The organism is Algoriphagus chordae (assembly GCF_003254055.1).
In the GTDB taxonomy this organism is placed as follows: domain Bacteria; phylum Bacteroidota; class Bacteroidia; order Cytophagales; family Cyclobacteriaceae; genus Algoriphagus; species Algoriphagus chordae.
In genome coordinates, this window is sequence record NZ_QKZT01000018.1 from 1 (window position 1) to 57671 (window position 57671).

General features: G+C 40.7%; 58 protein-coding genes and 2 pseudogenes (1 of these 60 running past the window's edge). 25 read left to right on the forward strand and 35 right to left on the reverse strand.

Going from position 1 to position 57671, the window contains the following annotated elements; all coding sequences use genetic code 11:
- From LV85_RS17150 to acnA, 3 genes and pseudogenes are all read right to left on the reverse strand, one after another.
- Positions 1-248 (reverse strand): annotated as a pseudogene (locus LV85_RS17150) (hypothetical protein); the annotation flags it as partial.
- A gap of 61 nt (positions 249-309) precedes the next feature.
- Positions 310-951, reverse strand: coding sequence for a hypothetical protein (locus LV85_RS17155; protein ID WP_111321697.1), 642 nt, complete (start codon positions 949-951; stop codon positions 310-312).
- Between the two features lie 347 nt (positions 952-1298).
- Positions 1299-4076, reverse strand: coding sequence for an aconitate hydratase AcnA (gene acnA, locus LV85_RS17160; RefSeq protein WP_111321699.1), 2778 nt, complete (start codon positions 4074-4076; stop codon positions 1299-1301).
- 155 nt (positions 4077-4231) lie between these two features.
- On the opposite strand from acnA, the gene LV85_RS17165 reads away from it, so the two are divergent.
- Positions 4232-5290: an endonuclease/exonuclease/phosphatase family protein gene (locus tag LV85_RS17165; RefSeq protein ID WP_111321701.1), complete on the forward strand. Its 1059-nt coding sequence runs from the start codon at positions 4232-4234 to the stop codon at positions 5288-5290.
- 255 nt (positions 5291-5545) lie between these two features.
- Here the strand turns inward: LV85_RS17165 and LV85_RS17170 are convergent, their stop codons facing one another.
- From LV85_RS17170 to LV85_RS17185, 4 genes are all read right to left on the reverse strand, one after another.
- Entirely contained in the window at positions 5546-6523 is a 978-nt protein-coding gene (locus tag LV85_RS17170; RefSeq protein WP_111321703.1) for an MlaD family protein, read from the reverse strand.
- Entirely contained in the window at positions 6520-7272 is a 753-nt protein-coding gene (locus tag LV85_RS17175) for an ABC transporter ATP-binding protein (RefSeq protein WP_111321705.1), read from the reverse strand. The genes LV85_RS17170 and LV85_RS17175 overlap by 4 nt, the downstream gene beginning before the upstream one ends.
- Positions 7273-7274: 2 nt before the next feature.
- A complete protein-coding gene (locus LV85_RS17180) occupies positions 7275-8072 on the reverse strand; it encodes an MlaE family ABC transporter permease (RefSeq protein WP_111321707.1) in 798 nt (265 codons plus the stop codon).
- Positions 8073-8302: 230 nt separating this feature from the next.
- On the reverse strand, positions 8303-8560 hold the full coding sequence (locus LV85_RS17185) for a hypothetical protein (protein ID WP_111321709.1): 258 nt from the start codon (positions 8558-8560) through the stop codon (positions 8303-8305).
- 385 nt (positions 8561-8945) lie between these two features.
- Here LV85_RS17185 and LV85_RS17190 point away from each other — a divergent pair, with 385 nt between their 5' ends.
- Complete coding sequence (locus LV85_RS17190) at positions 8946-10322, forward strand: TIGR00341 family protein (protein ID WP_111321711.1); 1377 nt, start codon at positions 8946-8948, stop codon at positions 10320-10322.
- A gap of 80 nt (positions 10323-10402) precedes the next feature.
- Here the strand turns inward: LV85_RS17190 and LV85_RS17195 are convergent, their stop codons facing one another.
- Complete coding sequence (locus tag LV85_RS17195) at positions 10403-11110, reverse strand: outer membrane beta-barrel protein (protein ID WP_111321713.1); 708 nt, start codon at positions 11108-11110, stop codon at positions 10403-10405.
- Positions 11111-11284: 174 nt separating this feature from the next.
- Here LV85_RS17195 and LV85_RS17200 point away from each other — a divergent pair, with 174 nt between their 5' ends.
- A complete protein-coding gene (locus LV85_RS17200) occupies positions 11285-11740 on the forward strand; it encodes a YciI family protein (RefSeq protein WP_111321715.1) in 456 nt (151 codons plus the stop codon).
- Between the two features lie 4 nt (positions 11741-11744).
- Here the strand turns inward: LV85_RS17200 and LV85_RS17205 are convergent, their stop codons facing one another.
- Entirely contained in the window at positions 11745-12659 is a 915-nt protein-coding gene (locus LV85_RS17205) for a glutaminase (protein ID WP_111321717.1), read from the reverse strand.
- 496 nt (positions 12660-13155) lie between these two features.
- Between LV85_RS17205 and LV85_RS17210 the strand changes: the two genes are divergently transcribed.
- The 6 genes from LV85_RS17210 (at position 13156) to typA (ending at position 18197) form a co-directional block, all read left to right on the forward strand.
- Complete coding sequence (locus LV85_RS17210; protein ID WP_111321719.1) at positions 13156-13503, forward strand: PadR family transcriptional regulator; 348 nt, start codon at positions 13156-13158, stop codon at positions 13501-13503.
- A gap of 19 nt (positions 13504-13522) precedes the next feature.
- Positions 13523-14212, forward strand: a complete 690-nt coding sequence (locus LV85_RS17215; protein WP_111321721.1) for a hypothetical protein — start codon at positions 13523-13525, stop codon at positions 14210-14212.
- On the forward strand, positions 14209-14886 hold the full coding sequence (locus LV85_RS17220) for a hypothetical protein (protein ID WP_111321723.1): 678 nt from the start codon (positions 14209-14211) through the stop codon (positions 14884-14886). Before LV85_RS17215 ends, LV85_RS17220 begins: the two co-directional genes overlap by 4 nt.
- The gene (locus tag LV85_RS17225; RefSeq protein ID WP_111321725.1) at positions 14883-15506 is read left to right on the forward strand and encodes a VIT1/CCC1 transporter family protein; all 624 of its coding nucleotides are present in this window, start codon (positions 14883-14885) and stop codon (positions 15504-15506) included. Before LV85_RS17220 ends, LV85_RS17225 begins: the two co-directional genes overlap by 4 nt.
- Positions 15503-16204: a hypothetical protein gene (locus tag LV85_RS17230; protein WP_111321727.1), complete on the forward strand. Its 702-nt coding sequence runs from the start codon at positions 15503-15505 to the stop codon at positions 16202-16204. Before LV85_RS17225 ends, LV85_RS17230 begins: the two co-directional genes overlap by 4 nt.
- 187 nt (positions 16205-16391) lie before the next feature.
- Positions 16392-18197 carry a translational GTPase TypA gene (typA, locus tag LV85_RS17235; RefSeq protein ID WP_111321729.1) on the forward strand — a complete coding sequence of 602 codons (1806 nt, stop codon included), beginning with the start codon at positions 16392-16394 and terminating at the stop codon, positions 18195-18197.
- Between the two features lie 65 nt (positions 18198-18262).
- Here the strand turns inward: typA and LV85_RS17240 are convergent, their stop codons facing one another.
- Positions 18263-19249 (reverse strand): aldo/keto reductase, encoded by a 987-nt coding sequence (locus LV85_RS17240; protein ID WP_111321731.1) that lies wholly within the window; start codon positions 19247-19249, stop codon positions 18263-18265.
- A 164-nt stretch (positions 19250-19413) separates the two neighbouring features.
- On the opposite strand from LV85_RS17240, the gene LV85_RS17245 reads away from it, so the two are divergent.
- The 3 genes from LV85_RS17245 (at position 19414) to LV85_RS22260 (ending at position 21613) form a co-directional block, all read left to right on the forward strand.
- On the forward strand, positions 19414-19806 hold the full coding sequence (locus LV85_RS17245; RefSeq protein ID WP_111321890.1) for a Dabb family protein: 393 nt from the start codon (positions 19414-19416) through the stop codon (positions 19804-19806).
- Positions 19807-19862: 56 nt separating this feature from the next.
- Positions 19863-21182, forward strand: a complete 1320-nt coding sequence (locus LV85_RS17250) for a S41 family peptidase (RefSeq protein ID WP_111321733.1) — start codon at positions 19863-19865, stop codon at positions 21180-21182.
- 239 nt (positions 21183-21421) lie between these two features.
- Positions 21422-21613 (forward strand): hypothetical protein, encoded by a 192-nt coding sequence (locus LV85_RS22260; RefSeq protein WP_111321735.1) that lies wholly within the window; start codon positions 21422-21424, stop codon positions 21611-21613.
- Between the two features lie 462 nt (positions 21614-22075).
- Here the strand turns inward: LV85_RS22260 and LV85_RS17260 are convergent, their stop codons facing one another.
- The 12 genes from LV85_RS17260 to LV85_RS17315 all read right to left on the reverse strand — a co-directional run bounded on the left by LV85_RS17260 (position 22076) and on the right by LV85_RS17315 (position 33584).
- Positions 22076-23755, reverse strand: a complete 1680-nt coding sequence (locus LV85_RS17260) for a M1 family metallopeptidase (RefSeq protein ID WP_111321737.1) — start codon at positions 23753-23755, stop codon at positions 22076-22078.
- Positions 23752-25197, reverse strand: a complete 1446-nt coding sequence (locus LV85_RS17265) for a M24 family metallopeptidase (RefSeq protein WP_111321739.1) — start codon at positions 25195-25197, stop codon at positions 23752-23754. Before LV85_RS17265 ends, LV85_RS17260 begins: the two co-directional genes overlap by 4 nt.
- Positions 25198-25283: 86 nt before the next feature.
- The gene (locus LV85_RS17270; protein ID WP_111321741.1) at positions 25284-26150 is read right to left on the reverse strand and encodes a universal stress protein; all 867 of its coding nucleotides are present in this window, start codon (positions 26148-26150) and stop codon (positions 25284-25286) included.
- 112 nt (positions 26151-26262) lie between these two features.
- Entirely contained in the window at positions 26263-27864 is a 1602-nt protein-coding gene (locus tag LV85_RS17275) for a BCCT family transporter (protein WP_111321743.1), read from the reverse strand.
- Positions 27865-28063: 199 nt separating this feature from the next.
- Entirely contained in the window at positions 28064-28420 is a 357-nt protein-coding gene (locus LV85_RS17280; RefSeq protein ID WP_111321745.1) for a DUF5615 family PIN-like protein, read from the reverse strand.
- Positions 28417-28653 (reverse strand): DUF433 domain-containing protein, encoded by a 237-nt coding sequence (locus LV85_RS17285; RefSeq protein WP_111321747.1) that lies wholly within the window; start codon positions 28651-28653, stop codon positions 28417-28419. Before LV85_RS17285 ends, LV85_RS17280 begins: the two co-directional genes overlap by 4 nt.
- 95 nt (positions 28654-28748) lie before the next feature.
- Complete coding sequence (gene hisIE / locus LV85_RS17290) at positions 28749-29363, reverse strand: bifunctional phosphoribosyl-AMP cyclohydrolase/phosphoribosyl-ATP diphosphatase HisIE (RefSeq protein ID WP_111321749.1); 615 nt, start codon at positions 29361-29363, stop codon at positions 28749-28751.
- Positions 29364-29500: 137 nt separating this feature from the next.
- A complete protein-coding gene (gene hisF / locus LV85_RS17295) occupies positions 29501-30256 on the reverse strand; it encodes an imidazole glycerol phosphate synthase subunit HisF (protein WP_111321751.1) in 756 nt (251 codons plus the stop codon).
- 369 nt (positions 30257-30625) lie between these two features.
- Positions 30626-31342 (reverse strand): 1-(5-phosphoribosyl)-5-[(5-phosphoribosylamino)methylideneamino]imidazole-4-carboxamide isomerase, encoded by a 717-nt coding sequence (gene hisA, locus LV85_RS17300; RefSeq protein ID WP_111321753.1) that lies wholly within the window; start codon positions 31340-31342, stop codon positions 30626-30628.
- A gap of 178 nt (positions 31343-31520) precedes the next feature.
- The gene (gene hisH, locus LV85_RS17305; protein WP_111321755.1) at positions 31521-32117 is read right to left on the reverse strand and encodes an imidazole glycerol phosphate synthase subunit HisH; all 597 of its coding nucleotides are present in this window, start codon (positions 32115-32117) and stop codon (positions 31521-31523) included.
- Between the two features lie 126 nt (positions 32118-32243).
- Positions 32244-33029: a phenylalanine 4-monooxygenase gene (locus tag LV85_RS17310; RefSeq protein ID WP_111321757.1), complete on the reverse strand. Its 786-nt coding sequence runs from the start codon at positions 33027-33029 to the stop codon at positions 32244-32246.
- 372 nt (positions 33030-33401) lie between these two features.
- Positions 33402-33584: a helix-turn-helix domain-containing protein gene (locus tag LV85_RS17315; protein WP_111321759.1), complete on the reverse strand. Its 183-nt coding sequence runs from the start codon at positions 33582-33584 to the stop codon at positions 33402-33404.
- A gap of 306 nt (positions 33585-33890) precedes the next feature.
- Here LV85_RS17315 and LV85_RS17320 point away from each other — a divergent pair, with 306 nt between their 5' ends.
- The 6 genes from LV85_RS17320 (at position 33891) to LV85_RS17340 (ending at position 37960) form a co-directional block, all read left to right on the forward strand.
- A complete protein-coding gene (locus LV85_RS17320; protein WP_111321761.1) occupies positions 33891-34193 on the forward strand; it encodes a hypothetical protein in 303 nt (100 codons plus the stop codon).
- A gap of 112 nt (positions 34194-34305) precedes the next feature.
- Entirely contained in the window at positions 34306-34572 is a 267-nt protein-coding gene (locus LV85_RS17325) for a hypothetical protein (protein ID WP_111321763.1), read from the forward strand.
- A gap of 317 nt (positions 34573-34889) precedes the next feature.
- Positions 34890-35930 carry a TolB-like 6-bladed beta-propeller domain-containing protein gene (locus LV85_RS17330; protein WP_146260498.1) on the forward strand — a complete coding sequence of 347 codons (1041 nt, stop codon included), beginning with the start codon at positions 34890-34892 and terminating at the stop codon, positions 35928-35930.
- Positions 35896-36351, forward strand: coding sequence for a hypothetical protein (locus LV85_RS17335; RefSeq protein WP_111321767.1), 456 nt, complete (start codon positions 35896-35898; stop codon positions 36349-36351). Before LV85_RS17330 ends, LV85_RS17335 begins: the two co-directional genes overlap by 35 nt.
- A gap of 53 nt (positions 36352-36404) precedes the next feature.
- On the forward strand, positions 36405-36695 hold the full coding sequence (locus LV85_RS21985) for a hypothetical protein (protein WP_146260499.1): 291 nt from the start codon (positions 36405-36407) through the stop codon (positions 36693-36695).
- Positions 36696-36838: 143 nt separating this feature from the next.
- Entirely contained in the window at positions 36839-37960 is a 1122-nt protein-coding gene (locus LV85_RS17340; RefSeq protein WP_111321769.1) for a 6-bladed beta-propeller, read from the forward strand.
- 90 nt (positions 37961-38050) lie between these two features.
- Here LV85_RS17340 and LV85_RS17345 read toward each other — a convergent pair.
- A pseudogene (locus LV85_RS17345) lies at positions 38051-38400 on the reverse strand (transposase); the annotation flags it as partial.
- A gap of 151 nt (positions 38401-38551) precedes the next feature.
- Here LV85_RS17345 and LV85_RS17350 point away from each other — a divergent pair.
- The 3 genes from LV85_RS17350 (at position 38552) to LV85_RS17360 (ending at position 41571) form a co-directional block, all read left to right on the forward strand.
- On the forward strand, positions 38552-39283 hold the full coding sequence (locus tag LV85_RS17350) for a lysophospholipid acyltransferase family protein (protein WP_317046460.1): 732 nt from the start codon (positions 38552-38554) through the stop codon (positions 39281-39283).
- A gap of 144 nt (positions 39284-39427) precedes the next feature.
- On the forward strand, positions 39428-40573 hold the full coding sequence (locus LV85_RS17355) for a hypothetical protein (RefSeq protein WP_211318434.1): 1146 nt from the start codon (positions 39428-39430) through the stop codon (positions 40571-40573).
- Between the two features lie 5 nt (positions 40574-40578).
- On the forward strand, positions 40579-41571 hold the full coding sequence (locus LV85_RS17360) for an IPT/TIG domain-containing protein (protein WP_111321773.1): 993 nt from the start codon (positions 40579-40581) through the stop codon (positions 41569-41571).
- Positions 41572-41730: 159 nt separating this feature from the next.
- On the opposite strand, the gene LV85_RS17365 is transcribed toward LV85_RS17360, so the two are convergent.
- From LV85_RS17365 to LV85_RS17380, 4 genes are all read right to left on the reverse strand, one after another.
- Positions 41731-42384 (reverse strand): DUF2189 domain-containing protein, encoded by a 654-nt coding sequence (locus LV85_RS17365; protein ID WP_111321893.1) that lies wholly within the window; start codon positions 42382-42384, stop codon positions 41731-41733.
- A gap of 163 nt (positions 42385-42547) precedes the next feature.
- Positions 42548-43915 carry a pyridoxal-phosphate dependent enzyme gene (locus LV85_RS17370; protein WP_111321775.1) on the reverse strand — a complete coding sequence of 456 codons (1368 nt, stop codon included), beginning with the start codon at positions 43913-43915 and terminating at the stop codon, positions 42548-42550.
- Positions 43916-44080: 165 nt separating this feature from the next.
- Positions 44081-45721, reverse strand: coding sequence for a putative ABC exporter domain-containing protein (locus LV85_RS17375; RefSeq protein ID WP_111321777.1), 1641 nt, complete (start codon positions 45719-45721; stop codon positions 44081-44083).
- On the reverse strand, positions 45714-46430 hold the full coding sequence (locus tag LV85_RS17380; protein ID WP_111321779.1) for an ABC transporter ATP-binding protein: 717 nt from the start codon (positions 46428-46430) through the stop codon (positions 45714-45716). The genes LV85_RS17375 and LV85_RS17380 overlap by 8 nt, the downstream gene beginning before the upstream one ends.
- Before the next feature lie 109 nt (positions 46431-46539).
- Between LV85_RS17380 and LV85_RS17385 the strand changes: the two genes are divergently transcribed.
- Entirely contained in the window at positions 46540-47145 is a 606-nt protein-coding gene (locus LV85_RS17385; protein WP_111321781.1) for an outer membrane beta-barrel protein, read from the forward strand.
- 22 nt (positions 47146-47167) lie between these two features.
- Here LV85_RS17385 and LV85_RS17390 read toward each other — a convergent pair whose 3' ends face one another.
- The 4 genes from LV85_RS17390 to LV85_RS17405 are packed head-to-tail and all read right to left on the reverse strand — an operon-like array spanning position 47168 to position 50697.
- The gene (locus tag LV85_RS17390) at positions 47168-48094 is read right to left on the reverse strand and encodes an aspartate carbamoyltransferase catalytic subunit (RefSeq protein WP_111321783.1); all 927 of its coding nucleotides are present in this window, start codon (positions 48092-48094) and stop codon (positions 47168-47170) included.
- A gap of 2 nt (positions 48095-48096) precedes the next feature.
- The gene (pyrR, locus tag LV85_RS17395; RefSeq protein ID WP_111321785.1) at positions 48097-48645 is read right to left on the reverse strand and encodes a bifunctional pyr operon transcriptional regulator/uracil phosphoribosyltransferase PyrR; all 549 of its coding nucleotides are present in this window, start codon (positions 48643-48645) and stop codon (positions 48097-48099) included.
- 34 nt (positions 48646-48679) lie between these two features.
- Complete coding sequence (locus LV85_RS17400) at positions 48680-50302, reverse strand: transcriptional regulator (RefSeq protein ID WP_111321787.1); 1623 nt, start codon at positions 50300-50302, stop codon at positions 48680-48682.
- Positions 50299-50697, reverse strand: a complete 399-nt coding sequence (locus LV85_RS17405) for an EVE domain-containing protein (RefSeq protein ID WP_111321789.1) — start codon at positions 50695-50697, stop codon at positions 50299-50301. Before LV85_RS17405 ends, LV85_RS17400 begins: the two co-directional genes overlap by 4 nt.
- 226 nt (positions 50698-50923) lie before the next feature.
- Between LV85_RS17405 and LV85_RS17410 the strand changes: the two genes are divergently transcribed.
- Entirely contained in the window at positions 50924-52636 is a 1713-nt protein-coding gene (locus LV85_RS17410; protein WP_317046461.1) for a helix-hairpin-helix domain-containing protein, read from the forward strand.
- 69 nt (positions 52637-52705) lie between these two features.
- Entirely contained in the window at positions 52706-52993 is a 288-nt protein-coding gene (locus LV85_RS17415; RefSeq protein ID WP_111321791.1) for a hypothetical protein, read from the forward strand.
- 86 nt (positions 52994-53079) lie between these two features.
- Here the strand turns inward: LV85_RS17415 and LV85_RS17420 are convergent, their stop codons facing one another.
- The 4 genes from LV85_RS17420 to LV85_RS17435 form a co-directional block, all read right to left on the reverse strand.
- Positions 53080-55605, reverse strand: a complete 2526-nt coding sequence (locus LV85_RS17420) for an ATP-dependent Clp protease ATP-binding subunit (protein ID WP_111321793.1) — start codon at positions 55603-55605, stop codon at positions 53080-53082.
- Positions 55606-55686: 81 nt separating this feature from the next.
- Positions 55687-56313 carry a WbqC family protein gene (locus LV85_RS17425; protein ID WP_111321795.1) on the reverse strand — a complete coding sequence of 209 codons (627 nt, stop codon included), beginning with the start codon at positions 56311-56313 and terminating at the stop codon, positions 55687-55689.
- A 1-nt stretch (position 56314) separates the two neighbouring features.
- On the reverse strand, positions 56315-56944 hold the full coding sequence (locus tag LV85_RS17430; protein ID WP_111321797.1) for an L-threonylcarbamoyladenylate synthase: 630 nt from the start codon (positions 56942-56944) through the stop codon (positions 56315-56317).
- 13 nt (positions 56945-56957) lie between these two features.
- Positions 56958-57383 carry a (deoxy)nucleoside triphosphate pyrophosphohydrolase gene (locus LV85_RS17435; protein ID WP_211318435.1) on the reverse strand — a complete coding sequence of 142 codons (426 nt, stop codon included), beginning with the start codon at positions 57381-57383 and terminating at the stop codon, positions 56958-56960.
- A gap of 84 nt (positions 57384-57467) precedes the next feature.
- Here LV85_RS17435 and mltG point away from each other — a divergent pair, with 84 nt between their 5' ends.
- Positions 57468-57671 carry the start of an endolytic transglycosylase MltG gene (gene mltG / locus LV85_RS17440; RefSeq protein ID WP_111321800.1) on the forward strand. 843 nt of this gene lie beyond the right edge of the window, so 204 of the gene's 1047 nt are visible here — the first part of the coding sequence; it begins with the start codon at positions 57468-57470; its stop codon lies beyond the right edge, outside the window.

Consider the following 57671-nt stretch of genomic DNA (forward strand, 5'->3'; position numbering starts at 1 on the left):
GACTGTAATACCGTATCATAACGCAGCCAGTCACAATGAATATAACGGCTAGCCCCAGTCCAGATGCTTAGCCAAAATGAAGTCACAATATCTGCCGGATCATAGCCTCTGTTAGATCCCGGCTGAGGTAAATCAAGGGAGCTGAGATACTCCTCGATTCCAATCTGATCCACAAAACGCTTCATCAAACTCATTCCCCCAAAGGGTGTGACTGGCTTGTCGGAATACTCAATCGGCAGATTAACCATTTTGGTGAGATTTAATTCTATTAAAAATCGTGGTTTTCTATTCCCTTTCAAAGATTTTGGATCACTTTACTATTCCTATTGCATAATTGGGGCTAAAGCAAACTTCTTCCAAAATAGGTGTACAATTAAGCGCAGCATTTGCATTTGATCTGCTTTTCTTACCTGATTCATTCTTTGGAAAATAGGTATATACCTTCTCCCCATTTTGCACAAACCATCCTGTGCTCAATTCCTCATCCCAAGAGATCATCTGTATGTCTCCAGAAAAATCTTTACTCCATATCGTATAGTTATTGACCTGAAGCTTTTTCTGGTTGGATGAAGATCCCTCAGGAAAATACTTGAGTATAAATTTATCAAACCCTCCATCATCTCTTCTTTCAAGAATTAATCGAAAAAATGCATCCTTCTGCTTTCTTTTGATGTCGTTGATCGTTTTGGCCGAGCGGATGGGCACTGAGAAAACATTGTATGTGATTTCCACTTCAATCACTCTGCCTTCTTCATGGACTATAGCTTTGTTCCAATGGATTTTCTTGATCTGATTCCTTACTCGTGCATTCGCTCCTGCTGATACAGGAACCCCAAACTCTTCTTGGGGCCCAAACCAAGCCTTCGCATCTGCTACTGCTTGCTGAGCATCAGAGATTGGGGTCTCAACAGGTTCTTCCTCACTTACACAGGAGGCAATAACGAGCATCATAGCCAGAAGCAGAAATGACCAAAATCCAGATCTACTTAAAAATTTGTACTTGAGGGGGGGGGTAAGTGTTTTTCATAATAGATTTCATAAAATAATACTAGTTAAGTGTCTAAAAACTTCTTAAGTATAAACCTTCGTGGCTATAAAAGCAATAGTAGTTTAGAAATTTTCTAAAAACTTATCATTCTGTTAACAAGCGATAACCCACATCTTCCCTCATAAATTTTGACTAGTAAACCAACAAAACCCGCCATTTCTGACGGGTTTTGCTTAATTAAAATCTAGCATGAAATCCAACATTTGCGGCAGCCCGCATCGGTCATCCTACATCAAGCACCCAACATCCCTTATTCCTTTAAGAAATCCCTCAAAACATAATTCAAAATACCTCCATGCTTATAATAGGCGATTTCCACTTCTGAATCCAAGCGGGACAGCACCTGGATTTTCTTCTCCTGGGCTTCTGACTTCACGGTCACCTCGAATTGCTGGGAAGGGGTCAATCCTGACTCAATCCCCAAAATACTGAACTCTTCTTTACCCGTCAGTCCCAAACTCCCGGCATTTTCCCCTGGCAAAAACTGAAGTGGAAGTACACCCATTCCCACCAAATTACTTCGGTGAATACGCTCGTAGCTTTCTGCAATCACAGCTTTGATGCCTAGTAGATTTGTTCCTTTGGCTGCCCAGTCACGGGAAGATCCCGAACCATATTCCTTTCCTGCCAAAACAACAAGTGGGACACAAGCTTCCTGATATTTCTCGGAAGCTTCGAATACAGACATTTCTTCACCAGAAGGAACGTAAGTGGTAAACCCGCCTTCTTGGGTACTCAATTGATTTTTGATACGGACGTTGGCAAAAGTACCTCGTACCATTACTTCATCATTACCTCTACGCGAACCGTACGAATTGAAGTCTGGTCGCTCTACTCCTCGTCCGTTCAGATATTTCCCAGCAGGCGTATCAGGCCTGAATGATCCAGCCGGAGAAATATGATCTGTAGTGATCGAATCTCCCAGTTTCAATAAAACTCTTGCGTTCACGATGTCTTTTGCTTCCGGTACATCTACAGAAATGCCTTTGAAGAAAGGCGCTTCTTTGATGTAGGTACTGCTATCATCCCAAGGATAAATTTCCCCTTCACCAGATTGTAACTCTTTCCAAATATCATTTCCTTCGAAGATCTCCCCATAGCTTTTCGCATAATCATCAGGAGAAAGGACTTTTTTCGCCACCTCAGCTATTTCATCATTAGATGGCCAGATATCCTTCATATATACTGGCTCCAAATTCGGGTCATACCCTACTGGCTCATTGTACAAATCCACATCTACACGGCCTGCAAGTGCATATACGACCACGAGCATCGGGGACATGAGGTAATTCATTTTCACCTGAGGATGCACACGAGCTTCAAAGTTTCTATTTCCAGAAAGCACCGAAGCCACGACCAGATCATTATCCTCCACTGCCTGTGCAATGTGTCTAGGAAGTGGCCCTGAGTTACCGATACAGGAAGTACAGCCATAACCGACGGTGTGGAATTTCAAGGCTTCTAAGTCTTCTAGTAGCTCTGCTTTTTCTAAGTAGTCCGTTACCACTTTGGAACCTGGAGCCAGGGAAGTTTTCACCCAAGGTTTTACATCTAATCCCAATTCACGCGCTTTCCTAGCCACAAGGCCAGCTCCCAGCATTACGGAAGGGTTGGAAGTATTGGTACAGGAAGTAATCGCTGCGATGACGATAGAACCATCATACAATTCAAATTTCTCATTGTGCAGATCCACTGATACAGTTTTCAACCCATTTTTGATCTTGGTTTTGATCTCCGTCTCTGCAGGAGCTTGCACGCCTGATTGATCCTCGGTCTGCCCTCCTCCTTCTTCAAGAAAGCGGGAAACTTCTTCTCTTTTTTCGATAGGGATGTATTGACGACCGTGAATTGACTCCAACAATTCACCAAATTTCGGTTTGAAATCTTTCACCAAAATCTTGTCTTGAGGACGTTTTGGGCCAGAAACAGTGGCTTCGACCGTCCCCAAGTCCAATTCCACTACAGAACTATAATTGATGAGTTCTTCGTCTTTTCTCCAAAGCATATTAGCCTTACAATAATCCTCCACCAATTTGATCTGCTCTTTGGAACGATTGGTCTTGCCCATATAATCAAGCGTGCGATCATCAATTGGGAAATAGGTAACCGTACAGCCAAACTCTGGAGACATATTCGAAATCGTAGCTCTATCAGGAACTGAGAGATGATCTAGACCTGGTCCAAATACCTCCACAAACTTCCCTACTACGCTATTTCTTCTCAGCAACTCGGTAATGGTCAATACCATATCCGTAGCGGTAGTCCCTGCTGGTAGTTTACCAGTCAGCTTTAATCCAACTACCTCTGGCATGATAAAGTAAATCGGCTGGCCTAGGATGGCCGCTTCTGCTTCTATCCCTCCTACTCCCCAGGCTACAACGCCGATTCCATTCACCATCGGCGTATGAGAGTCTGTACCTACTAGCGTATCAGGAAAGACAGAACCATCCCGCTTGATTACTCCCTGAGCTAAATATTCCAAATTTACCTGATGGCAAATCCCCATTCCTGGAGGCACCACCGAAAAGTTATTAAAGGTCTTCTGTGCCCATTTGAGGAACTTATATCGCTCCGAATTACGCTCATATTCTTTCTCTACATTCTTCTGATAGCTGTAGTTGGTTCCAAAGTAATCCACCTGCACCGAATGATCGATCACAAGATCTACTGGGATCAAAGGATTGATCTTACTTGGGTCTTTACCTTTTCTTTTGGCTTCAGATCTCAAAGAAGCAATATCCACCACTGCGGGTACACCAGTGAAATCCTGCATCAGCACTCTGGCCGGTTTAAATGGAATATCTTTATCTGAGGGTTCAGGGGACCAATTGATCAGCGTCTCCAAATGCTCTTTGGTGATCGCAAAATCATCAAAATTCCTTAGGGCATTTTCTAACAAAATTCTTATAGAAAAAGGCAAATGCTTAACTGGGTGACCACTTGCTTCAAGTTTCTCCAAACTCCAATAGGTATGTTCTCCAGTTGAAGTTTTTAGTGTAGTTTTAATCTGGTATGGGTCTTGGCTCATGATAAAAAGAGGCTTTGGTTAAAAAAAAGGATACATAGATGTAACTCAAAATTCTTGCTTAGGATTCCATCTTTGGTAATTGAGTCCCAAAGTCTTGCCATAAAGCGGGGAGATTTTCTCAACTTTAATTTAACTTAAGAAAATCAAATTTTTACATGGGCTACATTCTTCTTCGAGTATTCAGTGCTTTTTTCCTATTCGCTACATTTTTCCCCTTGGTCAAACTAGACTATTGGTGGGTACGGATATTCGATTACCCCAGACTGCAAAAACTGGCAATCATGCTGGTTTTGATTGCTTGCTGGATATTCATAGTTAGCACCGAGTCCAGCCCAGAGCCATATATCTGGATATCAGCTTTAACACTAGCTTCTCTTTACCTCGCTACCAAAGTGTGGCCCTTCACGCCCTTAGGCAAGAAAATGATTGAGACTGTCCCCTATTCCGAGGAAGCAGGAATACATATTCTGGTAGGAAATGTCTATCAATACAATAAAAAATTCCACAAGGCGGTCTCTTTGGTAAAGACCGTGGATCCAGATTTGATATTCTTTGTAGAGACAGATAAAGCATGGGAAAAGGGACTTTCTGAAATAGAAGAGCATTATCCAACTCAGATAAAACTCCCTATGGATAATACCTATGGGCTACTGCTTTATACTCGAATGGAAATCGTTCGTCAGGAAATTAATTATCTGATCGATGATGAAATCCCTTCTCTGGAAATAGATTTAAAGTTGCGGAATGGGGAAATAATTACCATTTATGCGATTCATCCTACTCCTCCAGTTCCTGGAGAAAATGATGATAGCACAGAAAGAGATGCTGAAATTTTGCTGGTAGGAAAAAAATCTAAGGAGAACTCCAAGCCTTCCTTGGTCATAGGAGATTTAAATGATGTGGCATGGAGTTATACCACAGAGCTGTTTCTAAAAAACTCCGAAATGGCTGATCCACGTCGCGGGAGAGGGCTTTTCAATACTTTTCATGCGAAAGTACCACTATTCAGATGGCCGCTGGATCATATCTTTTTGAGTGAGCATTTTGGCCTAGCCAGTTTGAAAGTTCAGAGCGCTATAGGCTCAGATCATTTTCCTATTTCATTGAAAGCTGTACTAACACCATCTGATGATACAGAAACGATGGAAGCAGATGGAGATGAGAAAGAAGAAGCAAGAGAAAAGATCAATCGCGGTCGTGAAAAGGAGGATTAAAAACTAGACTTCTTTCTCCCGCCAAAAGTCGGGTCAAGTCTAAGTTCAACGAGTAAATTGGAGATTTTACTCGTTGCTCGTACAAGGTTAAAAGTAGCCTTCATCAGTGAACCAAGCAGATTCCAAAACAAAAAGAGGGGAGAAAATGCCTAAAACTGCATTTTCTCCCCTCTTCTATTTGTATACAAAATTCTAGATGGGCTATTTATCGAAGCCATTTAAATCAAATGCATTCAATTAACCCAACAGTTCTTCTTAGTTATTTTCCTTTGCTTCTGCTTTTTGCTTTCGCTTAAAACCTTTGTTGAAAGGCCAAGTATATTCCAATGCATCCATACCGCGATTCAAGTTGTATGCCGCAGAATCAGCATTCTCGAGGGTACTTTTAAGGCTTTGAGCAAATTCTGGATCGCTCAAGAGCATTCCCATTGAATTGCTAGGATCGTTAAACTTATCAGTAACTGCGCTTAGCTTCTGAGTCATTTCCTCTGAGTTGGCTGCAGCTTGCTTTAGGCTCTCCATAGAGTTTCTCAAGTCAGTAGCCATAGTCGTATCAGTCACCAGGTCATTGAAGAGATTGCCTTTCTGATTCAGTTTGGAGGTGAAGCTATTCAATTCATTAATCATTCGATTGCTATTAATCGAAGCTTGATTAAGGTTATTTACTATCGCTCTGAAGCTTTCTGCCATCAGGGAATCTGTGAGAGCAGCTCCTACCATTCCTTCGCCTTCGGCTAGTTTGCTGGTTAGGTTTTTTAGGTTACCAGTGATTTCCACTAGGTTTTCATTGTTGACTTGCAATGTCTCCATCATCTGATCAGTATCTAGCGGCATCACAGACTCCAGTCTATCTCCGTCTTCTACTGGTGGAGCCAAGGTGGTTCCTCCATAGATCATAATGATTTTGTTGCCTATAAGGCCATCAGAACTGATTGTCGCTTTGGAATCCTTTCTGATGAATTCCACGACTTCTTCTTCCACGTTCATTTCTATCTCTACCTGAGAATCTCCGTAGAAATTGATTTTGCGGACTGTTCCGATTTTCACTCCTGAAAACCAGATGTTGTTTCCCGTCTGAAGGCCTCCGATATCATCGAAAACAGCTTTCAACTGGATTGACTTTACAAATTTTTTCTGCTGACCACCTAGAGTCAACACCCCGGCAACAAGGATAGCTATGCCTAAAAAGACAAATATGCCTACTATAACTGATCTTTTATTTTCCCCTCTCATGAGTTGATGAAATTATAATCGTAAAATGATTTGATACGTTTGTCTTCTGCATTTGGAAATACTTCTTCGAAAGTCCCCACTGCGTCAAACTGACCATCCAGCAGCACTGCCACTCGATCTCCTGTTTCTTTGGCACAGGTCAAATCGTGCGTAATGACGATGGATGAGGTATTGTACTCTTCTCGAACTTGTGTGATAAGCGTATTGATTTCTCCGCAGGTAATAGGATCCAATCCCGCCGTAGGCTCATCATAAAGCATGATCTCTGGCTCTAATATCAAAGTGCGCGCCACACCGATTCTTTTCTTTTGTCCACCAGAAAGCTCCGAAGGCATCTGATTGATAGACTGTGGTAATCCCACACTGTCCAATAAACCTTCTATTTTCATAGTGATCTCCTTCTTAGTCAGATTCTTAATGTTTCTCACCAGAGGAAATTCCATATTCTCTCGAACTGTCATACTATCGTAAAGGGCTGAGTTCTGGAAAGAAAAGCCAATACGTAAGCGTAACTCATTTAAATCCTTGGTTTTAAGAGTAGAAACCTCCTTGCCAAGCACCTTCATCAACCCTTCATCCTGCTTCAGGAGACCAACCATGATTTTGATCAAAACAGACTTGCCAGAACCTGATTTCCCTAGGACAACCAAATTCTCTCCTTTATATAAATCTAGATCTACTCCCTTGAGTACATCCAAGTCTCCAAAAGACTTCTCCAAACCGCGAATTTCTACAACCTTATCTTCCATAATTAAAATGCTCGGATTGCGTTTACGATCTGAAGTACAAGCAGTTCTTCAATAAATATCAAGAACATGGCCATTACCACCGCAGCATTTGCGGCACGGCCGACACCCTCTGTTCCTTTAGAGGAATTATAGCCCTTGTAACAGCCCACAATTCCTATGGTAAAACCAAATAATAGGGATTTCAATACCGAAGAAGTTATATCAAGGAATGAAATCGATTCAAATACCTGCACAAAGAAAGTGGTCATACTCACCTTTTCATTGGCACTTACACTGAGAAAAGATCCCATCAATGCTACAAAATCTGTGTACATCACCAGTATGGGAATCATTAAGGTAGTGGCTATCACTCGCGTAACCACCAGAAACTTGAATGGGTTGGTCGCCGAAACCTCCATCGCATCAATTTGCTCCGTCACTTTCATTGAACCTATCTCAGCTCCTATACTGGAGCCCACCTTACCTGCTGCTATCAGCGCTGTAACTAATGGCCCCATAGCTCTTACCACTGCGATGGAGATCAAGGAAGGCAACCAAGAGGTTGCTCCAAACTCCGACAGTGAAGGCCTGGATTGGTTGGTAAATACTATACCCACAATAAAGCCTGTGAGAGATATCAAAGGCAAGGACTCCACTCCAATGCGATAGCACTGATGGATAACCTCCTTAAATTCATAAGGCGGCATAAATACCTCTTTGAAGAATCGCCTTACAAAATTCCAAGCGTCCGCCAGTCCAGTAAAAAACTTATCTATTTTCTTTGAAAGCAGGGGCTTTCTATCTGCTGCTTTTTCGGTCATATATTCTATAAGATGGCTCGAAATTAATTAAATTATTCAAAAGGATAGTTTTAAAATACTTCAAAGGCTTAGGATTAATTTTAAGAGGGATGATCTTCTACGCTTTTCAAAAATTTTACTGCTTCATTTTCCTCAATTTTTTTGCTGAATTTGCTCATCCTTGAAAGGGCGAGACAGCAAAATTACGCTTGGATTTTTACTCGCTTTTCAGTTCTCTTTTCGGGCAAAATTTAAGGCATATCCAAGCAATCAATTTTTAGAAAACTCAGGGAACCCTCCGGGATATCCAAGTACGCAAATTCCACACCAAGACTAAAACCAAAAAACCATTTCCCTTCGAAAATCCTTGGATCCTGTCCTGCTTTGGAAAATGTGTTTTTTTTGGATTCTATAGATTTCCCTCGAGTGATTTTATCGGTAGGAGCTAAGATTCCCTTGAGCGAAGTTTGGTAAAACCTGAAGTCAGAAACCACTCCACTGAAAGCCATTTCTCAAATATCCCTGTCTTCTGTGAAGAAAAATTCTTAGTGAGAAATCAGAATTCCTCTTTCACTGCAACATCTAGCTCTATCAGGGAATTTTAAAGCCTTCATCATTCCTCCTCGTATATTTAGATAAGTCTAATTTTTTTAGCCTAGACAAATTATGAGACACCTAAACCAGCTTTATCTCACAATAAATCAGATCTTTAGACCAACAACAAGAAAGTAAAGCTTACTAAGCTAGTACTCGGTATTAGAGCTATACCTGGAAACTAGCAAAACTCTCTATTTACCCCCACCGTAGATTGTTCTGCAAATTAATAAGCAGTATCGAAGTCTAAAACAGGACTGGATTTTAGTTATTTTGCCAAGATTTATTTTTCAGTCAACTATGGAAGAGCCTAAAGCCAGGAAGAAAAACAAAAGCCAATTCATTCGATTTTTGCTGTACATCGGCAATCGCTTTGACTTGCACGAAGGCAAAGAAGATGAGCTGGCGACGATAGAATACATCAGCAAAAACGTGGAATTCAAAGGCGCAAATCTCTGGATTTTGATCTTTGCGATTCTCGTAGCCTCGGTTGGATTGAATGTAAATTCCACTGCAGTCATCATCGGAGCCATGCTCATTTCGCCCCTGATGGGTCCCATTATGGGAATCGGAATGGCGGCAGGAATCAATGATTTTGACTTGCTAAAACGCTCTCTAAGAAATCTCGGAGTGGCCGTATTTATTGCGATTTTGACATCCTCGATTTACTTCAGTTTTACTCCTCTCGACGATGCCCAATCTGAGCTGCTCGCGCGGACAGAGCCGACGATTTGGGATGTGCTTATTGCACTCTTCGGAGGACTTGCCGGAATCATCGCCGGCTCCAGAAAAGAGAAAAGTAATGCCATTCCAGGTGTAGCAATTGCTACGGCTTTGATGCCTCCACTCTGCACGGCTGGCTATGGATTGGCCACTATGAATCCCTACTATTTTTTGGGAGCTTTCTACCTGTTTTTCATCAATTCGGTTTTCATCTCCCTATCGACTTACCTCATCGTTCGCTTCATGAAATATCCCAAAAAGGAATTCATGGACAACAAAAGAGAAAAAAGAGTGCAGACCTACATTACCCTTTTCACCATACTGACGATAGTACCGAGTGTGTACTTGGCTTACGGTATTGTGGTGAGATCTTTTTGGGAGGAGCAGGCCAAAACTTTTATCACAAATGAATTCGTATTTCCAAAAACCCAGGTGCTGAATTCAGAACTCAGCTATAGCACAGATCCTCGTCTGATCAAAATCAATCTTATCGGAGAGGTAATCGATGATCGGGACATTGCCTCTCTTCGAGAAAAAGTGAAAAGCAATGGCTTCGAAAATACCGAGCTGCAAATCAATCAAAGTGGAAGCCGAGGCACTGACATGAATGTGTTACGTTCGGATATCCTAAAAGACCTCTATGAGCGAAACGAGCGACTCATCCAAGATAAGGATGAAAAAATATCCCTGCTGGAAAACGAAGTTGCCAACTATGGACAGGTACGTCTGCTGGGGAATGAAATCGCCAATGAAGCTAAAATCAATCACCCAACACTGAAGAAATTCACCCTGAACCGTTCTATGGTGAGCGATCTAGACAATAAAACCACTGACACCCTGCTCCTCGCCTATGCTCAGTTTGCAAAAAAACCTAGTGCCATTGAAACTACTAAACTAACCGACTGGCTTAAACTTCGGACCAAATCTGACACAGTTGCTCTTATCTTATATTAATTTTTTGAACAATGTAAAAAGCCAAAATCAGCTCTCATTTGGCTTTTTACATCGTTTTCATCCTATTTTCTCGATTTTCATTACTTTTTGGATGATCGTTTCCAATTGCCAGTATTTAAGCCATATCCTACAAAAACACCAAAAAAGCTTCCCTTTGTCTCCTGAGTTACTTCGCCTAATACCACACCGTTTGAAATCAAAGGATTGGTATAGTTATTTAAACCGGTGATCCCTTGCTGGTATCTCAGCCCAAGCAAAAAGTAATTATCCTTCTTAGTCATAAACTTCTTGCCCACATCTAGTCTGATCGCCGTACCGATCTTATTGATCTGCTCTAATGTGGATTCACCTGAGCCATCAAACCCATTCATTGCCCCCATCGAAGTACTAGTTGACAGAGTCAACCCGGGTTGTACATAAAACCCAGGCTTTTTAATGCTAAAATTATATCTCCCACCAATAGAGAAAGAAGGGGTATATGCCGGCGGAACTATCGATCGAAAAAGATAAAATTCATTTGTTGGATTTTTGATCTCATTTCTCATCCCATTTCTGTAAAACCCAAATTCTGAATACAAATCCCATTTTTCAGAAATTGGAAATAAAAGACTTAACCCCGCATTTCCCCCAATACTATTTTCCATAGGCACTTTACTCCCATCAACAGAATTAGTGGCAGAAGAAAAAGAACTGATAGCTCCAGCAGTTATTTCAACGGAAACATTCCTTTGGGCAAAAGCAGAAACTGATAAGAACAGGAATAAGGTAACTAGTAAAGAATTTTTCATGACTTGTGGTATTAGATGTTTGTAAAAGAGTTATACAATCAAAAATAACTTTAGGTAAGCATCCTTCCAGAAACAAAGTCTAAATTTTTCTTAATCAGTTAGTTAAAAAATCTTATCAAACATATTTACTAAATTTAAAACCTTGAACAAGTCCGACTCAACCCCCTTTCACTTATGAAAAAGCTATTCTTATTAATTATCATCGGGTTTTCAGTTAGCTCCTATTCTTTTGCCCAAAATGAGACCTACGACCCTGAACTAGCTGCAGAAGTCGATGCAGACGAATATGGAATGAGAAAATACGTCATCGCCTTTCTTTATCGCGGAGACAAAGTCGATGAATACTCCGAACAAGAACGTACGGAAATCCAAGCTGGTCATATGGCGAATATCAACCGACTAGCAGAAGAAGGTAAAATGGTGATGGCTGGACCTTTCTTTGGAAATGAGGAATTGCGTGGGCTATTCTTTTTTGCAGTGGAAAGCCTAGAAGAAGCTCAGGAACTAACAGCAACCGATCCTGCCGTCAAAGCAGGCGTACTGCGAATGGATCTAAAGGAATGGTATGGCTCCGCTGCGTTGATGCTGATGGTGGAGATGCACAGTCGTGTGGCAAAGACAGAGATTTAAGCTTTTAAAACAAAGAGAATGACAACTTATCTGTCAATAGCTCCAACGCACGAATCGCTTTGACGGAATTGCCTTTTTCATTGAGTTCTGGGCTCCACACCGCAATACTGAACTTATGGGGCATCACAGCAGCCACGCCTCCCCCTACTCCGGATTTACCTGGTAGCCCTACTCTGTACGCAAACTCTCCTGCCTCATCATAGAATCCACAAGTCAACATTAGTGCATTGATACGTCTTGCACTACTTTCAGATAGAATCTGTCTATTGGCGAAAATAGAATAGCCGTCATTAGCCAGAAAGGAAAAGGATTTGGCTAGATCCACGCAGCTCATCTCCATAGCACACTGGGAAAAATATACCTCCAGCACCTGATCTATCGGGTTGTTGAAATTTTTAAAGGACTTGAGAAAATAAGCCAAGGCCGTATTTCGCTCACCGTGATTCTTTTCTGAACTCTGTACTTCAGGATTGATTTTCACGCATGTTGCACCCGACAGTTCATTAATAAAATCAGTAATCTGATCAATTGGATTTTCAAATTTGCTGCACAAGGCATCAGTGATCACCAAGGCTCCCGCATTGATAAAGGGATTCCTTGGAATGCCCTTTTCATATTCCAACTGAGCGATAGAATTGAAAGGATCACCACTTGGTTCCACATTCACGCGCGACCAAAGCTTAGTATTGAATACATTAAAAACCATGGTAAGCGTATGAACCTTGCTGATACTTTGGATGGAAAAAGGGATTTGATGATCTCCTACCCCATATACATTCCCTTTGAGATCCACCAAGGCTATCCCAAACTGATTTGGGTCCACATTTCCAATTTCAGGAATGTAGTCTGCGACCTTGCCCCTAAGGTTCTCCTCCTGCACCTCTCGGTACACTTCTTCAATTAGCTGTTGATAGTCCATTTGAGAAAAGTGTGGAAAATTGGCGGAGAATGAAAGAGTTTTGTGAGAAAAGCTGGAAGACGGGAGACCGAAGACAGAAGGCCGCTTCGGTACCCCGTCTTCCGTCTCTCTTTTAAATAGTAAAAGCACTTGCAAGTTCTGCCAGAGTTTAAGGAAAAGATGGAAAGAGTAAAATAGAACCTACTTGGCCTTGGCCTTGCTCGGCCACCGGAGAAATCTAGGTGCAGGGTTGGGAGGAGAAAGTGCGGGATCTCCGCACTTTCTCCTCCCAACCAAAAATAAATACCCTTGGTCACCGAGCTTGCCGAGGTGTTTTGAATTAACTCTCTGGAAGACCGTATCGCTCTTCGGTCTTCCGTCTTCGGTCCTAATTTCATACTGTTACAAGTTCATGCTTTTTTAATCACAAGAAATGGTTGAATAAAAACCATACCTCAGATTCTTATGTATGTAATATTTTTATATATTTGGTTTAGCTAGGCAATACAGCGAAATCATGTCAAATAACAATCTAATTAAAGGCTCACTGCAAACGATCATTCTAAAACTCTTGGAAGAGAATGAACGCATGTATGGCTACGAAATCACCCAGCGAGTAAAAGAACTGACTGAAGGTGAAATCAAAATCACCGAAGGAGCACTCTACCCTGCTTTGCACAAGCTGGAAGCCGAAGGGCTACTCAGCACAGAAATACAGCAGGTGGACAACCGCGTGCGGAAATATTACAGCCTAACCAAAGACGGCCAAAAGGAAGTCACTAGTAAAATGTCTGAGTTGCAAGGTTTCGTGGAAAACCTCCAGCGTATCCTTACTCCAGACCTTAAACCTGGTTTTAACATTTGATTTTTTTAACGTGACAACTATGAGAAAACTTACGGAAGAAGAATTAACCTTAATTCAGAAGTCAATTATCCGAAAAGAAATCTCGGCTACGGAGCTTCTGGGTGAGATCCATGATCATTACGTGACTCACTTGGAAACCCTTCCAGTGTCTGATTTCCATGCCGAACTTTCACTACTCGATCAAAAATGGACTCAGGATTATTGCAAACAACTTCAGCGTGATTTACAAAATTCGATCAATAAGTCAATTCGTTCCTTGCAATGGCAATTAGCAAAAAGCTATTTCTCTTGGCCTAGAATGATATTTACTTCTATTCTTGTTGTCTTAATAGCAACTCTAATCAATCTTTTAGCCTGGGACTTCCAGCTAATCGTATTACTTATTCCACTAGTATTTTTGATTGCACTTGGAATCATCATTTCAGTAAGGACTCATAGAAAAAACAAAGCGATAAAGAAGTTATTCAATTTCAAGAATTCTGGAATTTTCATTTTATCCTTTCAGAGCTCTAATTTTATCAGCCACGTAATTTGGCCTGTTCACTCGTTGAATTTATTTATTTTGGCACCAAGAATCTGGGGTATGCATGATGTAGTGGCTGTTTACATCATCAATATGATCTGTATACTATTTGGAGCTTATCTTATTCTTCATTCCCTTACAATTTTTGAAGCCTGGAAGATCAAATCTAAAACTTCGCTGATATGAGACAGCTATCAGAACAGGAACTTGATCAGGTAAAAAGAGCTATTGCCGCCAAGGAATTGACTTCTGCGGAAATCCTATTGGAGATCTATGACCACTATGTAAGTCATTTGGAAAGCGTTGAAAGCTTAAAATTCGAGGAAGAATTATTTGAATTAGAGCAAAAGTTCAAGTATAGTCACTGCCATGCACTTCAGGCAAAATTTCTACAAGCTTCAAAAAAGGAGATTTTCAACCTTCAGTGGTCAATTTTCAAGACTTACTTCACTTGGCCAAGGATTGTGGCTACGGCTGTATTTGTTGCTATCCTGATTTTCGTTTGGAACACTATTGACTCTCAAACACAAATCAAAGCGATAGTTCTAGTAACGATAATATGCATTTTATCATCTATTGGTTTTTACATCAATTCATTTCGAAAAGCTAGGGGATTTAAAAAGCTCATAAAAAGCAACAAAACGATTGAATCTTCCTACGCAAGCACAATAATGGTTCAAGGCATGCTAATGCAGTCGCTTTTTCATATTCTGTTTTTTGTGCCTAATCTAGGTTTTGCCAATATCATCGAAAGTGAATACTTCGGTCCAATTAGTTTATGCATATTTTTCATTTATATCAGTCTTACACTGACTCTTATTAGAGCCTGGAAGATCAAATCTAAAACCGCACTGATATGAAACTCTCCTCCGACCAAATCTCCCGAATTCAATCCTCTTTTTCTCTCGGAAACATCTTCTATGATGATATCAGAGCAGAACTGGTAGATCACTTTGCAACTGAGATTGAAGAAAAGATGGACGCGAGTACATCCTTCGATATACTGCTCCAAGAAAAACTTAATGGATTTGACCAGAAGAAATTTCAACGAACTCTCCTACTTCAAAGTCATGTAGGAATGCTGAAAGCTATTTTCAAAAAAATGCTTTCTTTTTGGCTGCTCTTTAAAGTAGTGTTCATGACCTACATAATTGGGGGTATTGTTAATCTTTTCTCCACCTATACTCCTGAATTCGCCGAGCAGGTTTTGAAGACAAGCTTTATTTTAACATTACTGGCACTTGCTATAATTGGATTGATAAGAACCAGATTGCTTAAAAACTCCCAAATCGTGGCAGCAGGAAATACATTGTTTATGGTCGCGATGCTAAGTCAGTTTGCATTACAAACAGAATGGTTGCAATGGACTGGATTTAGCAATCAATCCTTGTTATATGCTTTTGCCTTTTGGTTTTGCCTGCTATTAGTTGCAGGATTTAGAGTACTTTCAGGAACAGTCAAAAGAGTACAGCTTGTATGAAATTATCCCCTTCCCAAATTGACACCCTCAAAAAACTGATTTCCTATAAAGGCTATCCTGAGATCGATTTGCAATATGAGATCCTGGATCATGTGGCTTGCAAGGTGGAAGTGCTTTTGGAAGAAAAGCCAGACATGAAACTTGACGATGCTTTCCGAAAAGTTCATGGGGAATTCGGGATTTTCGGGTTTTCTGATTTGGCAGAGTCCTATACCAAAAGTATAGAAAGACGCTATCGAAGATGTTTTTGGGAAGAGTTCAAAGCACTTTTCACTAGCTATAGAATTATCTACCCTATAATAGTAACATTTATTCTTTATTGGCTAAGTGTCAATTTCAAACTTTTCGGAGAGCAAGTAAGCCTACCTTTATGGGGAGGTGTTTACATTATAGGTGCAGCTTTCATCTTACTTGGTTTTTATTTGACAGTTAGCAAAGGTCTTAAGAACTATGTGTCCTATAGAAGTTCGGGAAATTCTTTTGCTTTTTTCAACCTCATGATGCAAATCAGCATATTTGGAATGCGCAGATTAGAAAACCCATACTACAATTTTGATTTTAGCCCTCAAAGCATTTTGACTTGGTTATCAGTTCTGGCTATTTCCGCATGCTTTATATGTATCTTTTTAATCCCACGTGTCCTCAACAGATCCATCGCGGAAACCAAAAAGCTACAAGCGATCTACGAAGCAGCCTAACATAGAATTTCCGTGTCCTCAACTGATAAGGCCACAACTTTTCCTTCTAACCCAAAAGTAGAAGGGAAATCAATCCATATTTAATAGAGGTAATTGGAGGCATAGGGACACTTAACACTAAACTTCACAGGTAGATAACCTTACTCCAAATTTTTATTTGTACTTTTGCAGCCTCAATAAGCAAACCATGCAGAACATTAGGAATATCGCGATCATCGCTCACGTTGACCACGGCAAAACAACGCTAGTGGATAAAATCATTCACGCTTCAAAGCTCTTCAGAGAGAATCAGCAATTTGACGATCTGATTCTTGACAGTAACGATCTAGAGCGTGAAAGAGGAATTACCATTCTTTCTAAAAACGTATCAGTACGATATAAAGACACAAAAATCAACATCATTGACACTCCTGGTCACGCCGATTTCGGTGGTGAAGTAGAGCGAGTGTTGAAAATGGCTGATGGCGTGATCCTTTTGGTAGATGCTTTCGAAGGACCTATGCCACAGACCCGATTTGTATTGGGCAAAGCACTGGATCTTGGATTGACTCCTATCGTGGTCGTGAATAAGGTAGATAAAGAAAACTGTCGTCCAGACGAGGTTCATGAATCCGTATTCGAATTGATGTTCAACTTGGACGCTACCGAAGAGCAACTGGAATTCCAGACACTTTACGGTTCTGCGAAGCAAAACTGGATGGGTCCAGACTGGAAAAACCCTACTGACTCTATCATTCCTTTGTTGGATGCAATCGTAGAATATATCCCTGCTCCAAAGATCGAAGAAGGTACGCTTCAGATGCAGATCACTTCTTTGGATTATTCCAACTTTGTAGGTCGTATCGCTATCGGTAGAATCAAAAGAGGTACTATCAAGGAAAACCAGCAGCTTGCTTTGATGAAGGCTGATGGATCTGTGAAAAAAGTAAAAGTGAAAGAACTGCATGTGTTCGAAGGCTTGGGCAAAAACAAAGTAGAGGAAGCATTCGCTGGAGATATTTGTGCGGTTACAGGAATCGAAGGTTTCGACATTGGAGATACGCTCTCTGATGTGGAAAATCAAGAGGCTCTTCCAAGAATCTCTATCGATGAGCCTACAATGAATATGCTTTTCACGATCAACAACTCTCCTTTCTTCGGTAAAGAAGGGAAATTTGTGACTTCCCGTCACCTGAGAGATAGATTGATGAAAGAGACTGAGAAAAACTTGGCACTTCGTGTAGAGTCAACAGACTCTGAGGACAAGTTCTTGGTATATGGTCGTGGAATTCTTCACTTGTCTGTCTTGATCGAGACGATGAGAAGAGAAGGATATGAGCTTCAGGTAGGTCAGCCTCAGGTTATTTTCAAAGAAGAAAATGGTCAGAAGCTTGAGCCAATCGAAACATTGGTAGTAGATGTACCTCAGGAGACTGCTGGTAAGGTGATCGAATTGGCAACTCAGCGTAAAGGTGAATTGCTTGTGATGGAGCCAAAAGGTGATCTTCAACACTTGGAGTTCAGCATTCCATCAAGAGGTTTGATTGGTTTGAGAAACAACATGCTTACCGCTACTCAAGGTGAAGCAATCATGAACCATAGATTCACTGCCTACGAGCCTTTCAAAGGTCCAATCCCAGGCAGAATTAACGGATCATTGATCTCTATGGACAATGGTCAGTGTACTGCTTATGCGATCGACAAACTTCAGGATAGAGGTACTTTCTTCGTAGAGCCAGGTGATGATCTATACACAGGTCAGGTGATCGGAGAAAACTCTCGTGAGAATGACATCGTGGTAAACGTGCAAAAAGGTAAGAAATTGACCAATATGCGTGCTTCAGGATCTGATGACAATGCACGTATCACACCAGCTAAGAAGTTCTCTCTGGAAGAATCTATGGAATACATCCAGAAGGATGAGTACTTAGAGATCACTCCAAAATCCATGAGAATGAGAAAAATCTATTTGGACGAAGGCGAAAGAACTAGAAACGCAAAGAAAGAATCTTAATCATATTTTAGATTCAAGAACATATAGAATCCCTCAAGCTTAAAGTTTGAGGGATTTTTTTTATACTACCATAGCTCATGCACCTCAGCACGGATGTGCTTGTCGTAGATTTTCTTCACGGCAGCCATTTGCTCAGAGCTAATAGCCGGTAGTTGTCCAGCGTTCACATTCGCCTCCAACTGAGCCAATTTAGATGCTCCAGGAATCACCACACTCACTTCATCATACATCAGAATCCATCGAAGGGCAAGAGAAGCCAAAGCTCCATCTCCTTTGAAAACCTCTCTCAGCTCATCTAAAGCTGGAAATGCTTTTTCTAGCGGCACTCCTGCAAAAGTCTCTCCCTTATCAAATGCCTTCCCTTCCCGATTGAAGTGACGGTGATCGTCTTTGGAAAAAGTGCTTTCTGAAGTGATTTTACCGGAAAGCAATCCACTAGCAAGTGGGACGCGAATGATCAATCCTATATTTTTTGCGGTCGCAAGGGTAAAAAGCTCCTCAGCTGGCTTTTGTCTAAACATATTGAAGATCACCTGTATGCTAGAAACAACCTCATATTCCATGGCACATTTAGCTTCATCCACCTGCTCTACACTCACCCCCATAGCGGCAACTTTCCCCTCCGCTATCAACTTCTCAAACAAGTGAAAAACATCATCTCTCTGGTACACAGAAGTAGGTGGGCAATGCAACTGGATCAGGTCCAACCTATTCAGTCCTGTATTCCTCAGGCTATCCTCCACATGTCTACGTAATTTATCAACAGTATAAGTCTCATCAATATGCGGTTGAATTCTTCTGCCACACTTAGTAGCCACATAAATTCGCTCTGATCGCTCTCGGACCACCTGTCCCACCATCGCTTCACTCAAACCAGCATCATAGACATCCGCTGTATCTACAAAATTCACTCCCTTGTCAAAGGCTGCATGCAATATTTCCTCTGCTATTTTCGGCTTAAACGGGGTGCCCCAACCTCCTCCAACTTGCCATGTTCCCAGACCTATTTCTGAAACTTTCCATCCGGTCTTTCCTAAGATTCTATAATTCATGCTTTTATGGTTTTATTGAAAAAAGGGAATTGAAATTCAAAAGGAAGGCAAAAAATCGCCTGATTATCTAAAAGTAATTTAAATTTTTATCTTTAGAATCACGGTTCAAACTGATATTTGTCCGTTTGAAAAACCTAGTATCTTTCAAGCCAAAACCAACAGAAATGAAATCAAGAAGACATTTTATCAAAACCATCGGCTTGGCAAGTGCCACTGCTGTCTTACCTATAACCTCAATCGCTAAAGAAATGGCAAAACAAAAAATGATTCACCAAGTTTACTTTTGGCTACATGATGAAGCCAATACGCAAGAATTTCTCACAGAAGCTGTCCCTATGCTAGGTCGCTGCAAAACGGTAGGCAAATTCATCGCTGGTACGCCTGCGGCTACCGAAGACAGAGATGTAGTCGATCATAGCTTCCAAGTGTCTTGTACGGCTTTCTTTGATAGCTTAGAAGATCAATTGGTCTACCAGTCCGATCCGCTGCACCTAGAGTTTATTGACAAGTATTCCCACATGTGGAAAAAAGTACAAGTGTACGACATCGCGATCTAATCTAGATCCAAAAGCAGCTCTCATTCGTAGTTACTACAACAGTTTATCCTAATCATATGAATAACTCTAAGTGGATTTTCGGACTGTTAATTTTGCTCATCTGGTCTTGTGACCCAAAGGATGAGATAATTCCTGATCCACAATCGGATAAGGTGAGAGCTGCTATTTTTGATTCTATGGAGGAATGGTATTATTGGAATGAAGAGCTACCAGCCTCTGTCAATACTGCTGATTATTCTTCGAATGAAGAGTTTCTAAATGCCATCACCTTCAAACCACTGGACCGCTTCTCCTATCTCACTACTCAGGAAGCATTCAACAAGGCATTTGTGGGCAAAAATGCTGGTCATGGTTTTGGATTCGCCTTCGATGCTACCGAAAGGCTCTACCTTACTTTTGTGTTTGCGGAATCTCCTGCAGGTCTAGACGGCTGGCAGCGTGGCTGGGAAATCACAGCAATAAATGGAAAGCCTATCTCAGCCTATCAAAATGCTTCTGGTGGATACGATTTCCAGTTGGGTAGCTCAGACCCTGGAATCAGCAATTCCTTCACTTTCAAATTACCCGACGGCAGCAGTACAACCCGCACCAATATAAAAGCTGAATACCAGTCAAATTCAGTGCTTCATCAGGAGGTAATTGATCTTGCCGACAAAAAAGTGGGATACTGGGTTTATCAGAGCTTCAAAGCTACAGCCGGTCAATCTCCTACCAAAAGTCTGGAAGTGGATGAATCCATGGCGTTTTTCGAAGCTGCAGGAATTGATGAATTGATCATCGATCTCAGATACAATGGCGGAGGCTCAGTGGCAGTAGCTGAGCAAATCAACAATTACCTGATCCAGACCTCCAACTCAGGGAAATTGATGTACACCAATAAGCTGAATTCTCTAAAATCAGAGCTGCAGAAATCTGTCCACTTCGAAAAGAAGGGAAGCCTGAACCTAGACAAATTGATTTTCATCACCTCTAGAGGCTCTGCTTCAGCCTCTGAATTAGTAATCAATTCACTGAATCCTTACAGTGATATCATCCTAGTTGGTGACAACACCTATGGTAAACCTGTGGGATCCTTCCCCCTCTCCAACTACAATGACATACTGAAGCAAAATAACGTGGAGCTAGTTCCTATCACTTTTGCCACAGCAAATGCTGAGGGAAAAGCTGAGTATTTCGATGGATTCCCCGCTGACTTCGCGGTAGGAGATTCGCCTCAATTCAATTGGGGAGATCAAAATGACCTTCGCCTAGCTGCTGCATTGCGGTTCATAGAAGATGGATCCGTTGGCGGTAGACTTCTAAACACCTTCTACAGAGCCAACTGGGAAATGATCGATCAATTCAAAGGATTGGAGCAGGAGTTTCCTGCTTATTGATAAGAGATTATCGATTTTATGTCAGCAAAGATTTCGGAGCGGAAGATAATTTAGCACACATTTTTGGTCAGCTGAATACGATTCTTTACTGACAGGCCCCTGTGGCACAGAAAAGCGCCGAAGGTGCATAAGCATTCATAACCCTGTACGAAGTGCAGGGTAAATGAATCGACAATTCTCCAAAGCCCTGAAAGGGTGAAACTCGCTGCCTCCCTGGCTAAAACCTGACCGTTCGTTATTTGCCATCCCAAAAATCTATCGTAGGATTTCTAATCCGACACAGCAATCAGCCTAAGGGAAGTATCACCAAAAGTCAATTTACAAAGTCAAAAAAAGTCAAAAAATTAGATCCAAAAAGTCCTGCTTCTGGAGAAGCAGGACAACTTACTGTAGCAAATATTCACTTTCTTGCCTATAGATATTTTAAATAGGATGGTCTCGGCAAGCTCGACCAACGCAGCTCAAGTATAGAGTTAGTAGGATAAGGAATTACGGCTCTGCCGTAATTCCTCATCCTACCTCTGCCACAAACTAAATCCGGTCTCCGAGGCCGGCTACTGAGCTCGTCGCAATATGCCATGGTGATTGTGTTGCTACTGTCATCATTGTGGATATAAATTTAATCAACTTCGAGGCCTCCGCGTTCCTCCCAGCGTGCTTTGCGGTTAAAACTACGCTGTTCGTGATTTGTAATTGCGAAGCTCTATCGTAGGAGTTCTAATCTGTCTCAGCAATAAACCTAAGGGAACTATCACCAAAAACCGATGTGCGATGTCTCTACAACCCATAATTTAGACTAAAAAAAGTCCTGCTTCTGGAGAAGCAGGACAACTTACTGTAACATTCTAAACTTCGCGACCGCGTTTCTCTCTGCGAACCCCGCGGTTAAAACCTTACTTTTTCTTCTGAAAATCAGCATCCATCAAAACCCATGACTCTGGATCCAACACCACTTTCGTAGGCTCAAAGTCTACTGGAAGAGAGAAAGTGTTTTTCTCTTTATCTATCGTGACGGTTTCTAGTATCGGCTTTTTAGATTCAGACTCATAAAAAGCCACTTGAATAGGCATCTCGAATAAGCTCCCATTATTTTGACTTTGATTCAGCGAGATATTCACTGCTTTTTTATTCTTATCGTAAGTCCAAGTTCCATCCACTACCAAAGCTCCTGGTTTGTACAACCACTGATCAAAGAAAACCTCAAGATCCATTCCTGACACTTCCTCCATTTCTCTGATAAAATCAGCAGTCGTAGCATTCAAATCCTGGTATTTAGCATAATAGGCACGAATACCTTTCCAAAACAAATCATCTCCAAGCTTTCCTCGCAGCATATGCAAAACCCATGAGCCTTTATGATAGGTCTGAGAACTGGTCACCTTAGTCATATCTTCCAGATTGTCATGAATAATGGTATAGCCCGGGTTTTCGGCATGAAAAGCATCGACACGCTTCTTACTCGTTGACATCTGATCCATAAATGCATCTTGCCCATATTGATGCTCGATGAATAGAGAAGTGAAGTAAGTTGCAAAACCTTCGCTCAACCACACATCATCCCAATCGTATTCGGTCACAGCATTTCCAAACCACTGATGAGCAATCTCGTGGATTACCACATTTCTCCAGCGCTCATTCCGATCACCTACCACCGATCCCTCTGAGTACAAAATCGCTGAAGCAGCTTCCATTCCTCCACTTACGCTATTGGATTGAATATTTGCGAGTTTCTCATAGGAGAAAGGTCCTACATAATCAGAGTAGAACTCCAGTGCTTTTTTGGTAGGCTCAGCGAAATCATAGAAACCCGCATCTCTATCCTGACGGTAAACCCAGGTTTGAATTGCTTTCCCCTCAAAATCATCCACATGCTGCATAGCAAATTCTGCTACTCCTAAAACATACAGCCAAGAAGCAATCGGAACAGACTGCTTCCAATGCGTTAGTCTATAGCCATTGCCAAGGTCTGTTTCTTCCACCTTGAGCCCGTTGGAAACTACCTGATAATGATCAGGAGCCGTCACTACAAACTCACTGGTAGCCTTATCATAAGGATGATCCACCACTGCCAGCCAGTTTCTCGCTTTGTTCGGCCAGTTATCACTAAAGAAGGTACGGTCTCCATACCTATTCTCAGCGATCTTCAGCCCTGTCACCGGTACTCCGGAGTATGTCACTGTATATTGACTTCGTTGGTTTAGGCTTGAAGCAGCAGGCAAATTGATCTTCAATTCATCTCCTTCATGCGTAAAACTCAGTTCATTGCCATCTGCCATCACCTGGCTCACGCTCATTCCTTTATTTTCTAAAGCCTCAGATGCTTTGGTCAAATCCAATCGTAATACCTGTACTCCATCAGCCATATACCTCACATCAATGGTGGTTTTGCATTTGATCTCATCCGTATCATCAGAAAGCTCTATCCGAAATTGATAATTCAGAATATTGACTTTGGGGTTTTTGGGATACTTATCTGCGTATGAAAAAGTACTGATACCCGACAATAGTAGAATTAGCAGAAACTTCATTCCATTATGCATGACAGCCTTTGATTTACTCGTCAAATTTCTCATTTCAATGGAAGTTCAGTCGCTGGCAAAAAGTCAATCAAGCCCTTCTCTGCGATGGTCTTTTCTATGTCTTCAATAGATGAGGGCACAAAGGCACTTAGATTTTCTACACCATCTTCGGTCACCAAAGCCACATCCTCTATTCTGACATACAATCTTTCCTCATGAATCCAGATCATCGGATCGATCGTGAATACCATTCCTGCTTGAAGTTTGACCCCATGCACTCGTCCTACATCATGAACAGTCATGCCCACAGGATGCTGGAAGTGTCCGCGAAATTTGATTCCTTCTTCTACTGCTTTGAGATGTGCTGGCTTTACAAATGTCTTCCCAACCATATACTCTTTCATATCTGCCGCTGTCAGATCAAGCACTTCTCCTGAAGTGACTCCAGGTTTGATGTGTGTGAAAAACGCATCTCTATAGGCAACTATAAACTCATACAATGCCCGCTGCTCATCTGTGAACTGGCCATTGACTGGCCAGATTCTAGTGACATCACTAGAGTAATACTTATAATCCGGAGCATAATCCATCAATACCAAATCTCCATCTACCAATTTCTCAGTCTTGTGAAAATAGTGCCCCATATAGGCATTGGTGCCTCCACCAATGATGGCAGGATAGGAATCTCCCATCGCTCCATGCATCGTAAACACATACTTGGCAGCAGCTCCCAGCTGATACTCATACACTCCCGGCTTAGTCGATTTCATGGCTTCGATGATTGCCAAACCAGCGATCTGCGTAGCCTCACGGATAAGCTCTATCTCTCTTGCACTTTTGATCGTACGCATTCCATCCAGTATTGGGCTGAGATCACTTATTTCGAATTGAGGAAATCTCTGGTTGATCTTTTGGATAAACGCGCCCTCTCTGGAAGAAGCGCCATCCCATGGATCTGAAGCAGACATCACCTGCTTGGCTAGCAAATTATCCCGGCCGTCATTGCCATTTTCGGCAGGGCTGAATTCTAAGAAAAGTGCTGGAGCAGGTGGTCGGATCAACCCAGATCCAGATAAATCTGCAGCCAAATCTTCGAGTCCTTTTACGGCATCAAGTCCTGTCAGCTCCTGCACCAAATCTTGATCCTCTGCCGACAAAACCTTGCCTTGACTTCGCTCCATTCCCTCATCTCGGTGCGGAAGGTATAAAGTAGCTCTTTTGGTTCTACCATTGAGAAGTAAGTAAGCATGGGCAGATTCCACTCCAGTCAAATAGTAGAAATTGTTGGACTGACGAAAAACACTGACACCTGGGTTTTCAGCAGCTCCTTGAAGCACCGCGATAGCTTGATCTCCTATTTCCTCATAAATCTTGGCTCGCCTCTCAGCTAGTTCAGCTTTGGAAAAATCTCCTTTATAATAGTTTTTTTCTTGTGCTATTGCTGAAATAACCATCAGCAATAGCAGCAGCACCGTTAAGTTGTTCTTTTTTTTCATAAACAATTTTGTTGCTCAGTAATAAGTTGAATATAGGCCGTAACATTGATCCATGCAGATCACTATCAATATTGTGTTGAAATTGGTCAATTGGGCTTCACTATCAAAATAGGCACTTTCCGCTCTGCATAAGTCAATCGCTCAGCCACACTTCCGATCAACAGATCATCTGCATCCGCATTACCTTTGTTTCCAATAATGATCAAATTGGCTTGCTGTTTTGCGGCATATTCATGGATAGATCGGCTGATATGATTGCCGCTGTCTTCCACACAAATCAATGCCTCGCTCAGGCCAGTTTTCTTTTGGATTTTTTTAAAGGTATTCTCTGCTTTGACACGTAGGCTGTTCTGATATTTCTCCTGGTTTTTGAAGTAGGGAAAATATTGATAGCCAGCTTTGAGTATGTGCAATGGCATCAATTTGGAAGAAAGTTTCTTCGATAGATTCATACCTCTCAAGATCACTTTCTCGGTATAATCAGAAAAATCCAACGCCAATACGATGCTTTCAAACTCTGTCTTTGCTCCTTCTGGAACAAACAAGCAATCAGAATTGGTCAGGCGAATCACCTTGCTGCTAAATACTCCAGTACCTTCTTCCTTGGCTTTTTTGCCCAGCACCAGCATATTGAAAGGCTGAGAATCCAGCCACTTTATAAGGGAATCCAATTTGCCACCCATTTCAATCTTAATGTGAATACTGGACTTCTTTTTGCCAAAAACCTTTTCCACCAACTCTAACACCTCATCTTCAATCACCTCTTCAAGTGGCTTAGGAAGCTGCTGAGTTAAGCTAGTTAGGTCTGCAGAATCACTTTCTAAGGCCACAAAATGCACCAAAGTCAAGGAATCAAACTCAAACACATCATCCAGCTTTTTAAAATAACTCAAGAGAAACTCATCCGTCTCGCTCAGGTCCAGAAAAATCCCAATGTTTTTTAAGGGCTTCATGCGTATATATTTTGATTATTAATAGCCACACAGACTGACCAGATCTTCATTCGGGAGAATTTCGCATCACAGACACTAATCCCTCTATTAAACGCTTTTGTCATGCTAGCTTTCATGGCTTTTTATCTTTATCGATTTGTTTCATTATAACCTTGGTAAGGCGATTTGCATAGGACTTTTGATCTACCTCCTCAGTTAGTTGCTTCTCCATAGCATACTCCTTTTTTACGCCTTTCAGTAGCGAATAACACATGACTGTCAAGATCAGCAGAAAGGGTAAGCCAGTCGAAATGGTAGCCGTCTGCAGTGCGGTGAGTCCACCTCCAATAAGCAGAACTGCTGCCACCGCTCCTTCGGTAGTTGCCCAAAATACCCGCTGAGGAGTAGGCGTATTTAATTTCCCTCCTGAAGTGATGCTATCGATGACAAGAGAACCTGAATCGGCCGAGGTGACAAAAAAGCTAGCCACCAACAATATACCTAACACTGAACCGACCATTTTCAATGGAAACCTTTCAAGAAACACAAACAAGGCAGTGGATTCGTCGGCTATAATTGCCTTTGCAAACTCATGGTTCCCGCCTGTCAGCGTATCCTGCATATCCAAAAAGATAGCTGAGCCTCCCAAAGTAGTCATCCAGAAAAAAGTCAAAATACTAGGAGCCAACAGCACTCCGAAAATAAACTCTCGAATCGTCCTTCCTTTTGAAATCCGAGCAATAAACATCCCTACAAAGGGCGACCAGGAAATCCACCAAGCCCAGTAAAAGACCGTCCAGTCTCCTTGCCATCCTTTATTGACGAATGCTTCTGTCCAGGTGGAAACCTCTACCAGCTCGTTGACATAGGTGCCCATGTTTTGGATAAAAGACTTGAACACAAATAAAGTTGGCCCAAAAATCAAGACAAAGACCAGAAGCAAAGCCGCAATTCTTACATTCCACTCACTCAGGATTTTTACGCCTTTGTCCACGCCTGACACCACCGATAGCGTAGCTACTGCTGTAATCCCAGCAATCAAAGCTACTTGAACCCAGACATCATTTGGGGTACCAAAAACATGAGAAAGCCCACCACTAACCTGCCTGACTCCTACTCCCAGAGAAGTCGCCAAACCAAATATGGTCGCCATCACTGAGAAAATATCAATTACATCTCCCATCCAACCATGAATCTTATCTCCCAACAGAGGATAAAAAACCGATCGAATCGTCAAGGGCATATTTCTATTGAAAGCAAAGAAAGCCAGCGATAAAGCCACTACAGCATAGATCGCCCAAGCATGGATACCCCAGTGTAAAAAAGTGAAGTTCATCGCCTGCTGTGCAGATTCCACCGTAAATGGATCCGCTACAGGAGGTTTGGAATAATGCGAAACAGGCTCAGCTACACCGTAGAAAAGCAGCCCAATTCCCATTCCTGCGCTGAACAGCATTGCAAACCAAGCTGAGGTAGAGAAGTCAGGCTTAGCATCTTTCCCTCCCAGTCGGATCGAACCATATTTACTAAAGCCCAGATACAGGCAGAATACAATGAAGACATTAACCACCAAAATGAATAGCCAGCCGGTCTTTTCGGTAACAAATGTTTTGACGGAGTCAAAGAATACCAGCATGGGATCGCCGACTATTATCGTAACTGCCATAAATACAACCAGCAAAATAACCGCTGGAAAAAACACAGGATTATGGATATCTACGTACTTGTTTTTCATATACTAAAAATTCTTTTTGTTTAAAAGCATCGCTAATCGAATAAACGTTTGAAAATCGGGTGCGATTTCCACGATGTTAAGAATGAATGAAAAAGTTAAGCAATTCTGCTTGCCCCAAAGAAAAAGGGTTGAATTTTCTTCAAGCCCTTACTAATAAAAGACTCTCACGAAAGTTTCCCTGAAAAAATTTATCAAACAATTACTCAGTATAACTTTCGTAATCACCACCAATTTCTAACATAAAGGAAGGTTTTAAATTGAGCTTTTCAAGCAGCTCAATTCTTGTTTTAAAAATATTGACTAGCTCAAGATTGGAAATATTACCCAAATTGATCTTTACCAATTTCTTAGGTTTTCTATTCAGCAGAAAACTGATTTTGAAATCTGAGTCTTTAGAAATCAGGATATAATCTCCCGAATCTACAAAATTTGCGATCTCTGAATCTTTGGTAAATGATCCAGCGAGAATAAAGTTTACATGAATACATTCATGTCCTTGCCCTTTAAAAAATGAAACTACTTTGTATGATATATGGACATCACAAATAAGTCTCACGAAGCTAAATCTATTAGCGGATGTCCAGATAAGCTAAGTTTCGCAAATTGTAGTGAAGCGTATATATCTTCTTTTTCCAACTCTGGATGATCTTCTATAATCTCTTCAATTGACATACCTGAGCCTAGCAAATCGATTATGACTTCAACAGGCCATCGCATACCGCGAATACATGGTTTACCATGGCAAATATCAGGACTCACTGTAATTCTAGATGTTAGATCCGCATTCATAGTTCTAAAATAACACTTTCAATCAAATAACAGAAGTAAAGTCCTTCCAATTCTACCGCCGTGATCCGTGTCGCCACAAACCAACATAAAACGCATTACTTTTTCTTATGTCGATCAATCAACACGTCCATCACCTCATCCAATTCATAGCCCTTGGCTTCAAGCAATACGAGATAATGGTAAAGCAAATCTGCCGCCTCACCCATAAATAGCTCCTTATTATCATCCTTCGCTTCGATCACAATCTCCACAGCTTCCTCACCTACCTTTTGAGCGACCTTATTGATGCCTTTGGCAAAAAGTGACGCGGTATAAGAAGTGTCCGTTGGATTGTTTTTACGATCCTTGATGATAGCTCTGAGTTGATCGATAAAGCCCGTCTTGGAAGAATTTACCTCTTCAAAGCATGTATCTGCTCCGGTATGACAAACTGGACCTCGTGGATTGGCCTTCACCAAAATCGAATCACCGTCACAGTCCGAAGCCATGCTCACCAACTCGATGAAATTACCCGAAGTCTCTCCCTTAGTCCAAAGTCTGTTTTTACTACGAGAGAAAAAAGTCACCATTCCGGATTCTTTGGTCTTCGCTACGGCTTCCTCATTCATATAGCCCTGCATCAGTACTTTCCCGCTGATCGCATCCTGCACTATTGCCGGTACCAAACCATCCATTTTCTTAAAATCTATATTCATGTCTATTCTATCCATTGGGGTTTCCAAAACCCCGAAGGTTTTGTTTAATACACACTTTACTATTTTTCAATCAAACCTTCGAGGAGATTCCTCAGTTCCCGATAAATCAGGACAGGCTGTTCCTCCTTCGAAATGACACCTCAAAGGTTAAATCACTTCCTTATACTGATTTCAGAATCGGAGAGATAACTCTTCAATTCAGGAATTCCAATTTCTTTAAAGTGAAAAATACTTGCCGCCAAGGCTGCATCTGCCTTGCCAAAGGTAAACACATCTTTGAAATGTGTCATCGTGCCAGCTCCGCCAGAGGCAATCACAGGAATAGAAAGCGCGGATGAAATTTCCGCCAAAAGCTCATTGGAGAAACCAGCCTTCGTGCCATCATGATCCATGGAAGTCAGCAAAATCTCTCCAGCTCCACGGTCACAGACTTCCTGAGCCCATTCCTGAGTCTTCAGCAAAGTAGCCTTCCTGCCCCCATGCGTATGTACAAAGTCAATTCCATCCACATTTCTAGTATCGATGGCCACCACTACACACTGTGAACCGAATTCAGCAGCCATATCATTGATGATTTGAGGATTTTTTACTGCTGAAGAATTGATAGAAATCTTATCTGCTCCGGCATTAAGCAACACTTTTACATCTTCTATAGTCGAAATCCCTCCACCCACGGTAAAAGGTATATTGATAGCTTTGGCTACTTTGGTTACCAGCTCGGCTAAGGTTTTACGCTTGTCCACCGTAGCTGTGATATCCAAAAAAACCAGTTCGTCAGCTCCCTCGTCAGAGTAAATTTTCGCCAGCTCCACAGGATCGCCCGCATCCCGAAGTTCTACAAAGTTCACTCCTTTGACTGTACGTCCTTCCTTTATGTCTAGGCAAGGGATTATTCTTTTGGTTAACATCTTCTTGTATTCAAAACTTCATTATTCATTATTCGGCGTTCTTCATTCATTATTCTTAATTACGATTTACGATATGGGATTTACGAGGTCTTTGCTAGTCTTGACATCAATCTCAATCTTTGGACATTCCATAATTTTGGTTTTAAATATAATGAATAAGGTTCTTGTCAATGTCGTAAATCGTACTTCTAAAATCGTAAATCATATTCATCATTTGAAATTACGATTTACGATATGGGATTTACGAGGCCTATTTTAGTGTTCACCATCCTCCCCATATTTAGCCATTCCTGAAGTTAAGTATTGAATAATCTGGATTGAAGTCCAGTTCAATCTCGTAAATCGTACTTCTCAAATCGTAAATGTACATCACCCAAACGCTGCCAATTCCTCCAACGTCACTCTCCCTTCATAATACGCCTTCCCGACTATCGTCCCATAGACGCCGATTTTCTCCAGTTCTTCCAAGTCTTTGACTGAGGAGACTCCCCCACTTGCGATCAATTTCACTCCAGGGATTTCCTGCAATATCTCTTTGTATAGATCTGTAGATGGCCCTTGAAGTAAACCGTCTTTAGCCACATCGGTACAGATCACGTAGCTAATTCCTTTGGCCACGTAGTCTTTGATAAAAGGAATCAAATCCACAGAAGTAGTCTCCTCCCAGCCTCCAACAGCAATCTTTTTATTCTTGGCATCTGCTCCAAGGATAATTTTCTCAGAACCATACTTCGAAATCCAAGCTTGAAAAAGTGTCGCATTTTTCACTGCAATAGATCCTCCTGTCACTTGCTTGGCTCCCAGTTCAAAAGCTTTCTCAATTTCCTCATCCGCTTGAATTCCTCCACCAAAGTCAACTTGCAAAGAAGTACCCACACAGATGCGCTCCAATACTTCTGCATTTACAATCTTTTTTGCTTTCGCTCCATCCAGATCTACTAGATGTAAGCGTTGAATCCCAACTCCCTCAAAGCGCTTGGCCATTTCCAGTGGATCGTCATGGTATTCTTTTTTGCTACTGTAATCGCCCTGACTAAGTCGGACACACTTGCCTCCAATGAGGTCGATTGCTGGGATGATTTGCATTTTTTTTTAATTGGAAGATTGGAAAATTAAAAGATTGGAAAATTATGATTTTGATTTACGAGCTCAATTGTAGTTTTCCACATCCTACCCATATTTAGCCCTTCCAGATGTTAAGAATTGGGAATGTTGATTGAGGTTCAAGCCAATCTCGTACATCGTAAATCGAAAATAATTGGTTTTAAATACAGAGGAAATTGCTTAATAATTTCTCCCCCACCAAGCCACTTTTCTCCGGGTGGGCCTGTATGGCATAATAGTTATCCCGATGGAGAATTCCTGAGAAATCATGTATATAATGAGTTTGGGCGATGGTATAGTCACTCAACTCAGCATAAAAGCTATGCACGTAATAGACAAATGGCTCTGCAGGCAGATCCTTGAGCAAGGGATTATTTGCCAGATTCTCCAGTTCATTCCAGCCCACGTGTGGCACTTTGAATTCCTGAGAATTCTCTGGCACAAAACGGTTTACTTTCACCGGAAATATCCCTAGGCATTCTGTGTCATTTTCTTCTGAATGTTCACAAAGCAACTGCAAGCCAAGGCAAACACCCAAAAAAGGTTGTTTGATGTCAGAGATCAATTGATCGAGCTTTCGCTCCTTCAAGTATCTCATGGCAGTGCTTGCTTCCCCTTGACCTGGGAATATAACTTTATCCGCGGCACGTATTACTTCCGGATCATCCGTCAGTTCAGCATTCACCCCTAGTCTTTCCAGAGCATAGAGCACCGACTGCACATTACCGGAATTATATTTAATAACTGCTATTTTCATGTTTAGAAGACGGGAGACGGAAGACGGGAGACCGAAGTGGCGTTCTTCGGTCTTCGGTCTCCCGTCTTCGGTCAATTTATATTTTCACTTCCTACTTTTCACCTACTACTACTTACAACTCACCACTTACTTCTCACCATCCACCAACATTTCCTCCAGCACTTCCTCGATCTCTGGAAGCGACTCGTAAAGTTGCTCGTAACTCTCGATCACAAAGTATTTATCCTGAAAGCGATCTTTCCAGTATTCCTGATTCAGAATCTTACGAACATCGTATTCCAGATGGGCAGGTTTCTTTGAAAGGCTGAATTTAGTCTCTCCAGCCGAACTTAGGATCCCCGCACCGTATATTTTTAGCTCTCCTTCCTCACGAATCAGCCCAAACTCAATCGTAAACCAGTAAATCCGACTTAATAATTGAATCGCCCAAGGGTTATCAATATGCTTTAGCGCGATCCCAGAGAGCTTTTCCAGAAAATCCACATATGGCTGATTGGTCAGCAGCGGCATATGGGCAAAAGCATCATGAAACATATCAGGTTCTTCCAAATAATCGAGTTGCTCCATCGTGCGAAGCCAAGTCGAGGAAGGAAATCTTCTATTATTCAGCAGCCCAAAGAATAAATCATCATCGATCAGCCCAGGAACCACCTGAACTTGCCAACCGGTGCTTTTTGCCAAAATCTCATTCAACTCTTCGAAATTTGCGATTCTGTCAGCCGAAAACTTGACCATCTCCACTCCTTCTAGATAAGCCTTGGAAGCAGCTTTGGGCAAATTCGGCATCTGCCGCTCGAATAGAATTTCCCAAACTTTGAAGTCCTCCGCTGTGTAAGAATCATACTCCTGCCTAAGCTTTTGGAGCCGGGGATCGCTGAAGACCCATTCTTTTTGTTTTGTGTTTGTGTTCATGGTATTTGGGTATATTCTGTTTTTTCACTTTATCTGTCATAGCGCAGAGGAACGACGAAGCAAGCTTTTCATTATCCTACTATGTTGTCCTGCTTCTCCAGAAGCAGGACTTAGCTCGGACTTCGGTTTTACTACTTCTCCAGAAGCTGTACGATAATCAAGTATTCAGATGCAGCTTCTGGAGAAGCAGCATAACGTTCTTCAAAGCAAAAAAGGCCCATTCCGCTAGGAATAGGCCACTATTATTTTTTTACCAAAAATCCATAGTCATCCTATTCCTTCATTGAAGGTGGTAGTAAGAATGATGTACGAAAGTTCTTGGAGTTGGATTCATAGTCTAAAGGTAAGTTGTCATTTCTTATGGTCAAAAAATCAGGCTGTCTTATTTGCAAAAAACGGCAAACCTAGCGAATCATAAAGCACATTTTGTGTGGCTGGAGTAAGAAGCCCATTTTCGATGCATAGGTTACGTCTTTTTATCCATCTGGAAAGCGTCTTCACTGAGACACCATATTCATTAGCAAATTGTTGTCGGGTTTTTGCTTTATTTTCCATAAAAAATAGTTAAAGAATGTGTTGGTTTATTGTGAATATCCTAAACTAAAAGTAATTCCGTGGATTACAAGCTTTTTTTATAGATCTCACCTATTTTTTCTTGCCTATAAAATAAAACTTGTCCGATCTTGTCCGATCTTGTCCGATCTTGTCCGATCTTGTCCGATCTTGTCCGATTAAATTAAACTTACTTTTTTTAATTTTATTGACATCATTTTTTCCTTATGGCCAATTCTACTACCTATAGTTTAAGTACTATTTCCCAAGTCTGGTCCGGCTTATGGGTCAAAACCCTGGCGTTTTGCATTGGCGGGAGGATTGTTTTTCGCTTGCCTGGCTTTTGCATATGGAATCTACGCCATAGCCATCGTATTCTTGGGAATGACAGTCCCTGGCTGGGCCTCGCTGATAGCAAGTATCGTATTCCTGTCCGGCATACAGCTACTGGTACTGGGAGTCATAGGCGAATACATCGGTAAAATGTATATGGAACTCAAGCAGAGACCTGCTTACCTCATCGCAAAAACAAATATAGTGAAGTCAGAGATCAATCCGATAACTGAGTCAATTAGTTCACCTACTCCAAAAAGGAGGCCAGCAATGGCTTGAAGTAGATCTAGAAAAGTTCCCTTTCTTAAACTAATCGAATAAGATAAGCACGTCATTGGACACGAAAGTACCACAATCCACGAAATAAACTTTAAATCTAAATTGAAAAAACATGAATACGAAAATGAAAAAAATAGCTAGAACAGCTGCTGTGGGAATATTCTTTATAGCGCTATTCCTGAATGTGAAGTTGAGTCTTACAGATCCTTTTATCAATATTGATAATGCGGCGATAGCCCAGACAAGTTCCCTCAATATACAATGTTATAGTATTCTGGAGGGATTCGATGGACAATCTGTGGCATGTTCACCTTGTTACCTCGCCACAGGTATTCCACCATGGTATCATTTTGGAAGTCAATGCACTCCAAATTACTAAATAGATAAAACTACCACCCATTCCAACATCTTAGAGGTATGGGTGGTATTATGTTCAAATACATAGACAACCAGAATTCAATAACCATGTAAGCCAAGAAAAAAATTTACAATAAAATGAAATTTCACAATCAATTAATGAAATTTCGACTCTCTAATAAAAATGGCAATGAATAAAAATAAAATTTAGATCTAAAAATCAAATATATAAACTTTTGATCTTAAAAATAAAACTGCAAGAATATCCCCATAATAATTAATAACCCTAACCAAATTTATAGAAATAAAATGAAATCGCTATCATACTTATATCTTATTATGCTGATTGTTTTTGGGTGTAATAATAAAAATAATAATATATTCAAAAAAATACAACCCAATAATATAATTTTTGAAAAGACATATGAACTAAAAGGAGAAGAGCTAGAGATAGATGCGTTTGTTTCAAATAATTTGATAATATTCGACACACTTATAATCCTAGTAACACCTCAAAGCGAAACATTATATCATGCAATATCAACAAATGACTATAATTGGGATAAAAAATTTATACGTAAAGGAGAAGGTCCAAACGAATTTCAAAATGTATTAAAACCTCTTTCTTATGAAAAAAAAGACAATGACCTCCTACTCACATTTTATGACAAGGCAAGAGAAGGACTCTTTCACTATAATCTAACACAGTCTTTTAATCAAGGAATAGATATTTTTCAAGACACTATTTCACTAGGTGAAACTACTGAAATATATCGAGCATATAAAATCACTGATAATAAAGTATTCATTGATAATTTAGACTTTATTAACCTTAACCAAATCTATTCGGTTTATGAAGATAAAAAAATTATAAGCACTGATACAGCACTAGTTTCAGGCCTTATTAATCAATCAGACTCATATATAATGACCACCATCACTAGCTTTAATGAAAACAAACTTAAATATGCTGGTGCCATGATGTTTATGGATCAAATAAATATATATGACATAAATAATCCAAATAATTCTTTAGCAATAACAGCAAATAACAACAACAGACCTTCAATCAATGAAGTGTCGAAAACACTTATGCCCTATAAAAATGAATTTTATGTAGACTTAAGGCAAACAGATTCTTACATATTTGGCCTTTATGCTAACCAAAGCAGAAAAGAATGGGCTACTGGAGATAATCCTGGTGTTATTCACATAATAGACTGGGAAGGTAATCCGATCTGCAAACTTAAAACAAAAGAAAAACTTATTCATTTTGATATTGACTCTAATAGTAATACACTTTACGGAATGACAGAAAAAGAAGAAATAATTAAGTATAATTTAGATGAAATTTCTGAATTGGCTCAATCTGGAAAGTAATGGCATCACCTCTTTCAGTATTAAACCATTGCGTTTTGCACTGGCAGTAGGGCGGTTCTTTGCATTACTGGCTTTCGGCTATGGAGTCTATGCGATCAGCATCGTATTCCTCGGCATGACCGTGCCGGGGTGGGCATCGCTAATAGCAAGTATTGTATTCCTATCCGGAATACAGCTACTAGTCCTAGGAGTCATAGGCGAATACATAGGCAAAATGTATATGGAACTTAAGCAGCGACCTGCTTATCTTATTGCAAAAACCAATATTACCGCTCCTACTGATACACCGAAAGAAGGAGGCAATTTAGTAAAACCAATAAACCTGCTTTCCGGTAGGCAAGGAAGGAGGTCGGCCATGGCTCGAGAACAACATAATGATTTTTCTTGTGCTGCCGATCACAGTAAAAGAAAGCGTAGGTGAAAACGAAAATTCATACCAACAAAAACAAATTCTTATATTAAACTCTTAGAAACATGAATACAAAATTAAATAGATTAGTAAAAACAGCCGCTATAGGGATATTCTTTATGGCACTACTAATGAATGTGAAGTTAAGTCTTACAGATCCTTTTCTCACAATTAGCAATGATGCGCTAGCTCAGACAAGTAGCTCATCTAGCGGCGGAGGAATAACTTGTCCTGCATGGGGTACAAATTACGGGAGTTGCCATAAAAGAAGCTTTAATTATTATGATGATGGAAATGGTCATATAGTTTTGACTTCATACTGTTATTGGACTGGATATCAAAACGATTTTTGTTAATCTAAATAAATACTAGGTAAATTCTATCAAATAACAAAATTTACTTAATATTAAAAAGTAATTCAATATTAAGTAAATTTTAATATAATAAAAAAATTTCACCTTCCTTAATATTAGGGAAGGTGAAATAAAAACAAAAACGTATGAGAAGACTTAAAATAATTATTATTTCTATTATTCTCTATTCTTGTGGTGAATTAAATAATGATAAAAATTTAGAAACCCGAATTACGGTTAATACAGAAAATCCAACAACAAATAACGATGAAATTTTCTCCTCAATAACTTTGACTCCCTTGGAGACAATAGATGAGTCATTAATAATAAAAATAAACAAATTAATCACTCACAAACAGTTATACATAATTCTTGATGAAGCACAAAATTCAATACTTATTTTTAACACAGAAGGGAAATTCTTATACAAGATTGCTAAAGAAGGCCAAGGACCAGGAGAATATGGAAGAATATCAGACATCATAATAAACCCCCATAAAGAACAACTAGAAATACTTTCTCCAAATGGAATTGTAAACATTTATTCAATTAAAGGAGAGTGGATTGAAGACTATGAAATTCCTGAATTTAGAAGTACCCACCTAATGGAATTAGTTGATCCAGATATTAGGGCAATTTACAGCAAAGATTCTAGATTGGACAATAACTTGAGTTTGTATTCTAAAAGCCAAAATAAAATAATCTTTACTGCACATACAGAGACTTCAATATTTGAAAACATATCAATATCACTTTTTAGGAGTCCTCTAAAAGGATCTGGTGATAACCTAATATTTTGCACTCCTTTTACAAATGAGATATATAAATTATCAAGAGAAGGAATGAGTTTAATACATTCTTGGGATTTCGGGCAATACACACCAAATTTTGAAGAACACTCTTCACTTATTCAAGCTGATGAAAATCAAATTTTTGATAAGTTCAAAAATGAGGTCGGAAAAACATTCATTTCATTTTCAAATTATGAAGAGAATGAACAGTATATATTTGCACATTTCATGTATAAAGGTGGAGTCCAAACAATTATTTTCTCAAAGAAATTAGACAGATTTGTTACATTAAAATCATTTCCCTATGGGATAACCGAAATTTTAGATAACACCATTCAAGTAGTTTGTGATCCAGAATATATACAGACATATGTAAATAATGATTCATTTACGAATAATGAAATACCAACTTTAAGGACAATTAGCAAAAATGACAACCCTATTATTCTCAAATATAAGTTAAAGGATTCTATCTAATGATATCAATTAAATACTTAGTTTATCGGGCACTATTCACTTCGTAATTAAACTATTTAAAATATTCTTTATAGAGGTGACCATTTAAGCTCATATCAAATTCTGGATATATAATTTTTCAGCCTTAACCATTCTGGTGATCAGATTATGGAAAATGGTCTCTTTACTCTGTAATCGATTTATCCTGTAGGAGAATTCACTTAGATAGCAATCAATTGTCTCTTGCTGATCCAAGAATAAGTGGTTCACAGCCATGTTTTCACTTTGTGGATCATGGTGTGAATAGCTTTGAAATTCAAGTCCAACTCATTATGGACTTGCTTAATAGTGTACTCTTTGCTGATAGTACGATATCCTTTCCATTCGTCAGTGATCACTTGGGCTATTCTGTCAATGTGTTGATCAAAGGTCATTCGAAGCGACTTCGCTGAAAAACTCTGTCAGAGCAGGCTCTTGGTCAAAATGTTTATTCCCAAGGAAAGTCCCTAAATTTTAGATTCTCTCCAAAAAAAAAGAGCCCCCGAATGATCGGAGGCTCCTGCAAGCAAAGATGGAAGATTATATTACACCTAAAATTACCAATTTTAACGAATGATAAAAATCTTCCACGTATTATTTACCATTTACTCCATCCTGCTTTTCTTCACGTTGCTCATGATTCTTGGGCTCTTTATCGTAATTCCCTTGAGCATCAGCCCAGCCGGAGGAAAATTCTCCTTTTTCTTATTTCGCGTTTGGGCAAGGCTCTGGTCCTTTGGATCAGGAATTCGTTATGAATTCCAGGGTAGAGAATTCATCGATCGTAGCCAGCCTTACATTTTTGTGTTCAACCATCGCTCCTTCCTGGATGCTGCTATTATCCCACTCGCTATTCCAAAGCAAGTACGAGCACTCGGAAAGAAAGAATTGTCCAAAATCCCATTCTTTGGATGGGTAGTAGGCAAAGTCGCGATCTGGGTAGATAGAACTGATGCTGAATCAAGGCGAAAAAGTATAGCTCGATTGGTGACTTTTCTAAATCAGGGGATCTCAACTGTGGTAGCTCCTGAGGGTACTCGAAATGACAGTGACGCTATCCTATTGCCATTCAAGTCTGGTGCTTTTCGCCTTGCCGTAGAAACAGGCATTCCCATCCTGCCGATAGCAGTAATCGGAGCAAACAAGATCATGAAAAAGGGATCGCTAATGATCAGGCCAGGAAAAATCAAAATTTACTTTTCTAAGCCTATCGCAGCTCCAGCTGCATCGGAAACCGCCGTAACAGAGCTTTCGGAGAAATGCCGGTCGAGACTGGAATTGCTATTAATGGAACATGAAAAATAGTAAGTGTAGCAGTCAATAAATCCCTGCTAACTCCTGATTATTTGATGTTTTTTTATGGCGAAAAATAAACTTTCTCCAAGCTATTTTTTTAATCAAAAAATTCAGTTCATTTGCCAAATTTCTCCAAATAAAAGGCAGACTAACTTGAACTTAAACCACTGGATTACTCGCTGCAGCAAGAGCCTTACTGTCCTAGGCTTGTTACTATTTACGTTAGGATTTCTCCATCAGGTAAGTGCCCAAAGAAGACCTGATCACATCACCCTTAATGATTCTGCCTATACTGAGGGCTATATTAAAATCAACAATTCCAATCCCCTAAAAAGTGTTTTTTTCAAGTGGAAAAAGAAAGATGCTTACCAAGAATATTCTATCAAGGAAGTCTCTGAATTTTATGAAAACCATAGAAACTATCAGAGAAAAACCTTTGACTACAAGGGTGAAAAGGTCACAGTCTTTTTAGAAAAGCTCGTGTATGAAAATAAGGATATCTCCGTATACAAATGGATAGATAAAAGAGGACTGTTTTTTATTGAAAAAGAGAATGGCATGTCCCTACTAGGTGAAGATTTCAAAGAAGAAATTTCCATCAGACTAAACAACCCCAACCTTGATCCATTATTGGAAATTTCCAAGCTGAATTACAACAGCTTAACTTATTTGCTAACGGTAGCGAACAACACTACTGAACCGCAGACATTCAGCCGGTTTTTCAGAATAACACCACAGGTAGGCATATCTTTTTCGTCTCATCAACTCACAATACCCAATCAGAACTCAGTAGGAAAGCTCAGTGGTACTGCCACCAATTTGAGTTTGAATTTTGAATTCCTTCCCAGCTACAAGCGAAACCTTTCTCTAAATCTCACACCGGCATTTTCTTCTGGATATGCTTCTGGCTTCAATTCATATAAGGAAGGTGAATCGAGATTTGAAACTGACCTTCAATTCGACTATACAATTATTCAATTACCCATGGCGGCTAAGTATTACATAGAAATGAGGCCTAATAAATATAGGGCCTTCGTAGAAATGGGATATTCTTGGTCTTCGATGAAAGCTAACAATGGAAAAATGGATATAGCGGAATTCAGAGAGAACATCATTGCCACAGGTTTCAAAGAATTTGATCCTTCGTCACCCTATTATGGATTCAATGCAGGTGTAGGTTTGGACAAATCCCTAAAAAAAACACGAGCTATCACGATTGGAATGAAGTACTCATCCCTGCGGAACAAGAACTCCGATAAAATGAATCAGCTAACTCCCTACATCGGTTTTAAATTTTAATCAACATGAAATATCTTCACTTATTATATCTCGCTTTGGGGAGTATTTTATTGGTGGCATGCCAAAATGACGAAGGATTTACACCAAGAAGCTATCCATTTATTTTAACAAATGGTGTAAATCTGATCGATGAAACTGGAGCTACTTTTGATTTTGAAATCAAAGATTGGGGAATAGGACAAATTACGAGTTATGGAATAGAATTTTTGGAAACCGAACTAGCTGACAATAAATACTCCGAGGGTGAATATTATCTCCGAGAAATAAAAGGCAAGCCTGAAGGAGCTCAGGTGTCAGTCAAAATATCAAGTGACCTTATCGATAACACAGAATATATTGCCTATCCCTTTGTGAAAACAGTTTCTTCTAAAATCACAGGGAAATCAATTCGGTTTAGGGCAAAAGGCTCCTCAAATCCTCAGATTTTAAAGGTAACGAAAAGTACCTTGGGCCTGAATATGTCCTTTACTATAACGGGGAAAGACTTCAGTAGTAAAAAAGAATGGAATCAAGTCTTGGTTTCAGGAACTGAAAAATACTTTAGCTATAAAGTGAGTTACGCTTCAACAGATTCACTTGTCGTAGGGGTTTATCCTATTACTTATTGGGAAGGAAGCATAGCCGAAAAGTTTGATTTAAATGTGCAAACTCACGGTCTAACCGCAAATCTGCCTTCACATTTCAATATAGAATATCCAAGAATCCTCTCAATAAGTACCTTGGAAGTAGTTCCTGGTGATGAAATAACTATTACAACTAACCTTGAAAACGATTCTCAATTCATGTATTTGACGGTAAACAATATCGATGGCTGGAATGTGAATTATCTAACTATACTCTTGGAAAAAATTGAAAATAATAAGTATCGATGCATCATGCCCGAATTCCCGGCGGGTAACTATAGAATTGGACTTTACTCAGGTTATGAAATCGATGAAACAGCTGCTGGGCTCTTTCACATTTATTTCGAGGATAACCTGGAAGTACTTTCGAAATAGCTTGTGCACCAAGTGTTCTAAGGCCTTTTTAAGGCTTCAGTTTTATCTCCAGCATTTTCCCCAAAGCCAGTAGGATTTCAACCATGGAGAAAGGATTTAAAGTATAAAACCCTTTTTCCAATTCAGCCAATTTACTATTCGTTGTACAAGTTCTACCTTTTACAAATGAATAACATTGTCCTTCGGGTCTTCTACAGCATCTATAGTCAGTTCTTCGAAAAGAATATATACTGCCAGATAAGTCATCGGAATAGTAATGAATAAGCCTACTATTAGGCATAGAAATCCTGCAATATTCAGCGCTATTAGAGCCAGTCCAAACAAAAAGAACTTCAGCCAGTTGGTATGTACCATTCTGCGACTAAGCTCCATGGAAGTCCAGAAATCAAATCCTCCAAAAATCACAAACAACAAGGCGAACATGTAACCCACCAGCAGGTAAACGCCTGGAATAATCAAGAGAATAATCCCTCCCACGATGAGAATGGAACTGATCAGATTTGTAGAAATAAGATTCCACCAGTACTTAAATCCATCAAAATAATTCTGAAATTCAATATATTCTTCTTGTGTCTGCCGGTTTGCCATAAAGTAATACCCGCAAACTAATGGAGGCGCCAAAAAGATGGTGTACAAAAACGTGTAATCTGGAAGATATAAAGTAAAAGCTGCCTGTATTGCCCCAATCAACACCATAAAACCAATGTGGAACATTGCCCGGGATTTAAACATCTCCCAGGCCTTACTAAGTATTACTCCAATATTGAAATCTACTCCCGAATTTATGATTCGCTGAATTTTTTGCTGATCCATTTTTTTTTTTGTATTCAGCTTTTTGCCAGTAAAGGGCATAAAGCTATATAAAATCTGGTAAACACTAAGTTCAGGTTACTTCGGTCACCTGTCTTCGGTCTTCCAGCCTCTAAACCAAGGAAATTGAGGGTTCTGGCATCATACCCGATTAATAATGGTAATACTACTTCGTGAAAGCCTCCAAAATATCGTGCTTGGTGATGATGTGAATTTGATTTTGTGCATCTCGCACGAGTACCGCTTTTTCCTTTTCTACCATAGACGACAGCACATCCAGCGTACTGTCTAGTGCCACAAAATGCATGGAATCTTCCATTACATCCGCGACATTCGCATCCTTCAAGGCTGGATTATCAATGATTCTAGCAAGCAACTTATTATCTGTCAAGCTACCTACCACTTCGCCACTTTCCATCACTGGAATCTGAGAAACACTGGTCTTATTCATCAATCCTATGGCATCCTTCACCGAGTCAGTTTTCAAGGAAGAGACCAAGGTATAGGCTCCATTTCGCTGCGATATAATATCTCTAGCAGTGGAGAATGTCTTGTCTTCCAAGAAACCGTGGTTTCTCATCCACTCATCGTTATAGACCTTGCCCAAATATCTTGTACCGTGATCTGGAAGGATAATCACCATTTGATCACCTTCTTGCAAGTTAACTTTCGCCCACTCCAATGCGCCGTGCACAGCAGATCCACATGACCATCCTACAAACAAGCCTTCTTCTCTAGCCAATCTACGCGTCATCACCGCAGAATCCTTATCTGTCACTTTCACAAAGTGATCGATCATATCGAAGTTCACATTCTTTGGAAGAATATCTTCTCCGATACCTTCCGTCAGGTATGGATAAACTTCCTTCTCATCAAAGATTCCAGTTTCCTTATATTTTTTGAAAACAGAACCGTAGGTATCGATACCCACTGTCACCACATTTGGATTCTGCTCTTTCAAATACATGGCAGTCCCGCACATAGAGCCACCAGTTCCTACACCTGCTGCATAATGCGTGATTTTGCCATCGGTATCATTCCAGATTTCAGGGCCTGTAGTCTCGTAGTGAGCGGCTGTGTTGGATAGATTATCGTATTGATTTGGGTAAAAGGAATTAGGAATATCCTGATTCAATTTCTTCGCAATGGAATAATAGGAACGCGGATCATCTGGAGACACGTTGGTGGGACAGACGATCACCTCAGCTCCTACAGCTTTTAGAATATCGATTTTCTCCTTGGATTGCTTATCCGCCATGGTGAAAATACACTTGTAACCCTTGGCCACTGCAGCGAGAGCCAATCCCATTCCGGTATTTCCTGATGTCCCTTCTATGATCGTCCCTCCTGGTTTCAGCAAACCTGCCTTTTCGGCATCCTCCACCATCTTGATCGCCATACGATCCTTCATGGAATTTCCAGGATTGAAGTATTCCACTTTCACCAGCACATCGCCTTTGATGTGTTTGGCAAGTTTATTTAGTCTGATCATCGGAGTATTTCCGATGGTTTCGATTATTGAGTTGTAGATCATAGCTGGTTATATTTGGTCATACATGGTCTTCAAAAATACAGGAATTTTCTTGGTGAAGCGATTACGAAGAAGTTAAAACAGAATAAAATTCGGCTGAACACTATCCAATACTGATAACTAGACAATTCTGGGGCTACGACTGAAATCCGAACAGTGAGACTGCTATTACACTTCCTTAAACTCCAATCGCTTCAACACATCCAGCGTGACATGCATTAGGATAGCTGCGACGAAAAACATCCCAAAGGTTCCGCCAAACAGTGCCCAAACAAATTGCTTAGAAACTACAAATGCGACAATACTAAAAGCAAATGCTGGTATAAAGCCAAAAAGCACTATTCCTCCAATCATAAAGGGCTTGATCAACTTCCTATCCCAACCTTCGTCCAGTGCTATCTGAGGAATGATATTGATCCCAAAACCTACTAAGTAAATCTCTATCGTTGCAAATAAAAACAAGGGGATGATATACCAGTTCAGACCAGCTATCAGGACGGCAGGAATAATGAGAGCCAAGCAAAACAATCCAATCTGCAAGATGTCCAGCTTGATCATATTCCAAAACTTAGAAGCCCAAGAAGCTGGTACAAGTATGAAGAAAGGTTTTTTCAAGTCCCCCACATTAGCCCTACCTATCCCAGCAAAGAAGTAAATGAATAACATCATCAGCAGATAGCCATAGATGAAATAATGCGAAAACCACTCGAAAAGAGACAGTACTGCCAACACAACCCCTATCGCTACCATAATCAAAGAGTACAGTCCAAATAATGGATGAAAATCCTGCCTAGAACTGTGCACATAATTTCTCCAGTAAAATGCCTTGGCTCCCACCCCAAAGTCTGGAAGCGCCAATTTCTTTTTGGTGTTTAAGCTGTAAGAACTCTCTCCTACTTGCTTTTTGCCTTTTACTTTTTCCAGCTTTTCCTCATTCGACTTGGTAGCCTCGAGCACATCTTCGTAGTAATAGCCTGCAAAGCGAATGACTAATTTCATAATCACGAAATATGAAACCCCATAGATCAGAATAAAGCCAATCGAAATGATTGCATTCTCATGGGAGAGATAGCTTGCGATCCCGCGAGACCAGCCTACGATAGGAAAGAAATCAAACCAAGGAGAAGAAATCCAAGCAAACATTCCCTGCCAGAATTTCTCTGCCATCAGCCCTGGAATAATGATCATCCCTGCCAGCGCAGTCGCCAATGCGATCACTCCCATTCGGATGTATTCCATCACATCGTACTTGGTGTTCAGGGTATAAACCAGGAATTTGATGGGCGCAATAATAAAAAAGAACAGCGCAAAGGCAAAGATCAGAAATATGAAATTAGCCACGGTCATCTCAAAGGTATCTATCGCCTGACTGGCTCCATACATCACAAAGATGATCGCTCCACCCAAGGAAGGTAAAATGGACCTTCCCATATAATAAATCAGGATGTTTTCCGGCTTGACAGGGGCAGTAAATAGCAGATTGACATCCGCCATTTTGAAGAAACTGACATTTTTCTTCGTGGCACTATAAAGCTGGTAGATTAGCAGTCCCAAAGCCAAAATAGTCACCCCTCCAATTATATTTTGCATCGAAAAATTCACCTCCGGAATACCATTGAGGTCTAATTCAGGCATCTCTTGAGTAGCCGCATCCTCTTCTCTATCTCTGAGACGCAGGTAATACATAAAGAATATATAAGCCAAAATCCCTGCGTAGGGTAATAGGCGAAGTGGATTCCTAAGTATTAGTTTGATATTATTGATCAGGATGAGAATATCCTTCCTGAACAGCAGTCGGATTTCATTCATCTTTGGTCATTTCTAAAAAAAGGTCCTCCAAAGTAGTCCCTTCACCCTGCACAAATTTCACTTTCAGATTGGCTACAGTATCATTACCGACGATGTTCCCATCTTTCAAAATCATGATGCGATCTGCAATCGACTCTACACTATCAATCAAATGCGTACTGACTAGAATTGTCTTTCCAGCCTCTTTCAATTGCTTAAAAATCTTCTTGGTGTTTTTGATGGCTTTTGGATCCAACCCAATCATCGGCTCATCAAAGAACAAGACTTGAGGATCAGGAAGTAATGCACAGCAAATAGATACCTTTTGGCGCATACCCTTAGATAAGTCACGACCGAGTTTATCCTTTTTATCCGTCAGCTCATATAGCTCCAAATACTCATCTGCTTTTTCCCTCCAGTCTTTTACGCCATAAGCCTGAGCGACAAACTGCATGTGCTCCTGCACAGTGAGCAGATCATAGACATAAGGAGTTTCTGGGATATAGCTAAAAAGCCGTTTCGCCTCCACACTCAAATGGTCGTGTCCACCCAGCGTAATCTCTCCAGATGTTTTGCGAAGTAAGCCTACGATACATTTCATCGTGGTGCTTTTTCCTGCGCCATTTGGCCCTAAGAGCCCTACTACCTCTCCTCCTTGAAGTTCAAATGAAATATCGTTGACGGCATTTTGCTTGCCGTAAGTTTTTACCAGATTGGTTACGCTGAGCATAAAAGTGAATTTGAGGTTAAAACTAACCTGCTTATGGATAGGTTACGAATTTTTGGAATCTTTTTTGAGATAGGATCAGAAATCTACTCATCTACTGAATAAGCCAACTATGAAAAAGTTCTTTGCTCTACTCGTCTTTGTCGCAATGTCACAAGCCTCTTTCGCGCAGGAAGCTGGCCGATTCAGAATGGTATTGGAAGCTGGACCTGCAATCCCTAAAGGTGGCGGAATCGGCATGTTATTTAACGCCGAACCCAAAATCAATGTAGCCGACAACATGGCTGTAGGTGTTCGATTTGGAATGGCCGGACTGGCCAAGGATGTCACCTATTATGATCTCACTGACGATTACGAAGGTGATTTATCGATGAATCTTTCGGCATCAGCCACATTCGACTACTTTTTTCATCGTGAAGGAAGCAAATTGGCACCTTTCATAGGAGCTGGCTATGGCTACTATGCCCTTAGCAATGTGAAAGTAAAAAGTGATGATTTCACTAATCCTGACAACTTTGGGGATCTCTCAGCCAATTTCAAATGGGCTCCTATGATTCGGGTAGGCCTTGAGTTGAATAAATTCAGAATGGGAGCAGAATACAACTTTATCCCATCAAGTGACTTGCAAAATGCTTCAGGACAAGTAATCGGAGAAGCAATCAATCAATACTTCGCATTTACTTTCGGGGCATTTCTTGGTGGTGGCAGATGGCACTAGATAATTTGAAATCTCAAATTAATCAGCCTTTTGTTCCTGCCAGCAAATAGAGCACTGCCATTCGAACAGCTACGCCATTTTGCACCTGTTCGAGAATAATGGAGTGATCGGAATCAGCCACATCTGAACTCAGTTCCACACCACGGTTGATCGGGCCTGGATGCATGATCACGATTTCCTTATCCAATTGACTCAAAAGTTTCTTGTTGATGCCGTAGTAAAGTGAATACTCACGAAGGCTTGGGAAATACTTGATCTGCTGTCTTTCCAACTGAATCCTGAGCACATTGGCCACATCACACCATTGCAGCGCTTTCTTCACATCCAATTCTACTTTTACACCAAGACTGGCGATGTATTTTGGAAGCAAGGTAATTGGCCCGCAGACCATGACTTCGGCTCCAAGCTTTTGTAGGCAGAAAATATTGGATAGTGCAACACGCGAATGAAGGATATCTCCGATGATAGCAACCTTTTTCCCAGCCACATCTCCGAGTTTTTCTTTGATAGAAAATGAATCCAGCAAAGCCTGAGTGGGATGCTCGTGCGTACCGTCTCCGGCATTGACGATGTTGGCATTCACATTTCGAGAAAGAAAATGTGGTGCTCCGGGACTGGAATGTCTCATCACTACCATATCCACTTTCATTGAGAGGATGTTATTCACCGTATCTACCAGGGTCTCTCCTTTTTTGACTGAGCTATTTGCCGAAGAAAAATTCACCACATCTGCAGAAAGTCTCTTTTCAGCAAGCTCAAAGGAAAGTCTTGTCCGGGTAGAATTTTCGAAAAACACATTGGCAATCGTGATATCACGAAGAGAAGGCACTTTTTTGATCGGGCGATTGATCACTTCTTTGAAATTTGCCGCCGTGTCAAGGATAAGCTGAAGATCATCCTCTGTAAGGTTTTTGATACCAAGTAGGTGTTTCGTACTGAGTTGCGACATGGTTAGGGTTTAACTTTCTCTGTGATCCAAATTGCGTCTTTTTCATTGCCTTTCTCAGCCCATTCCACTAGCACATATTGGCTCTCCAGCGTATGGACGCGAATACCATAGTAATCTGGCATGATAGGATAATCTCGGGTGAGTTTGCGATCTACTAGCACCATGAGTTCCACTTTCTGCGGTCTGCCAAAAGCAATCATCGCATCCATAGCTGCTCGCACAGATCTGCCTTTGTAGAGCACATCATCGACTAGGATTACTTTTTTGCCTTCGACTAGAAAATTGATTTTGGTTTCATTTGCTTTGAGAGGAAAATCTCTCCTGCGAAAATCATCTCGGTGAAAAGTAGCATCAAGGTATCCCGAAGGAACTTTCACACCTGAAATTTCTTCGAGCAGTTTTACGATTTTATCCAACAATATTGGCCCTCTAGGCTGCAAGCCCAAAAGTACGGTGTTGTCAAAATCATCGTGATTTTCGATCAATTGATGACAGAATCGTCTGAGTATGATCTCAATCTGTCCTTCGTCTAAGACTAGCCTTTTTTGCATGGGGTAGATTTGCGGGTAAATATAAAAATAAAATCTAGTCCGAGAGTTCTTCTGGCCGATACAAATCCCCATCCACCACTATTTTGGTCAAAAAGTAAACCTCCCGAACCTGATCTATTCCATCCGCATTTAAGGAACGAATACGCTGTGTACCCGATAACAGGTAATATCTATCGTACCAATGAATCAATCTCAAACTCTCCTCATTGGTATCTCGAATGCGTTCATCCTCCTTGACCAATCCCAACTCAAAGGGCTGATTCTCAAATATTTTCTCACCTAGCCGAAAAAAACTAAGCCTAATTGTCTGATTCTCCACATACATGTGGTACATATCATCGCCCACTATTGCCACCTCTCCAAATGCTTCTGGATAAGTAGTTAACATATCATCATAAGAGCTGGAGTTATCCCAAAGAACCTGACCTGCCTTCGCAATCTTGGCAAAGTGTGCAGAAATATATTGGTACTCGGGAATAGTCTGATAAGAGCTGGACATCGGGAAGCGATTGGCCATATAGGGATCTGTCATGTTAGTGGCTCCCATTCTGCTCCATCGGTCATACCGGTAAGCACCATTGGGTGAAAAGGCTCCATTTTGATAGCCTGAGCGACTATTGCTCACGATATATTGATCAAAATAAACGTAGTAAGCAGTCTCAGTTTGGCGCACATCCCTAATGACATACTGGTTATTGATCCCTGGAGTTTTTTCTTTCTCAAGTTCCTTCAGTATTTCAGCGTCCTTTTTGACTTTGTTTTTCTCATTGAGATAATTGTAAAAATTCGGGAAATCTTCAAGCGTATATAATTTGAAATCAAACTCTCCAAATTCATTGATATCCATAATGTACATCCCTTGGTAGGAATTTCTACGATCCAGACCATAAGCGCCTATCATCACCTCTTGGTAATTCCCAGTAGACAATAAGATTCCGTCCATAATCTCCTGACCTGGCTCAGCAAATTGATCAACTTTCACTTCCTGTATGACATTCCCAATCATATCGTAGGTATTGATCAGTATGTCGCGATTTCGGTGAGCGCCTTTTCTACTCAAGACTACTTCCAATGACTGCGTTGCAGGCATTTTGCGGATTTGAAGGATCTGAGTGTCATTGCCATAAATACCCTGAAGGGTATGAACAGTTTTGGTTACAATGTCATGAATCTGTAATACTGGCCTATTATCCGTGGTTCCCATGAAAATGGCTTTTTGATCCTGCACCAAAAACTCTACGAGCTCCATATCTAATACATTATCCACCGCAAACTCCAGTCCCTCCTTATTTTTCAGATTGATCTGCAGCAAATACTTATCCGAATTCAGTGCGTAGCCCTTGGTAAAGAGAATAAACAGTTGATCCTTATCAGTATCATACCCCAGCATATCATAGCCATCCTTTACGGGAAATTCTATCAGGCCTTGCTTCGAATTCAAGGAGGAGTCCGAGATGAAATATTGAAATTTCTGTCTCAAATTCAGTCCTTTCTCTGGTATCGTTCGAAAAGAGATCAAGCCTTCTTCAGAATCAATCATCTCAAACAAAGGGTCATTCAATTCTGAATCAACCTCGTAGCGCTCAATGAAATGGACCTGAGCATAGGATTGCTGAAGAAGGATCGAAAGAAAAAGTATTAACAAAGTTTTTTTCATGAACCCATTTTTAGAAGTAAATCAAACTCTTCTTTTCCTACAGGCAAGACAGACAGGCGGGATTGCTTGAGCATCGGAAGTTCAGAGAGTCTATCCTCAGCTTTGATGGCTGCTAGGGAAATAGAGTTTTTCAAGGGACTTTTCACTTTCAATTTGACAGCAGTCCAAGCTTCATCCGTCGGATCAGGAAACTGTTCCTGACTAACTTCTGCTATACCCACGATTGCCTTCTCTTTTCCGCTGTGATAAAAAAACACCAAATCTCCCAACTGCATTTCACGAAGAAAATTGCGCGCCTGATAATTTCTCACACCATCCCATACCTCTTCATTTATAGCTACAAAATCATCCCAGGAATAGGATCCAGGCTCAGATTTGACCATCCAGTAGTTCATACTTTTATCTATTGAAAGTTAAGTAAGCAATTGAAATGAATAACGTAAATACCATATCACTGTTCAAAAGCTTAAGAAATGAGAATGAATCTTCGTCTATTCCAGTGCTTTGCAAGACTGGCCTGATGGAAAATCACATTTCAATTTTAAGTTAAGCCATAGCCCCTTAAATTGAAACATTATTTGAAGACATTTGTCTAAATACACTCACGCAACCCTAGAAATTTTGGATCACAAGACGCTTCTGAAAAAAATCAAGCTCAGCATTCAGCTGATGGAACTTCACGACGAAAACCCATTCAAAATCCGTAGTTATCAATCTGCTTTGATTTCCTTAGAGCGTAGTGATCAGGATATCATGGGATTGAGCGAGGCAGAACTTGCCAAGATCTCAGGAGTTGGAAAGAGTATGGTAGAGGCTATAGCACAGCTCAAGGAAATAGACACCTTCCCTTTTCTTGAAGAGTTATTGACCAAAACTCCCGAGGGAATTCTGGAGGTTCTTCAGATCAAAGGCTTGGGGCCAAAGAAGGTGAAAACCCTCTGGGAGGAACTTGGCATTACCTCCACCCATGAATTGATGGAGGCTTGCCAGGCTGGGAAAGTCGCTAAAATCAAGGGTTTTGGAGAAAAAACGCAGAATACGATCATTGAAAACCTTGAATTCAAAGCATCTAATGCTGGCAAATGGCTCTATGCAGATATCGAGGAAATGATCTGGCAACTGAAAGAGACTATACAAGTAATCGCTTCAGCAACTGAACTGGCTATTGTAGGTGATTTTGCAAGACAAATGGAAATCATCACTGAAGCCGAGTTTCTAATTGCTTCAGATGAATTGGCTACTGTCAAGTCCAATATCAAAGCCATGGAGTCCATCGCCTGGATTTTGTTGGAATCTGGCCCAAGAACCTTGAGAGGAAAGCTCAAAGACATAGATCTACGGGTAAGCATTCACTTCTGTAGCAAGGAGGATTTTCTTTGGAAGAAGTTATCGCTAATCGCCGCTCCACTACATCTAGAGGCATTGGTGGATGAAAAGGAAACTGTAGCCAAAAAACTTCAAAAGAAAGATTTCTCTAGTGATGAAGAATTTTTCAGCGTCAATAAGTTACAATTTATCCCCGCTGAAATGCGTGAGGGATATGGAGAGGTAGAGCTAGCTAAGGAGAATAAAATCCCTGAATTACTCACAGAAAAAGACTTGAAGGGAATTCTCCACAACCACTCTACCTACAGCGATGGAAAGCATAGTTTGCGTCAAATGGCTGAATATTGCAAAGCACTGGGTTACGAATACCTAGGAATTTCAGATCACAGCAAAACGGCTTTTTATGCAGGTGGTCTGACAGAAGATCAGATTTTAAAACAGCATCAGGAAATCGATGAACTGAATAAAGAATTGGCGCCTTTTCGGATTTTCAAAGGAATAGAAAGCGATATTCTCAATGATGGAAAACTGGATTACGAGGAGAATGTACTGGCAAGTTTTGACTTTATCGTCGCCTCAATTCATTCCGTTCTATCTATGGATATCAAGCGCGCCACTACTCGGCTAATCACCGCTATTGAAAACCCTTACACCACGATTTTGGGACATCCTACAGGAAGACTGCTACTTCGCCGTCCGGGCTACCCTATCGATCACAAAGCTGTCATCGATGCCTGTGCTGCAAATAATGTGGTCATAGAAATCAACGCAAATCCATGGAGACTCGACCTAGACTGGAGATGGATTCGCTATGCGATGGATCAAGGAGTGCTACTTTCGATCAATCCAGATGCTCATGCAATGGAAGGCTATGCCGACATGAAATATGGCGTGCTCGTGGGAAGAAAAGGTGGTCTCACTAAAGAGATGACCCTCAACGCTCTGACGGGAACAGAAATGAAAGCATATTTAGATGCTAGGTTGGAAAAAATTAAAGCCAAGAAGTAAATGCAGCTGTAGAAGATGACAGGAAGAATGAAGTCTTGTATCTTGCACATTCAATTAAGAATCTAAGAAATGAAATGGACTGACCATTCCGATAAGACACTTCTTCAGCGTTCCTTTTTATTTGGAATCACAGGCATAGTGCTCTGTATGCTTTCGCTCTTAAATAGCTATTTCCATGTACTAGATGCTCCGATGGGCCCGCTAAATGGCGTTGGATACGCCTTACAATTAGTAGGCTTGAGTTTGGCCGTGTTGGTAATCCGCAAGCGAAAACTCAGTCCTGAAATAAAGGTGAGAGCTCAAAAGATGATAGTAATACTGGCTGTTGGCTTGCTATTTTTTATCCTAAGTCTATAAACCGAAAGTTTAGACCAAAAGCATAAAATCGAAAAAGCCCCGAACTCATCATTCGGGGCTTTCAATCTATTTTAACTCAGCTAAAACTAGTCAGCTTTTTCTTTCTTTTTCACAGCAATGCTCAGCTCCGTTCCTTCGCCAGAATAATCTGCAGTGATCACATCACCTTCAGAGAGATCTCCTTTGAGAATTTCCTCGGCTATGGCATCTTCCAAGTATTTCTGGATGGCTCTATTCAGTGGCCTAGCGCCATATTGCTGATCGTATCCTTTCTCAGCTAAGAACTCCTTCGCCTTTTCTGTCAGTTCGATTTTATATCCTAAGTCAGTGATTCTTGCAAATAACTTCCCTAAACTGATATCAATAATCTTGAAGATATGTTCCTTGCTCAAGGAGTTGAATACAACCACATCATCCAATCTATTTAAGAATTCTGGACTAAAGGCCTTCTTCAAGGCAGATTGAATCGTCGACTTCATCACCTCATCCATATTGTCAGCTTTGGTCTGACTGGCAAAGCCAATCCCTGCACCAAAATCCTTCAAGTCACGAACTCCAATATTCGAAGTCATAATGATGATCGTATTTCTGAAATCTACTTTTCTACCTAAGCCATCTGTCAAAACTCCATCATCCAACACCTGCAATAGAATATTGAACACATCTGGGTGAGCTTTTTCTATCTCATCTAATAGGACTACAGAATATGGTTTTCTTCTGACTTTCTCAGTTAACTGCCCACCTTCTTCATAGCCCACATAGCCTGGAGGTGCTCCTACCAATCTGGATACGGAGAATTTCTCCATATACTCGGACATATCAATTCTGATCAAGGAATCGTCCTTATCGAATAGATAGGTTGCCAGCATTTTGGCCAATTCAGTCTTACCTACACCCGTTGGACCTAGGAAGATAAAGGAACCAATTGGCTTCTTAGGATCTTTCAATCCTACTCTGGTTCTCTGAATAGCCTTAGTTAGCTTCTTAATAGCTTCATCTTGACCGATCACTTTACCAGAAAGATCCAAGCCCATATTCAAAAGCTTAGCACCTTCCTTCTGAGCAATTCTCTTCGCAGGAATCCCAGTCATCATAGCAATTACTTCTGCCACATGATCTTCGTTCACGGTAAATCTCTTCGACTTACTTTCTTCTTCCCACTTGTTCTTGGCTGTTTCCAGTTGCTCAAGTAATTTCTTTTCCTTGTCTCTAAGCTGCGCAGCCTCTTCATATTTCTGAGATTTCACCACACGGTTTTTCTCAGTTTTGATATCTTCTACCTCGCCCTCAAGTTTTAGAATTTCTTCCGGCACATGGATATTGTTGATATGGACTCTGGCTCCTGCCTCATCCAAAATATCTATCGCCTTATCTGGAAGGAATCGATCGGAAATGTATCGATCGGAAAGTTTCACACAGGCTATAATCGCCTCATCAGTATAATTGACATTGTGATGATCTTCGTACTTATCCTTGATGTTATTCAAGATCTGCACAGTTTCCTCCGGGGTTGTGGCATCCACCATCACCATCTGGAATCTACGTGCCAAAGCACCGTCTTTCTCAATGTACTGACGATACTCATCTAGCGTAGTAGCTCCGATACATTGGATTTCTCCACGTGCCAAAGCGGGCTTGAACATATTGGAGGCATCCAGAGATCCTGAAGCTCCACCTGCTCCTACTATCGTATGCAATTCATCGATAAAAAGAATCACGTTAGGAGATTTCTCTAGCTCGTTCATAACGGCTTTCATTCTCTCCTCAAACTGACCTCTATATTTGGTACCCGCTACTAAAGAAGCAAGATCTAAAGTCACCACACGCTTATTGAAAAGCACACGGGATACTTTTTTCTGAATAATTCTAAGCGCCAAACCTTCGGCGATAGCTGTCTTACCTACGCCAGGCTCTCCGATCAAAATCGGATTGTTTTTCTTCCTTCTGGAAAGAATCTGAGCTACGCGTTCGATTTCTTTCTCACGACCGATAATTGGATCAAGCTTATCATCCTCAGCCATTTTGGTGAGATCTCGACCGAAATTATCCAAAACCGGTGTTCTTGACTTCTCAGCACCAGGCTTCGACGCACTCGAACCGCTTCCAGCAGAACCGAAAAGCTTGGAACCATCATCATCTCCGTCTTCAGCCTCAGCTTTGGAACGAGGAGTAGAATCGGATGAAGTCTCCAGCATCTCTTTTACGGAATCGTAATTGATTTCAAATTTGTTAAGTATCTGAGTTGCAATATTATCCTCATCTCTCAAGATGGACAGCAGCAAATGCTCCGTACCTATCAATTGACTTTTAAAGATTTTTGCCTCCAAATATGTGATTTTCAATACCTTCTCCGACTGTCTCGTCAGAGGGATATTTGCCATATTTTTTACGTTGTGATTTGCGGTGCCTTTTACAGCGCGTTCTATTGCATTCCGCAATTCATCCATTGGCACTCCCAATTTCTTAAGAATGGAAACTGCAACACCTTCTCCCTCGCGAATCATCCCTAGCAAGAGGTGCTCTGTGCCAATGTAATCATGTCCCAGGCGAAGTGCTTCTTCGCGGCTAAGAGAGATCACCTCTTTGACTCTGTTCGAAAATTTTGCTTCCATTGAATTCCTATCTGATTGTTTAATAATCCTGAACGTATGTTACCGAATTTGTTTTAAAAACACAATCCTTTTGCTGATTGTTCATTGTTTTTTTACAGACTTTAAGACTATGCCTTTAGATGCAGGTCCTTCGCAAAATAACAAATCCAGAATGCTGAGGTTAGGATCAAAGTCCAAGCCAAAAAGTTGGAAATAAGGCTCCGGATCATAGTAATCTCGCTCCGAAAAAGGCGCTGAGGGCATCAGCTCCCCTCTTATGTCCTCCGACCATGTTGGATCCTGACCTTTATCATGCACCCGCATCTTGACAGGCAGACCAAGAAGCTTGAGACAGATTGTCAGCATTTCCCAATTCAACACCCATAAATTCTCGTAATTCTGCTGGAAAACTTTTTCAAAATAAGGGAAGTAATATTCGTAAAAAGGAGCTTTCCCATAAGCACTCTGGATTCCTCTCAAATGAACATTCACCCAATTTTGAGAATTGTCTATCCTGATATTTTCTAATGAAAGCCTTGGTCTTCTGCCTTGAATCGGCACTGTTAGCGTCCCAACCTTATTTGCTAGGCGGATTTCAGTACGATTGAAAAATGACTGTCTTTGATATCTTTCCTCTGGGAAAAAGACCAATTCCTCTGCATCAGCAATCGCAGCAAAAAACTCAAGGTTAGGGAAATAGTGCAGGTCAACGGCAATGCTCTTAGTCATTTTATTCTATATCCTCCAGTTTGCCCAAACCCTGTCGTAACACTTCCACTTGATCACCTGTACAATCAAGAACCGTAGAAGCGATGTTTTGTCCATATCCACCATCAATGACGATATCAACTAGGTGCTCGTATTTTTCGAAAATTAATTCTGGATCAGTGCTATACTCTATTACCTCATCTTCATCATTGATGGAAGTAGTGAGGATAGGATGCCCCAATTCTTCCACCAGAAGTCGTGGCACATTATGACTGGGCACTCTGATCCCTATCGTTTTCTTTTTACTGTGAAGAATTTTAGGCACCTGATTACTCGCATCCAAAATAAAGGTAAATGGCCCAGGTAGGCCTTTTTTCATCATCTTGAAAACTGGTTTATTGATCAGTTTGGTAAATTGTGAGATCGTACTCAAATCAGCGCAAATAATGGAAAAATTATGCTTCTTGGGGTTAATACCCTTGATTTTGCATATGCGCTCCACTGCACGCAAATTCATAATATCGCAACCCATACCATAAACAGTATCTGTAGGGTAAATCACTACCCCCCCATCACGAAGTGTCTTGGCGATCTGTCTGATCTTGTCGGGATCAGGGTTTTCCTCGTATAATCGAATCAATTCTGCAGACATATCTTATAAGTTCTCAGTTATTATCAACTAGTCGTTTCTGAATATTGTTCCAATTTACCAATAGCTCATCAACTATCGGCACATCGGCTGGAGCCCATTCTAAGGATTTTAAATCCTCCTTTGCTAGCCATTTGACCTGCTGGTGCTCAAGCAAGGAAATCTCCCCACTTTCCCAAGCACAGACAAATGGAATCAATCGAATTAGTTTCCCCTCGGAATAAGCATGCTCATTTGGCTTCAGCGCAGCCACTACATGAACAGTAATCGCTAATTCTTCCTTGATTTCACGGATTAAGCAAGCTTCTGGACTTTCCCCCGCTTCAATTTTCCCTCCTGGAAATTCCCATAAGCCAGGGAGATGCATCCTATCTGACCTTTGAGCACATAGCACTTTATCATCCAAAAGAATAAGGGCACAGGTAACAAAAATCACTTCCATAAAAATCAATTTGCACAGAAAGGTATAATTCCATTAGCTTAAGCACAAACTCGGTCTTAGAATTTCCCTATTTTTGCCAGAAGTATGCTAAGCGAAAAAAGAAAAAACATCTACCTCGTCATCGTCATTGCCTTCTCGGTGATGGCCATTTCTATGAGTTTCTATTTCTATCAGGTCTTTTTCAGCCCGAATGCGCTGATAGATTCCGATCGGAATTATATGCTGAAAATTGGTAGTAATGACACCTATAAAACTGTTGCCAATAAGCTCTACGAAGAGAAAGTCGTC

Bases quoted from the DNA above. Each gene is read 5' to 3' on its own strand.
- LV85_RS17155 (WP_111321697.1), bottom strand. From the start codon at position 951: ATGATGCTCGTTATTGCCTCCTGTGTAAGTGAGGAAGAACCTGTTGAG.
- acnA (WP_111321699.1), bottom strand. From the start codon at position 4,076: ATGAGCCAAGACCCATACCAGATTAAAACTACACTAAAAACTTCAACT.
- LV85_RS17165 (WP_111321701.1), top strand. From the start codon at position 4,232: ATGGGCTACATTCTTCTTCGAGTATTCAGTGCTTTTTTCCTATTCGCT.
- LV85_RS17170 (WP_111321703.1), bottom strand. From the start codon at position 6,523: ATGAGAGGGGAAAATAAAAGATCAGTTATAGTAGGCATATTTGTCTTT.
- LV85_RS17175 (WP_111321705.1), bottom strand. From the start codon at position 7,272: ATGGAAGATAAGGTTGTAGAAATTCGCGGTTTGGAGAAGTCTTTTGGA.
- LV85_RS17180 (WP_111321707.1), bottom strand. From the start codon at position 8,072: ATGACCGAAAAAGCAGCAGATAGAAAGCCCCTGCTTTCAAAGAAAATA.
- LV85_RS17185 (WP_111321709.1), bottom strand. From the start codon at position 8,560: ATGGCTTTCAGTGGAGTGGTTTCTGACTTCAGGTTTTACCAAACTTCG.
- LV85_RS17190 (WP_111321711.1), top strand. From the start codon at position 8,946: ATGGAAGAGCCTAAAGCCAGGAAGAAAAACAAAAGCCAATTCATTCGA.
- LV85_RS17195 (WP_111321713.1), bottom strand. From the start codon at position 11,110: ATGAAAAATTCTTTACTAGTTACCTTATTCCTGTTCTTATCAGTTTCT.
- LV85_RS17200 (WP_111321715.1), top strand. From the start codon at position 11,285: ATGAAAAAGCTATTCTTATTAATTATCATCGGGTTTTCAGTTAGCTCC.
- LV85_RS17205 (WP_111321717.1), bottom strand. From the start codon at position 12,659: ATGGACTATCAACAGCTAATTGAAGAAGTGTACCGAGAGGTGCAGGAG.
- LV85_RS17210 (WP_111321719.1), top strand. From the start codon at position 13,156: ATGTCAAATAACAATCTAATTAAAGGCTCACTGCAAACGATCATTCTA.
- LV85_RS17215 (WP_111321721.1), top strand. From the start codon at position 13,523: ATGAGAAAACTTACGGAAGAAGAATTAACCTTAATTCAGAAGTCAATT.
- LV85_RS17220 (WP_111321723.1), top strand. From the start codon at position 14,209: ATGAGACAGCTATCAGAACAGGAACTTGATCAGGTAAAAAGAGCTATT.
- LV85_RS17225 (WP_111321725.1), top strand. From the start codon at position 14,883: ATGAAACTCTCCTCCGACCAAATCTCCCGAATTCAATCCTCTTTTTCT.
- LV85_RS17230 (WP_111321727.1), top strand. From the start codon at position 15,503: ATGAAATTATCCCCTTCCCAAATTGACACCCTCAAAAAACTGATTTCC.
- typA (WP_111321729.1), top strand. From the start codon at position 16,392: ATGCAGAACATTAGGAATATCGCGATCATCGCTCACGTTGACCACGGC.
- LV85_RS17240 (WP_111321731.1), bottom strand. From the start codon at position 19,249: ATGAATTATAGAATCTTAGGAAAGACCGGATGGAAAGTTTCAGAAATA.
- LV85_RS17245 (WP_111321890.1), top strand. From the start codon at position 19,414: ATGAAATCAAGAAGACATTTTATCAAAACCATCGGCTTGGCAAGTGCC.
- LV85_RS17250 (WP_111321733.1), top strand. From the start codon at position 19,863: ATGAATAACTCTAAGTGGATTTTCGGACTGTTAATTTTGCTCATCTGG.
- LV85_RS17260 (WP_111321737.1), bottom strand. From the start codon at position 23,755: ATGAGAAATTTGACGAGTAAATCAAAGGCTGTCATGCATAATGGAATG.
- LV85_RS17265 (WP_111321739.1), bottom strand. From the start codon at position 25,197: ATGAAAAAAAAGAACAACTTAACGGTGCTGCTGCTATTGCTGATGGTT.
- LV85_RS17270 (WP_111321741.1), bottom strand. From the start codon at position 26,150: ATGAAGCCCTTAAAAAACATTGGGATTTTTCTGGACCTGAGCGAGACG.
- LV85_RS17275 (WP_111321743.1), bottom strand. From the start codon at position 27,864: ATGAAAAACAAGTACGTAGATATCCATAATCCTGTGTTTTTTCCAGCG.
- LV85_RS17285 (WP_111321747.1), bottom strand. From the start codon at position 28,653: ATGAATGCGGATCTAACATCTAGAATTACAGTGAGTCCTGATATTTGC.
- hisIE (WP_111321749.1), bottom strand. From the start codon at position 29,363: ATGGATAGAATAGACATGAATATAGATTTTAAGAAAATGGATGGTTTG.
- hisF (WP_111321751.1), bottom strand. From the start codon at position 30,256: ATGTTAACCAAAAGAATAATCCCTTGCCTAGACATAAAGGAAGGACGT.
- hisA (WP_111321753.1), bottom strand. From the start codon at position 31,342: ATGCAAATCATCCCAGCAATCGACCTCATTGGAGGCAAGTGTGTCCGA.
- hisH (WP_111321755.1), bottom strand. From the start codon at position 32,117: ATGAAAATAGCAGTTATTAAATATAATTCCGGTAATGTGCAGTCGGTG.
- LV85_RS17310 (WP_111321757.1), bottom strand. From the start codon at position 33,029: ATGAACACAAACACAAAACAAAAAGAATGGGTCTTCAGCGATCCCCGG.
- LV85_RS17315 (WP_111321759.1), bottom strand. From the start codon at position 33,584: ATGGAAAATAAAGCAAAAACCCGACAACAATTTGCTAATGAATATGGT.
- LV85_RS17325 (WP_111321763.1), top strand. From the start codon at position 34,306: ATGAATACGAAAATGAAAAAAATAGCTAGAACAGCTGCTGTGGGAATA.
- LV85_RS17330 (WP_146260498.1), top strand. From the start codon at position 34,890: ATGCTGATTGTTTTTGGGTGTAATAATAAAAATAATAATATATTCAAA.
- LV85_RS17335 (WP_111321767.1), top strand. From the start codon at position 35,896: ATGAAATTTCTGAATTGGCTCAATCTGGAAAGTAATGGCATCACCTCT.
- LV85_RS21985 (WP_146260499.1), top strand. From the start codon at position 36,405: ATGAATACAAAATTAAATAGATTAGTAAAAACAGCCGCTATAGGGATA.
- LV85_RS17340 (WP_111321769.1), top strand. From the start codon at position 36,839: ATGAGAAGACTTAAAATAATTATTATTTCTATTATTCTCTATTCTTGT.
- LV85_RS17350 (WP_317046460.1), top strand. From the start codon at position 38,552: ATGATAAAAATCTTCCACGTATTATTTACCATTTACTCCATCCTGCTT.
- LV85_RS17360 (WP_111321773.1), top strand. From the start codon at position 40,579: ATGAAATATCTTCACTTATTATATCTCGCTTTGGGGAGTATTTTATTG.
- LV85_RS17365 (WP_111321893.1), bottom strand. From the start codon at position 42,384: ATGGATCAGCAAAAAATTCAGCGAATCATAAATTCGGGAGTAGATTTC.
- LV85_RS17370 (WP_111321775.1), bottom strand. From the start codon at position 43,915: ATGATCTACAACTCAATAATCGAAACCATCGGAAATACTCCGATGATC.
- LV85_RS17375 (WP_111321777.1), bottom strand. From the start codon at position 45,721: ATGAATGAAATCCGACTGCTGTTCAGGAAGGATATTCTCATCCTGATC.
- LV85_RS17380 (WP_111321779.1), bottom strand. From the start codon at position 46,430: ATGCTCAGCGTAACCAATCTGGTAAAAACTTACGGCAAGCAAAATGCC.
- LV85_RS17385 (WP_111321781.1), top strand. From the start codon at position 46,540: ATGAAAAAGTTCTTTGCTCTACTCGTCTTTGTCGCAATGTCACAAGCC.
- LV85_RS17390 (WP_111321783.1), bottom strand. From the start codon at position 48,094: ATGTCGCAACTCAGTACGAAACACCTACTTGGTATCAAAAACCTTACA.
- pyrR (WP_111321785.1), bottom strand. From the start codon at position 48,645: ATGCAAAAAAGGCTAGTCTTAGACGAAGGACAGATTGAGATCATACTC.
- LV85_RS17400 (WP_111321787.1), bottom strand. From the start codon at position 50,302: ATGAAAAAAACTTTGTTAATACTTTTTCTTTCGATCCTTCTTCAGCAA.
- LV85_RS17405 (WP_111321789.1), bottom strand. From the start codon at position 50,697: ATGAACTACTGGATGGTCAAATCTGAGCCTGGATCCTATTCCTGGGAT.
- LV85_RS17415 (WP_111321791.1), top strand. From the start codon at position 52,706: ATGAAATGGACTGACCATTCCGATAAGACACTTCTTCAGCGTTCCTTT.
- LV85_RS17420 (WP_111321793.1), bottom strand. From the start codon at position 55,605: ATGGAAGCAAAATTTTCGAACAGAGTCAAAGAGGTGATCTCTCTTAGC.
- LV85_RS17425 (WP_111321795.1), bottom strand. From the start codon at position 56,313: ATGACTAAGAGCATTGCCGTTGACCTGCACTATTTCCCTAACCTTGAG.
- LV85_RS17430 (WP_111321797.1), bottom strand. From the start codon at position 56,944: ATGTCTGCAGAATTGATTCGATTATACGAGGAAAACCCTGATCCCGAC.
- LV85_RS17435 (WP_211318435.1), bottom strand. From the start codon at position 57,383: ATGGAAGTGATTTTTGTTACCTGTGCCCTTATTCTTTTGGATGATAAA.